Source organism: Blautia sp. aa_0143 (assembly GCF_004167315.1).
Taxonomy (GTDB): domain Bacteria; phylum Bacillota; class Clostridia; order Lachnospirales; family Lachnospiraceae; genus Blautia_A; species Blautia_A fusiformis.
Window position 1 is genome coordinate 1 of record NZ_RCXU01000017.1, and the last position, 57,671, is coordinate 57,671.

55 protein-coding genes and 1 pseudogene (1 of these 56 running past the window's edge) are annotated in these 57,671 nt (G+C 40.5%); 13 read left to right on the plus strand and 43 right to left on the minus strand.

All coding sequences use genetic code 11. The features are described 5' to 3' along the window. The 12 genes from hemZ to EAI83_RS09965 all read right to left on the minus strand — a co-directional run. The coding region (gene hemZ / locus EAI83_RS09910) for a coproporphyrinogen dehydrogenase HemZ (protein WP_330547783.1) at positions 1-1,227 on the minus strand (1,227 nt) is incomplete at its 3' end. Continuing rightward, entirely contained in the window at positions 1,220-1,849 is a 630-nt protein-coding gene (locus EAI83_RS09915) for an MBL fold metallo-hydrolase (protein ID WP_021650380.1), read from the minus strand. The genes hemZ and EAI83_RS09915, both read right to left, overlap by 8 nt. Positions 1,850-1,871: 22 nt before the next feature. Then, positions 1,872-4,196, minus strand: coding sequence for a RelA/SpoT family protein (locus EAI83_RS09920; RefSeq protein WP_129975266.1), 2,325 nt, complete (start codon positions 4,194-4,196; stop codon positions 1,872-1,874). 78 nt (positions 4,197-4,274) lie between these two features. Then, positions 4,275-4,799: an adenine phosphoribosyltransferase gene (locus EAI83_RS09925; protein WP_129975268.1), complete on the minus strand. Its 525-nt coding sequence runs from the start codon at positions 4,797-4,799 to the stop codon at positions 4,275-4,277. 202 nt (positions 4,800-5,001) lie between these two features. Continuing rightward, positions 5,002-6,720: a single-stranded-DNA-specific exonuclease RecJ gene (recJ, locus tag EAI83_RS09930; RefSeq protein ID WP_129975270.1), complete on the minus strand. Its 1,719-nt coding sequence runs from the start codon at positions 6,718-6,720 to the stop codon at positions 5,002-5,004. 166 nt (positions 6,721-6,886) lie between these two features. Beyond that, a complete protein-coding gene (gene secD / locus EAI83_RS09935) occupies positions 6,887-9,310 on the minus strand; it encodes a protein translocase subunit SecD (protein ID WP_129975272.1) in 2,424 nt (807 codons plus the stop codon). Positions 9,311-9,325: 15 nt separating this feature from the next. Then, entirely contained in the window at positions 9,326-10,690 is a 1,365-nt protein-coding gene (gene scfB, locus EAI83_RS09940; RefSeq protein WP_129975275.1) for a thioether cross-link-forming SCIFF peptide maturase, read from the minus strand. Between the two features lie 143 nt (positions 10,691-10,833). Then, the gene (scfA, locus tag EAI83_RS09945; RefSeq protein ID WP_015524633.1) at positions 10,834-10,974 is read right to left on the minus strand and encodes a six-cysteine ranthipeptide SCIFF; all 141 of its coding nucleotides are present in this window, start codon (positions 10,972-10,974) and stop codon (positions 10,834-10,836) included. An 82-nt stretch (positions 10,975-11,056) separates the two neighbouring features. Beyond that, positions 11,057-11,407: a TIGR04086 family membrane protein gene (locus EAI83_RS09950; RefSeq protein WP_021650373.1), complete on the minus strand. Its 351-nt coding sequence runs from the start codon at positions 11,405-11,407 to the stop codon at positions 11,057-11,059. Positions 11,408-11,463: 56 nt separating this feature from the next. Next, positions 11,464-13,170, minus strand: a complete 1,707-nt coding sequence (locus tag EAI83_RS09955; protein ID WP_129975277.1) for a hypothetical protein — start codon at positions 13,168-13,170, stop codon at positions 11,464-11,466. A gap of 208 nt (positions 13,171-13,378) precedes the next feature. Further along, on the minus strand, positions 13,379-13,972 hold the full coding sequence (locus tag EAI83_RS09960) for a YdcF family protein (protein ID WP_021650371.1): 594 nt from the start codon (positions 13,970-13,972) through the stop codon (positions 13,379-13,381). Positions 13,973-14,116: 144 nt separating this feature from the next. Further along, on the minus strand, positions 14,117-14,881 hold the full coding sequence (locus EAI83_RS09965) for an N-acetylmuramoyl-L-alanine amidase (RefSeq protein ID WP_110102449.1): 765 nt from the start codon (positions 14,879-14,881) through the stop codon (positions 14,117-14,119). A gap of 226 nt (positions 14,882-15,107) precedes the next feature. Between EAI83_RS09965 and EAI83_RS09970 the strand changes: the two genes are divergently transcribed. The 3 genes from EAI83_RS09970 to EAI83_RS09980 all read left to right on the plus strand — a co-directional run bounded on the left by EAI83_RS09970 (position 15,108) and on the right by EAI83_RS09980 (position 17,886). Beyond that, positions 15,108-16,085 (plus strand): ABC transporter substrate-binding protein, encoded by a 978-nt coding sequence (locus EAI83_RS09970; protein WP_044960660.1) that lies wholly within the window; start codon positions 15,108-15,110, stop codon positions 16,083-16,085. 89 nt (positions 16,086-16,174) lie between these two features. Beyond that, positions 16,175-17,089: an ABC transporter permease gene (locus tag EAI83_RS09975; protein ID WP_022427133.1), complete on the plus strand. Its 915-nt coding sequence runs from the start codon at positions 16,175-16,177 to the stop codon at positions 17,087-17,089. 2 nt (positions 17,090-17,091) lie between these two features. Further along, a complete protein-coding gene (locus tag EAI83_RS09980) occupies positions 17,092-17,886 on the plus strand; it encodes an ABC transporter ATP-binding protein (protein ID WP_021977269.1) in 795 nt (264 codons plus the stop codon). Positions 17,887-18,049: 163 nt separating this feature from the next. On the opposite strand, the gene EAI83_RS09985 is transcribed toward EAI83_RS09980, so the two are convergent. From EAI83_RS09985 to EAI83_RS10010, 6 genes are all read right to left on the minus strand, one after another. After that, positions 18,050-18,982, minus strand: coding sequence for a DUF5688 family protein (locus tag EAI83_RS09985; protein ID WP_129975279.1), 933 nt, complete (start codon positions 18,980-18,982; stop codon positions 18,050-18,052). A 306-nt stretch (positions 18,983-19,288) separates the two neighbouring features. After that, entirely contained in the window at positions 19,289-19,759 is a 471-nt protein-coding gene (locus EAI83_RS09990; protein WP_015524623.1) for a low molecular weight protein-tyrosine-phosphatase, read from the minus strand. A gap of 215 nt (positions 19,760-19,974) precedes the next feature. Further along, a complete protein-coding gene (locus EAI83_RS09995) occupies positions 19,975-21,189 on the minus strand; it encodes a site-specific integrase (RefSeq protein ID WP_044960653.1) in 1,215 nt (404 codons plus the stop codon). A gap of 104 nt (positions 21,190-21,293) precedes the next feature. Further along, entirely contained in the window at positions 21,294-21,515 is a 222-nt protein-coding gene (locus EAI83_RS10000; RefSeq protein ID WP_021650362.1) for an excisionase, read from the minus strand. Positions 21,516-21,939: 424 nt separating this feature from the next. Then, a complete protein-coding gene (locus EAI83_RS10005) occupies positions 21,940-22,212 on the minus strand; it encodes a helix-turn-helix domain-containing protein (protein WP_015541278.1) in 273 nt (90 codons plus the stop codon). Continuing rightward, positions 22,199-22,636 (minus strand): RNA polymerase sigma factor, encoded by a 438-nt coding sequence (locus tag EAI83_RS10010; protein ID WP_005426505.1) that lies wholly within the window; start codon positions 22,634-22,636, stop codon positions 22,199-22,201. The genes EAI83_RS10005 and EAI83_RS10010 overlap by 14 nt, the downstream gene beginning before the upstream one ends. A gap of 504 nt (positions 22,637-23,140) precedes the next feature. Between EAI83_RS10010 and EAI83_RS10015 the strand changes: the two genes are divergently transcribed. Continuing rightward, complete coding sequence (locus tag EAI83_RS10015) at positions 23,141-23,500, plus strand: helix-turn-helix domain-containing protein (RefSeq protein WP_015524620.1); 360 nt, start codon at positions 23,141-23,143, stop codon at positions 23,498-23,500. 63 nt (positions 23,501-23,563) lie between these two features. Here EAI83_RS10015 and EAI83_RS10020 read toward each other — a convergent pair whose 3' ends face one another. Continuing rightward, the gene (locus tag EAI83_RS10020; protein WP_005426510.1) at positions 23,564-23,899 is read right to left on the minus strand and encodes a hypothetical protein; all 336 of its coding nucleotides are present in this window, start codon (positions 23,897-23,899) and stop codon (positions 23,564-23,566) included. 211 nt (positions 23,900-24,110) lie between these two features. On the opposite strand from EAI83_RS10020, the gene EAI83_RS10025 reads away from it, so the two are divergent. The 3 genes from EAI83_RS10025 to EAI83_RS10030 all read left to right on the plus strand — a co-directional run bounded on the left by EAI83_RS10025 (position 24,111) and on the right by EAI83_RS10030 (position 24,925). After that, positions 24,111-24,332 (plus strand): helix-turn-helix domain-containing protein, encoded by a 222-nt coding sequence (locus tag EAI83_RS10025; RefSeq protein ID WP_161276825.1) that lies wholly within the window; start codon positions 24,111-24,113, stop codon positions 24,330-24,332. A gap of 94 nt (positions 24,333-24,426) precedes the next feature. After that, positions 24,427-24,600: a hypothetical protein gene (locus EAI83_RS17265; protein WP_005426514.1), complete on the plus strand. Its 174-nt coding sequence runs from the start codon at positions 24,427-24,429 to the stop codon at positions 24,598-24,600. Further along, complete coding sequence (locus tag EAI83_RS10030; RefSeq protein ID WP_015524619.1) at positions 24,587-24,925, plus strand: type II toxin-antitoxin system RelE/ParE family toxin; 339 nt, start codon at positions 24,587-24,589, stop codon at positions 24,923-24,925. Before EAI83_RS17265 ends, EAI83_RS10030 begins: the two co-directional genes overlap by 14 nt. 53 nt (positions 24,926-24,978) lie before the next feature. Here EAI83_RS10030 and EAI83_RS10035 read toward each other — a convergent pair whose 3' ends face one another. Next, entirely contained in the window at positions 24,979-25,338 is a 360-nt protein-coding gene (locus EAI83_RS10035) for an MmcQ/YjbR family DNA-binding protein (protein WP_008703804.1), read from the minus strand. 400 nt (positions 25,339-25,738) lie between these two features. Here EAI83_RS10035 and EAI83_RS10040 point away from each other — a divergent pair, with 400 nt between their 5' ends. Together EAI83_RS10040 and EAI83_RS10045 are read left to right on the plus strand one after the other, a co-directional pair. Then, entirely contained in the window at positions 25,739-26,080 is a 342-nt protein-coding gene (locus EAI83_RS10040; RefSeq protein WP_118063470.1) for a MobC family plasmid mobilization relaxosome protein, read from the plus strand. Further along, positions 26,029-27,408 (plus strand): relaxase/mobilization nuclease domain-containing protein, encoded by a 1,380-nt coding sequence (locus EAI83_RS10045; protein ID WP_129975281.1) that lies wholly within the window; start codon positions 26,029-26,031, stop codon positions 27,406-27,408. The genes EAI83_RS10040 and EAI83_RS10045 overlap by 52 nt, the downstream gene beginning before the upstream one ends. Before the next feature lie 23 nt (positions 27,409-27,431). Here the strand turns inward: EAI83_RS10045 and EAI83_RS10050 are convergent, their stop codons facing one another. After that, positions 27,432-27,845 (minus strand): winged helix-turn-helix domain-containing protein, encoded by a 414-nt coding sequence (locus EAI83_RS10050; protein WP_005426519.1) that lies wholly within the window; start codon positions 27,843-27,845, stop codon positions 27,432-27,434. A 118-nt stretch (positions 27,846-27,963) separates the two neighbouring features. Here EAI83_RS10050 and EAI83_RS10055 point away from each other — a divergent pair, with 118 nt between their 5' ends. Both EAI83_RS10055 and EAI83_RS10060 read left to right on the plus strand, forming a co-directional pair. Continuing rightward, the gene (locus tag EAI83_RS10055) at positions 27,964-28,338 is read left to right on the plus strand and encodes a BlaI/MecI/CopY family transcriptional regulator (protein ID WP_092073165.1); all 375 of its coding nucleotides are present in this window, start codon (positions 27,964-27,966) and stop codon (positions 28,336-28,338) included. A gap of 10 nt (positions 28,339-28,348) precedes the next feature. Then, positions 28,349-30,145, plus strand: coding sequence for a BlaR1 family beta-lactam sensor/signal transducer (locus tag EAI83_RS10060; RefSeq protein WP_129975283.1), 1,797 nt, complete (start codon positions 28,349-28,351; stop codon positions 30,143-30,145). A gap of 27 nt (positions 30,146-30,172) precedes the next feature. Here EAI83_RS10060 and EAI83_RS10065 read toward each other — a convergent pair whose 3' ends face one another. From EAI83_RS10065 to EAI83_RS10085, 5 genes are all read right to left on the minus strand, one after another. After that, positions 30,173-31,420 carry a DUF6070 family protein gene (locus EAI83_RS10065; protein WP_059085548.1) on the minus strand — a complete coding sequence of 416 codons (1,248 nt, stop codon included), beginning with the start codon at positions 31,418-31,420 and terminating at the stop codon, positions 30,173-30,175. Next, entirely contained in the window at positions 31,407-32,564 is a 1,158-nt protein-coding gene (locus EAI83_RS10070; protein ID WP_062807810.1) for a DUF6070 family protein, read from the minus strand. The genes EAI83_RS10065 and EAI83_RS10070 overlap by 14 nt, the downstream gene beginning before the upstream one ends. Before the next feature lie 40 nt (positions 32,565-32,604). Next, positions 32,605-34,707 carry a penicillin-binding transpeptidase domain-containing protein gene (locus EAI83_RS10075; RefSeq protein WP_062807811.1) on the minus strand — a complete coding sequence of 701 codons (2,103 nt, stop codon included), beginning with the start codon at positions 34,705-34,707 and terminating at the stop codon, positions 32,605-32,607. 726 nt (positions 34,708-35,433) lie between these two features. After that, positions 35,434-35,679: a transposon-transfer assisting family protein gene (locus tag EAI83_RS10080; protein WP_015524609.1), complete on the minus strand. Its 246-nt coding sequence runs from the start codon at positions 35,677-35,679 to the stop codon at positions 35,434-35,436. Further along, a complete protein-coding gene (locus EAI83_RS10085; RefSeq protein ID WP_117592916.1) occupies positions 35,676-35,981 on the minus strand; it encodes a hypothetical protein in 306 nt (101 codons plus the stop codon). Before EAI83_RS10085 ends, EAI83_RS10080 begins: the two co-directional genes overlap by 4 nt. A gap of 77 nt (positions 35,982-36,058) precedes the next feature. On the opposite strand from EAI83_RS10085, the gene mobC reads away from it, so the two are divergent. Together mobC and EAI83_RS10095 are read left to right on the plus strand one after the other, a co-directional pair. After that, complete coding sequence (mobC, locus tag EAI83_RS17885; protein WP_243113475.1) at positions 36,059-36,229, plus strand: plasmid mobilization relaxosome protein MobC; 171 nt, start codon at positions 36,059-36,061, stop codon at positions 36,227-36,229. Then, positions 36,178-37,557 (plus strand): relaxase/mobilization nuclease domain-containing protein, encoded by a 1,380-nt coding sequence (locus tag EAI83_RS10095; protein WP_129975285.1) that lies wholly within the window; start codon positions 36,178-36,180, stop codon positions 37,555-37,557. The genes mobC and EAI83_RS10095 overlap by 52 nt, the downstream gene beginning before the upstream one ends. A gap of 23 nt (positions 37,558-37,580) precedes the next feature. On the opposite strand, the gene EAI83_RS10100 is transcribed toward EAI83_RS10095, so the two are convergent. The 17 genes and pseudogenes from EAI83_RS10100 to EAI83_RS17775 form a co-directional block, all read right to left on the minus strand. After that, the gene (locus tag EAI83_RS10100) at positions 37,581-37,967 is read right to left on the minus strand and encodes a winged helix-turn-helix domain-containing protein (protein ID WP_005426528.1); all 387 of its coding nucleotides are present in this window, start codon (positions 37,965-37,967) and stop codon (positions 37,581-37,583) included. Between the two features lie 77 nt (positions 37,968-38,044). Next, complete coding sequence (locus EAI83_RS10105) at positions 38,045-39,274, minus strand: ABC transporter permease subunit (RefSeq protein WP_243113472.1); 1,230 nt, start codon at positions 39,272-39,274, stop codon at positions 38,045-38,047. Then, positions 39,261-40,148, minus strand: a complete 888-nt coding sequence (locus tag EAI83_RS10110; RefSeq protein ID WP_129975287.1) for an ABC transporter ATP-binding protein — start codon at positions 40,146-40,148, stop codon at positions 39,261-39,263. The genes EAI83_RS10105 and EAI83_RS10110 overlap by 14 nt, the downstream gene beginning before the upstream one ends. 69 nt (positions 40,149-40,217) lie before the next feature. Further along, positions 40,218-40,982: a hypothetical protein gene (locus EAI83_RS10115; RefSeq protein ID WP_005426531.1), complete on the minus strand. Its 765-nt coding sequence runs from the start codon at positions 40,980-40,982 to the stop codon at positions 40,218-40,220. After that, positions 40,979-41,491, minus strand: coding sequence for an RNA polymerase sigma factor (locus EAI83_RS10120; protein ID WP_021650349.1), 513 nt, complete (start codon positions 41,489-41,491; stop codon positions 40,979-40,981). The genes EAI83_RS10115 and EAI83_RS10120 overlap by 4 nt, the downstream gene beginning before the upstream one ends. A gap of 277 nt (positions 41,492-41,768) precedes the next feature. Then, on the minus strand, positions 41,769-42,020 hold the full coding sequence (locus EAI83_RS10125) for a transposon-transfer assisting family protein (RefSeq protein WP_129975289.1): 252 nt from the start codon (positions 42,018-42,020) through the stop codon (positions 41,769-41,771). Beyond that, positions 42,017-45,871 (minus strand): DUF3849 domain-containing protein, encoded by a 3,855-nt coding sequence (locus tag EAI83_RS10130; RefSeq protein WP_129975291.1) that lies wholly within the window; start codon positions 45,869-45,871, stop codon positions 42,017-42,019. Before EAI83_RS10130 ends, EAI83_RS10125 begins: the two co-directional genes overlap by 4 nt. A 53-nt stretch (positions 45,872-45,924) precedes the next feature. Further along, a pseudogene (locus tag EAI83_RS10135) lies at positions 45,925-47,013 on the minus strand (DNA methylase); the annotation flags it as partial. Beyond that, the gene (locus EAI83_RS10140; RefSeq protein ID WP_001820670.1) at positions 47,006-48,862 is read right to left on the minus strand and encodes a recombinase family protein; all 1,857 of its coding nucleotides are present in this window, start codon (positions 48,860-48,862) and stop codon (positions 47,006-47,008) included. The pseudogene EAI83_RS10135 and the gene EAI83_RS10140, both read right to left, overlap by 8 nt. A 54-nt stretch (positions 48,863-48,916) precedes the next feature. Then, positions 48,917-49,108 carry a hypothetical protein gene (locus EAI83_RS10145; RefSeq protein ID WP_001820669.1) on the minus strand — a complete coding sequence of 64 codons (192 nt, stop codon included), beginning with the start codon at positions 49,106-49,108 and terminating at the stop codon, positions 48,917-48,919. A gap of 71 nt (positions 49,109-49,179) precedes the next feature. Beyond that, positions 49,180-49,410: a YdbC family protein gene (locus tag EAI83_RS10150; RefSeq protein ID WP_001206986.1), complete on the minus strand. Its 231-nt coding sequence runs from the start codon at positions 49,408-49,410 to the stop codon at positions 49,180-49,182. Positions 49,411-49,455: 45 nt separating this feature from the next. Continuing rightward, positions 49,456-50,310: a ParB/RepB/Spo0J family partition protein gene (locus EAI83_RS10155; RefSeq protein WP_000743700.1), complete on the minus strand. Its 855-nt coding sequence runs from the start codon at positions 50,308-50,310 to the stop codon at positions 49,456-49,458. Positions 50,311-50,318: 8 nt separating this feature from the next. Next, positions 50,319-51,236 (minus strand): MobV family relaxase, encoded by a 918-nt coding sequence (gene mobV, locus EAI83_RS10160; RefSeq protein ID WP_330547784.1) that lies wholly within the window; start codon positions 51,234-51,236, stop codon positions 50,319-50,321. A gap of 293 nt (positions 51,237-51,529) precedes the next feature. Further along, complete coding sequence (locus EAI83_RS10175; RefSeq protein ID WP_002779755.1) at positions 51,530-51,703, minus strand: cysteine-rich KTR domain-containing protein; 174 nt, start codon at positions 51,701-51,703, stop codon at positions 51,530-51,532. A 51-nt stretch (positions 51,704-51,754) separates the two neighbouring features. After that, positions 51,755-53,674: a tetracycline resistance ribosomal protection protein Tet(O) gene (gene tet(O), locus EAI83_RS10180; protein WP_006858004.1), complete on the minus strand. Its 1,920-nt coding sequence runs from the start codon at positions 53,672-53,674 to the stop codon at positions 51,755-51,757. Between the two features lie 366 nt (positions 53,675-54,040). Further along, positions 54,041-54,415 (minus strand): TnpV protein, encoded by a 375-nt coding sequence (locus EAI83_RS10185; RefSeq protein WP_001129922.1) that lies wholly within the window; start codon positions 54,413-54,415, stop codon positions 54,041-54,043. After that, a protein-coding gene (locus EAI83_RS17775; RefSeq protein WP_129975295.1) for a DEAD/DEAH box helicase family protein crosses the window boundary here: on the minus strand, positions 54,396-57,671 show its end. It continues 3,504 nt past the right edge of the window; 3,276 of the gene's 6,780 nt are visible here — the last part of the coding sequence; its start codon lies beyond the right edge, outside the window — the gene reads right to left on this strand; it ends in the stop codon at positions 54,396-54,398. Before EAI83_RS17775 ends, EAI83_RS10185 begins: the two co-directional genes overlap by 20 nt.

A 57,671-nucleotide genomic window follows, 5' to 3' on the forward strand; every position in this document is an offset into this window, starting at 1 on the left:
CTCGTAGGCCGTTTTCATAGTCAGATCCATGATCTCCTGATTGTTTTCAAAGGTCATCTCCTGGTATTTATCACGGAAAATATTCAGTCTTGCCGCACGCTTCACAGCAAGAGAATGTACGGTCAGGCTGTCCGGCCCGAGAGCTTTTACCTCGTCCAGTGTATGCTGCACTTTTGTGATATCTTCGCCGGGAAGACCCACGATCAGATCCATATTGATATTGTCGAATCCGGCTTTTCTTGCCAGATGAAACGCATTCTTTGTCTGTTCTACTGTATGACGTCTGCCAATGATATCCAGGGTTTCCTGATTCATGGTCTGTGGATTTACAGAAATCCTGGTAACCGGAAACTCCCGGATCGCCTGAAGCTTTTCCAAGGTTATACTGTCCGGTCTTCCTGCCTCAACCGTAAATTCTTCCAGCTCCTCACAGGGAAAATATTCCGTGATCGCGCCAAGAAGTCTCCGAAGCTGATCCGGCTCCAGTGTGGTAGGTGTTCCCCCACCGATATAGACCGTATCCAGCTTCCGGTTTTTCATCATCCCGGAAACAGCCCGGATTTCCTTTACCAGCGCATCCAGATACGCCTCCACATATTTACGCCATCTCTCCAGGGGATAGGAACTGAATGAACAGTACAGACAGATACTCGGACAGAAAGGAATGCCAACATAAAGGCTGTAGCCGTTTTCATAATCAATATTTTTCAGGATATCCCGCTCACGATTTGCGATAGTAACTGCAAGAGCTGTTTTCTCCGGACTTACCAGATACTGATCTCTCATATATCTGGCGATCTCCGTATTTTTCATTCCGGACTCCAGCATTCCCATAGCCATTTTCACAGGACGAATGCCTGTAAGATTTCCCCAGGGAAGTGTCTTTCCTGTAGCTTTGGAAAGCATCTGATACAGAGCGTATTTGATCGCGTCTTTATTTTTTCTGCGGATATCATGGGCATCATTGCAAGAAATAAGGGCATCCGAAGCTTCTCCACTGGATTGCCCTTCTATCACAGCCCCATGAGCTGTTTTTTTCTCTATTCCGTTGTTGTAACTGATGGTATAACCTTCTTCATCACGTGAGACCCGGAAGCGGATATCATAATCCGCATCATCCTCTTCATAAAGAGAAACGATCTCATTTCCGGGATAAAACGCTTTGATCAGTTCATACACATCATGCTCAAAATCTCTGTTCTGAAACAAAATGCCAATCTTATACAAATGGATTATACCTCTTTTCATAACCAATGGTTGTGGATGCGTCATGCCCCGGAAATACTTCTGTATCCTCCGGCAAAGTATCCACAAGCTTGTGAAGGCTTCTTACGATCTCAGCAGAACTTCCGCCAGGAAAATCGGTTCTTCCCACAGAGCCGCAAAACAATGTATCTCCGCTGAAAAGCACACCTTCGTCTTTGATATAATAGCAGCAGCTTCCTTTGGTATGTCCCGGTGTGTGGAACATCTGGATGGAAAATCCGGCCGCTTCGAAAATCTGCCCGTCATCCAGAAGAACATCCGGCTTAATTGAACAGGCACTTCCATAAACAGCAGTCATATTTATCGTGGGCTCTGCCAGCATCACTTCTTCCTGCATGCATGCATAAACCGGGATCTGATATTTTTCCTTCACTTCCTTTACAGCCATGATGTGATCAAAATGACCATGTGTCAGAAGGATCCCCACCGGTTTTCCCTGCATAAGAGATACTTTCTGAAAAACTTTTTCTGCATAGTCTCCCGGGTCTACGATCAGCAGTTCTCCGGTCTCTTTATTTTTCAGAAAATAGCAGTTGGTAAACACCTGGCCCAGCACACACTGCTGCATTTCAAGTTTACTCATAAAAATTCCTCCGTTTATCGGGTCAGCCCGTTGTTCGCTCTACATCAAGAACACTTTCAACCTGACGGATCTTTTCGATCAGAGAATTCAGTTCCTGTTTGCTGCATACATTAAAGGACATGGAAATCGTGGCGCGTTCCTGCTTGTTGGTACGGCTGTTAATAGAACGAAGATCGATCTTCCTCTCTGTAAAGATCTTGGAAATATCCACCAGAAGTCCGGTACGGTTATTTGCATAAACCTGGATCTCCGCTTCGTATTTCTCGGAATCCGCTCTGTCTGGCATCTGCCACTCTGCTTCAATGAGACGTTTCCGGTCAATCTCAGGCATGTTGAGCACATTCACACAGTCTGTACGATGAATGGTGATCCCTCTTCCTCTTGTTACAAAGCCTACGATCTCATCTCCCGGGATCGGACTACAGCATTTGGAAAAACGAACTGCCACATCATGAATGCCTTTTACTACAATGCCACTCTTACTCTTGGCAATGTGAAGCTTCTCCTGTGATTCGGAAGCTGCCTCCAGGACCTGTTCATCTGTAAGATTCTTCTTATGCTCCCTCTCATAGGCTTCTACCAGCTTGTTAAACACCTGACCTTCTTTCAGGCCGCCATGTCCGATCGCTGCCAATACAGAATCCCAGTCTCGGAAACCATATTTATGCATTACCGATTCCATATACTGTGGCTTGGTATATATGCCTGGTTTAAAGCCCTTGGTCTTGGCATACTGATTCAGCATGTCCTTACCCTTCAGGATATTATCTTCCTTCAGTTCTTTCTTAAACCACTGGTTGATCTTATTCTTAGCCTGTGTGCTCTTTACGATCTTCAGCCAGTCACGGCTGGGACCCTGAGAATTCTGGGATGTTATGATCTCAATACGATCACCGTTTTTGATCTTATATTCAATAGGAACAAGTTTGCCATTGACCCTGGCACCTACCATCTTGTTTCCTACTGCACTGTGCACGCTGTATGCAAAATCAATAGGTGTAGAACCGTTTGGGAGTGTTTTTACATCTCCCTGGGGAGTGAAACAGTAAACACTGTCTGCAAAAAGATCCAGATCATTTTTCAGAAGACTCATGAACTCCCGGTTATCGGACATGTCGCGCTGCCACTCCAGGATCTGGCGCAGCCAGTTCAGCTTCTCTTCCTCACTCTTTCCAGGTTTCTTACCATCGGAAGTTTCCTTATATTTCCAATGAGCTGCAATACCGTATTCTGCGGTTTTATGCATTTCAAATGTACGGATCTGGATTTCGAAAGGCTGTCCGTTAGGACCAATAAGCGTTGTATGCAGAGACTGATACATATTGGCCTTCGGCATTGCGATATAATCTTTAAATCTGCCGGGGATCGGCTTGTACATCTCATGGATAACACCAAGAGCTGCATAACAGTCCTTCACAGTATCTACAATGATGCGTACAGCAAACAGGTCATAAATCTGATCAATGGTTTTATCCTGATTGACCATCTTCTTATAGATGCTGAAGAAATGCTTCACGCGGCCATCCACCTGTGCCCTGATATTGGAATCCTCCATATGCTGCTTTACCTGTTTCACGATAGAGTTAACAAATTCCTCACGGGCACTTTTGCGAAGAGCAACCTTTTCTACCAGATCATAGTAAACATCCGGCTTCAGATACTTAAGAGAAAGATCATCCAGTTCCACCTTGATCTTGGAAATACCAAGCCGCATCGCGATGGGAGCATAGATATCCATGGTTTCTCTTGCTTTCTCCTGCTGTTTCTCTGGTCTCATATACTGCAGGGTACGCATATTATGAAGACGGTCCGCAAGCTTGATCAGGATAACGCGGATATCCTTAGCCATTGCAAGGAACATCTTTCTTAAATTCTCAGCCTGAACCTCTACCTTGTCCTTGGAATAGGACAGCTGTCCCAGCTTGGTAACACCATCTACCAGAAGTGCTACCTCAGAACCAAATTCCTTTTCCACCTCTTCATACGTCATCCAGGTATCCTCTACCGCATCATGAAGAAGACCTGCCACTATGGTCTCCTTATCCAGCTCAAGATCCGCAAGGATGATTGCAACACAGAGAGGATGAATGATATAAGGTTCACCGGATTTACGTTTCTGATCCTTATGTGCCTCGCTGGCCACTTTATAGGCCTTTTCGATCATGGAAATATCTGTAGACGGATGATATTTCTTCACGCTTTTTATAAGCTCCTGATAAAGAACCTCAGGGCTTGTAAAATCATGCATGGATTTCACCGCCGCATCTGCCTTCCGGACAGACTCTCTTTTTTCTTCTTCCTTCTGTATCTCAATGTTTTGTTTTTCCGTATTTTTTGTCTCTGCCATTAAATCCCACCTGCCTGTGCACAATTTCATACTGCCGTATGACTACAACAGTTCACATCCCCTTCCACCGACAAAAAATCATTTTCCGTCGTAACAGATCACAGATGCCACATTATAACCTTTGAGACGCTCACGTCCCTTCAGACCTGCAAGCTCCATAAGGAAAACCACCTTGACAACCTCGCCGCCAAGCTCCTCCACAAGCTTGATGGCAGCTTCCACGCTTCCGCCCGTAGCGATCAGGTCATCCACAATAACAACCTTCTGTCCCGGCTTGATGGAATCCTTATGCATCTCGATAGTTGCACTTCCATACTCCAGCTCATAGGTTCTGGAAACGGTCTCACATGGAAGTTTTCCTGCTTTGCGGACCAGAACAAAGGGTTTGTGAAGATTATATGCGATCGGCATACCAAAGATAAAGCCTCTGGATTCAAGACCTGTGATCACATCGAACTCCTCACCCTCCAGACAATTCTGCATAGAATCAATGGCAAGCTGTAATCCATCCGCATCCTGAAGGACGCTGGTAACGTCACGGAAAATAATCCCTGGCTCTGGAAAGTCCGGGATACTTCTTACATATTCTTCTATTTTTTTCATAATAACCTCCAATGGTTTAATTTGTCAATCAGATGTTAGATAGTATAGCACTTTTTCTGTAGGGAATCAATGTGCAACCCGACAGAACTCGCGGAATTACGACAGGCCCTGGACTGCATATTGCCCAGTACAGAGCCTTCTTTCCTGTTTTACAGTCAATTACTCGCTGTCAGGATCTGCATTTTAGTGATACCTTCTCCTGTTATTCTGTAATATAATTTCGGATTACGATCTGTAAGGTCTCTCTTCCCTGATAACGGTTGATCTCAGGATAATATGTGACCGCAATACTTCCACATTTTTTTATTCTATCAACAAATTCATCTGCTTCTCCAAAATATACTGCTTCCACTACACAGCCGGTACTGTCTGATAGCTGAAGCTTTGCCACATTCCTATTTTTGCCAAGAATACGGCTGCTTAAAACCCGAAGTCCCTTCTGTGCAAAAATCGGTTTGGTATTTCCCTTTCCAAAAGGCTCCAGCAGGGATATCTCTTCCACAAGTTCCTTATTTATATAGGAAACCGGCATTGGCACATCGATCAGGATCTTTGGAGCCAGATCCTTTTCTGTCAGAGTACAGTTTTCGTTTAACCGTCTGCGGAACTCTTCCACATTTTCTTCTTTAATGGATAATCCTGCCGCCATAGGATGACCGCCATACTGTTCCATCAGATCTCCGCATTTTACCAGTTCCTCAAACATGGAATAGCTTTCTATAGAACGTCCGCTGCCTTTCACCATTGTTTCACCTTTTGTCAGGACAAAGACCGGTTTATTGTACTTTTCTCGTATACGTCCCGCAATAATTCCGGCCAGACTTTCGTGACAGTCCGGTAAATAGATCACAAGAACCCTGTCCTGTCCAATTTCTGTCTCTTCCACAATACGGATCGCTGCTTCCTTTCCCTCTTCTGTGAGAGCTTTTCTGCTTTGATTCAGTGCAGTCAGATCACCGGCAAGTTTTGCTGCTTCATCTTCCGTCTCCGCACAGAGCAGTTTCAGGGAACGTGCAGCGGTATCCAGTCTTCCACTGGCATTGATACATGGTCCCAGCACAAACCCTACATGATAGGCAGTGATCGTCCCATCCTCCAGGCCATTGGCACGGATCAGTTCACGGAGACCTTTGTTAGAAGTGTGGGAAAGTCGTTTCAGGCCTTCCTTTACAAGGATGCGGTTTTCACCCTGAAGATCCATCACGTCTCCCACCGTGGCAATGGCTCCTAATTCCAGAAAATCTTCCAGCTCTTTTTCCGGAATCCCGCATGCCTCATAGAGAGCTGTCACCAGCTTCAACGCAACAACTGCTCCGCACAATCTTTTCTCCGGATAATTACAGTCCGGCTGTTTTGGATTTACAATGGCATCAGCCGGCGGAAGGATCAGTTCTCTTCCATCTTCCGTTTCTTTATAGGGAATTTCATGATGATCGGTTATTATCGCCGTCATTCCCTTCTCTTTAGCCATAGTGATTTCATTGTACGCCGCAATTCCATTATCACAGGTAACAATTACGTCAATCCCATCATTCACTGCTCTTTCGATCAGGTGCTCATGGATTCCATATCCGTCCGCCACACGGTCCGGAATATATGTATCTGCCAGAGCTCCTGCACGCTTCAGTCCTTTGATCAGAATGAAGGTCGATACTACCCCATCAATGTCATAATCGCCTATAATACGGATGCGTTTTTTTTCCTTTATTTTATTCCGCAGGATCTCCACTGCCTTATCCACATCTTTCATCAAATGTGGAGAAGCCAGTTCGTCCACCTTTCCATAAAGATATCTGCGAATTTCATCCCTGTCCTGTACATCCCGGTTTCGGATCAGTCTGGCGATCACCGGATCAATTCCGAACTCTTTTCCAATTGCCGCAAAGTCCGCCCGTTTTGCAGCAACAACCCATCGTTCCATGTTGTTTCCTCCTTGATGCTTTGCCGCTTTCTTTCTTCAAAGCAACACAATAACCGTATTGTAACTCATACTCCTGCATAGCTGCAAGTTTTTTATGCCACACAAAAAAACGTTCCGCCAGGAAATATTCTTTCCCGGTACGGAACGTTTCTGTTATTCAGCAATTTTATTCAGATTTCTCCTCATCATTCTGCTGCTTTGCTGCCTCCTGCGCTGCAAGGCGCTCAGCAACTCTTTTACGGTTTTTCTTCTTCGGCTGCTGAGCTGTCTGCTGTCCGGATGGCTGTTTTACCTTTTTCTCAGATTTCTCGGAAGAAATCTTTGCGGAAGCTACTACAGCTGCCGGTGCTGCAACACGATTTTTTCTGAATGTTTTCATAGTGTACCACAGAGCACCAGTGATGCATACAGAAGAATATGCTCCACCGATGATACCTACCATCAGCGGTGCTGCAAATTCTTTAATTGAGGAAACACCCATTACATAAAGAATTGCAACCATTACAAATGTTGTCAGGGATGTGTAAATGCTTCGTGTCAGAGTTTCTGTAACACTGGTATTTACGATCTCTTTCAGTTTCTCATCCTCAACTTTCTTTCTGCCTCTCATATTCTCACGGATACGGTCGAAGATGACAATAGTAGCATTGATGGAATAACCTACGATCGTCAGCATACACGCAATAAATGTATTTCCCACAGATGTTCTGGAAATAACATAAAACGCAAGTACGACCAGGACATCATGAAGAAGTGCAAGTACTGCACTGCTTGCAAAGCGGATATCCTTAAAACGGAACCAGATGTAAAGAAGCATGAAGATCGCAGCTACGATAACCGCTACGATAGCGTCTCTTCTCATCTCATTGCTGACAGTAGCGGAAATATTCTCCGATGTGATCAGACTTGTATCTACATCAAAATTTTCCTCCAATGCCTTATTCAGTGCTTCTCGTTCCTTAAGATCCAGAGAACGTGTTTTGATCACTACCTGATTGGTTCCCTGCACCTTGGTCGGCTGTACATTCTTATCACCTGTCACTGCCTCAACAACCGGTGTTACCTCGGAATCGATTTCCTTGATATCCATCTCTTTATTGAAGGTTACATTGGTAGAAGTACCGCCGGAAAACTCCAGACTGTAATTCATGGCTTTGTCACCGATCACATTACTGTGGACCAGCATTCCTACAGGTCCGCAAAGGATCAGGATAATGGAAACAGCAAAGAAGATTTTTCTCTTTCCAACGAAATCCACAACCTTACGTTCCTTGGCAATGCCATAGAATTTCGGGTCACGAACACCAATTGCGTATACCGCATTAATAACAAGCCTGGATATAACCAGTGCTGTAAACATGGAGATCACGATACCCATTGCCAGCGTGTAGGCAAACCCCTTAACAGAACCGGAGCCAAGCCACATCAGCACACAAGCCGCGATCAGTGTTGTGATGTTTCCATCAAAAATAGCGGAAAACGCTTTGCCGAATCCACTTTTGATCGCTGCATGGACAGAAAGGCCTGCCGCGATCTCCTCACGGATTCTGGCGTAGATGATAACATTGGCATCCACTGCCATACCAATGCCCAGGATGATACCTGCAATACCCGGAAGCGTAAGGGTGATATCAAAGGCATTCAGTGTGATCAGCATTAAGGTTGTATAAAGAACCAGTGCAACAGATGCAACCAGACCTGGGATACGGTATGCGATGATCATGATCAGCATAACGATCACAAGACCGATCGCTCCGGCTTTTACACTTGTTGCGATGGCTTCTTCACCAAGCTGTGCAGCAACTACGCTGGAACGAAGCTCGGTAAGCTCAAGACTTAAGGAACCGATTCTTATGTAAGAAGCAAGATTCTGTGCCTCTTCTGTACTTGCCATTCCGGTGATCTGAGCTTTTCCGCCGGAAATCTCCTCATTTACATTCGGAGCGCTTAAAACCTGATTGTCATATACGATTGCGATCTGCTTTCCAACATTTGCCTTGGTAGCTTCCGCAAATTTGGTTTTTCCATTCTTTGTAAGAGTCAGACTGACTGCATATTTCTGGGAGCTTGTGGATGAATCCTGATAAGCACCTCCCTCAGCATCTGCAACGTCTGTACCTTCCAGTACAACAGATCCGGCTTTCTGGATATCCTCAATACTTCTTGCAAGAACATATCCACTCTCACTGTTTCCTGTTGTAAAATTCTGGTTTCCATCTGCATCTGTCTGATCGATAAAATACAGAGAACCTGGCTTTCCAAGTTCTTCCAGGATCGCATTTGCATCTGATACTCCTGGAATCTCAATGGTGATACGGTTGGAACCTTCCTGATATGCCTGTGCCTCAGTACTGTACTGAGAAACACGCTGCTGCATCTTGTAAACAGTATCGGACATGTCTTCCTTGCTCGGATTGCTGTCCTTAGCCTGGTATGTGATGCTGACACCGCCGGCAAGATCAAGTCCGGTGTTGATATTCTTAGCCGAACCTGTTCCTGTAGGACCAATGCCTACCGCAGCCACATAGCAGAAGAATACTGTGACAATTGCTGTCAGAAGCAGCACTGCAATTCCTCTACTTTTCTTCATTTTCTTTTTCCTCTCTTATTCCGCCAAAGCGGCTTTTATCATGATAGCGCACTCCACACGCTTCCTCTGGAGTTCGCATCCGATCTTATAATTCCCCCGGATATCTCCGCCGAAATGGTAACCATTTGCCGCACAGCCGCCGCTGCAGTAGAATCTGGCAAAACAGTCTTTACAGTCCGGTTTCGTATAGACGTTACATCTTCCAAAGTCTTTTACGATTTCAGGCTTTGTGATTCCCTCGTCTACATTACCCATAAGGTACTGTTCCTCACCCACAAACTGGTGACATGGATAAAAATCCCCCCACGGAGTAACAGCCAGGTACTCGGTTCCTGAGCCGCATCCGGAAAGTCGTTTGTATACACACGGACCACCGGTAAGGTCTATCATAAAGTGGAAGAAGTTGAATCCTTTTCCCTCTTTTTCTCTTTTGATCATTTCTTTTGCAAGAATATCATACTGTTCCAGGATCTGTGGGATATCCTCCTCACGGATCGCATACTCTTCTGTATCTGCTGCCACGACCGGCTCAACAGAAATCTGCTTGAAGCCAAGATCTGCCAGATGCAGAACATCCTGAGAGAAATCAAGATTATGATGAGTAAAGGTTCCTCTTACATAATACTTGTCCTGATTTCTGGATTCCGCAAATTTCTCAAATTTCGGCATGATCAGATCATAGCTTCCTGCACCCTTACGGAACGGGCGCATGTAGTCATGAACTTCTTTTCTACCGTCCACGCTTAAGACAACATTTCCCATTTCCTTATTGCAGAATTCCATCACCTCATCATTTAAAAGAACGCCGTTGGTTGTCAGCGTGAAGCGGAATTTTTTGTTATGAAGTTTCTCCTGTTCTCTTCCGTATTTCACAAGATCCTTTACAACCTGCCAATTCATAAGAGGCTCGCCGCCAAAGAAATCCACTTCCAGATTCTTTCTGGAGCCGGAATTAGCGATCAGGAAATCCAACGCTTTTTTTCCTACCTCAAAAGACATCAGCGCACGTCTTCCGTGATACTCTCCTTCTTCTGCAAAACAATATCTGCATGCCAGATTACAGTCATGAGCAATATGAAGGCAAAGAGCCTTTACAACGGTCTGGCGGTTTTTGGTAAATTCATCAATGATATTCTCATAAATATCTTTTGTAAAAAGCATTCCCTGTTCCTGAAGCTTCTTACATTCAGTTACAGAGGTTTCTACATCCTCTTTCTTAAAACGGTCGCCAAGCTTCTCAGCAATGGCAGCCGCTTCCATGCCTTCTTCAAGATACGGCAGCACCTCATAGGTTACTTCATCTACTAGGTGGATACAGCCGCTGTTGATATCCAGCACAATATTATATCCATTACTTTGATAACGGTGAATTAAACTCATCTTCCCGCAATCCTTTCTAAAATTCTTTTATAACCCGACAAAACGCGCCCTCCGGCGCGTTTTGCTGGATACCTGTTACTTTCAAATAAAACAAGTGAAGCAGCGGATCTCCCGCTGCTTTCCACTCATTCAACGGCTGCTTCTTATTTATGCTCGCAGCTCTGGTTTCCTACTGTACAGGAAGTCTTGCAAGCAGACTGACAGGATGTCTGACATTCGCCACATCCACCCTTCTTAACCGTGTTCTGAAGGTTCTTTGTATTTAATGTCTTGATATGTTCCATGATATATCCTCCTTTATGTATTCTATTCTTCGCCTAGTATAGCATAAAATCATCGATTTTCAAAGCATTTTTTTGTAAGCTTTTACGACAGCATCCCACCAATGGCTCCGCCACCAAGACACATGAAAAAAGTAGTCAACGCATGGGCAAAGGTCATATCCCATTTCCCCTGTGCCAGAAAAGATACCAGAAGCAGCAGAACATAATAGGAAAGCCCGGTAACGATCCCCCATATATATCGGTCTTTCCGTATGATCTTTCCCGCCATAAAACCTCCGACCAGGCAGGATACTACATAAATAATAATGATCCCCACCGCCGCCGTCCCTCCTCCGAATTCAAACTGAAAGAGCAGAAACGCCAGTATCAGAAGAAAAAGTCCTGTCACTCCATAGGCTAGCAGCAATGATCGTAATATTGCTTTTCCCTTCATAAAAAAGCCCTCCCACAGTCATTATATGGGAGAGCTTTTTCTCTTATTCTTATTCTTTACTTCTTTCTTTTCTTAAAAAACACTGCTACACCAGCTACAACTGCCGCTACCACAAACAAGATCACAAACGGAAGGATCTGAGTGTTATCTCCGGTATTTACCTGTTTCTTGGATGTTGTTGCAGAAGACTGTTCTTCAGCCTCCTTCTCCGCCGTATCACTGTTCTGAGAAGAAGACTGTTCCTGATCTGTGCTATCTGAAGTCAGATTCTGAGATGTCTCTGCCGTATTGGTGTCTGTACTGTCTGTTTCTGCAGAATCTGCAGTACCTGAAGATGCAGTATCCGAAGATGAAGCATCAGCTGCAGGTGTAACCGTTGCACCGGTATTGCTTTCAGCATCTGGCCCTACCAGAGATTTACTTCCAGCGATGCCAAATGGGCTGAATGAATGTGTACTGAAAGTCATTGTGGCACCATCCATGCTTGGAATGATGGTCTCCATTGCGCCATTATCAAGAAGGTGTTCAATCGAATATGTATAGCCTGCCTTTACAGGTACAGTCACACTGATATACTCCCCATCCGGAATTTTATACTCTGTATTATTCTGTGTATCCCAGAGTTCAAACTCATAGGATTTAAAGATTGTTGCATCTTCTTCATTGGTAAACTGATAGTCCTCACCACCAGAAACACGAAACTGTACATACCACGGAAGATCGATTCCTGATACAGTTATTCCATCACAGGTATGATTTTGAGACGCAATTTTCTCTTTTTCTGTTTCTGTCAGATCGGTAGCTGCATTCTGAGGGCGTTTATCCTCTGTATCATCTTTCCTGTCAAAAATATTATCCTTGTTTTCTTCAGTATCAGGAGTCTCCGTAATTTCCGGGATCGCGGTAATTTCAGCATCGTTATTTTTTTCATGATTCTCATCGTCTCTATTCTCAGATGCTGCATCGGGATCCATACCATCTTCTGCCGCCGGAGTTATCGTTACAGCAGGAGTTTCCACAGCTTCTGCTTCTTCCCCATCCTGAGTTTTATTATCCTCAGATGGTGCAGCTGTTATCTCCGGATCCCTTTTTTCCTCTCCACTGGCATCTGCTGCATCTGTTGTATCTGAAGAATCTGAAGAAGACTGCTCCGTTTTTCCTGTTGTCTCCGGATCTTCTTTATTTTCCTGGGCACTGTCATCCTGCAGACCTTCGTTCTTCTCCTCATTCTCTGCAGTGCTGTCCTCTGTTTCTTTTACAGAAGTATCTGCATCATTCTCATTAACGTCGGTTCCATTTTCCTCTTTATCATCGGTTCCATAGGATTCTCCTGAATCTGAATCAGAAGAATCGGAGCTTTCCTCACTTCCGGAATTTTCCTCTGTACTGTCAATGCTGCTGACCACAACTGTCACGGAACCTGTAAGTGTTCCTGAATTACTGTCCCACCCCGGAAGGCCTGAAAGGTCAGCACCTGCAGCAGGTTTGAACACTACCCCACAGGATTGCACACGTTTGTCCGGAACATAAGAACTATCTGCCCAGGAAAGAGTTCCATACGCATTAGATGGGAGCGCAATGTTAGCAAGAGCTGTAGGGCTGTCAATAGTTATATTATCCGGGATCACAGCACCGGATTCTATACCTGAAGAGTTCTCCGCATATGCCGGAAAGGTCTGTCCTCCGATCAGTGTCATGGACAATGCCGCTGCTGCCAGTATTGAAAAGCTTCTGCTAAATGTAACCTTTGTGTTCTTTTTCATAATAATCTGCACCTCTATATTCAAAATCTAAGATTCATATTTGCCTTTTATCAAAAAATTCAGTTATATAAAATATCGAACGCATGTAACATGCGCTCGAACCAATATTTCTCCAAAAATTAATATCTTGTTAATCTTTCGTAACAGATATTTCTTTTTTTCGTCAAATGCATTATAACACAATTCTTTTTTTTACGACACCCCTAAATTAATTTTTTTTGAGCATCAATGAAAATTGTTTAATTATTCTAGTTATTTCCCCCATTACCTCATCAATTCCATCATTTGTCATAATCCACGTATTTTTATCTATAGAATCCACACAACACGAACTCACAAAGAATTCCGTATCCGGATAAAGCAACTTGTAATACATCAACGCACGTCTTGCATGACAGGTTTTACAGCAGAGAATCGCCTTTTTGATATCCAGGTATTCTCTGTCTGTTACCTGCCGGGAATAAATTGCGTTCTCATAAGTGTAGGTTGCCTGATCTTCTTTCAGAATCGCTTCTTCCGGTACACCATTCTGCATCAGAACATCTTTCAAAAAATCCCATTCCGTTTTGTATGTCCCACAATAACATTCTTTCTTGTCAAGAACTCCTGTAAATCTCCCTGCTGTGATACTGTATCTTCCACTGGGCAGGATCTTTGGTGCAAACCCATTCCTGTAAAGCTCCGCTGCTTTTTCCGCCATTTGAGGATATCCGTTTCCCGGAACAAAGATCACATCCGCTTTTTCCGGCTTATCTTCTATAAACATGAAATCTTCTATCTGTTTCAGAAACTCTTCGTACATTATTTTCTATGTCCTTTCTTTACCATCTGCAGCTAAATCCCGGATCAAAAGATATTTATCTGACAGGTATCCCTTATCCAGCTTTCTGTATTGCCTAATCATATCACTCTTTCGTGGCAGATGCACTAACAGATCATCTGTTTTCTATTTTGTAACGATCACTGTGCTATATCCACTGTCCCTCAGCCTTTGTTCCATATTGACCGCATTTCCTAGCTGCATATATGCTCCTACCTGAACTTTGTAAAGATCATTCTCTCTCAGGATAAACGCCGGAAATCCCTGATCTGTCAGCTGATACAACATCCTGTCTGCATTTTCCCGATTTCGAAATGCTCCTGTCTGTACCCGATAATACAATGGCTCTTCCACCGTTTCCTCATTCAATGTTCCCAGAATGGCATCTGCGATGCTTCTGGCAATCTCTTCGAATTTTTTTTCAAAAAGCTGATTATCCTTTTCCGAGTTTATAAATCCGGTCTCGATCAAAAGTGCCGGCATTTTTGTGCGCCGGAGCACTACCAGCCCCGGACGTTCTTTTACGCCCAGTTCCCGAAACCCCAGTTCTCCCAATGCTCCCAGGATATTCTGTGCCATCTGATATTTAATGCCTTTCTTATCATAGACCAGTACTTCAACTCCATTGTATTGTTCCGGCTTGGAACTGCTGTTGCGATGAAAAGAAATAAAAAAATCTGCTCCAGCTTCATTTGCAGCTTTCGCTTTTTCAAAAGGAGTCTGATAAACATCTGTAGTCCTGGTATAAACCACATCTACGCCATTCTCTTCCAGGATCTTTCCTACTGCAAGGGTCAGTTTCAAATTGTCATCCTTTTCCTTGCGATCTTTATAAACAGCACCCGGATCTTCTCCACCATGTCCGGCATCCAGAACGATTTTATATGCCATGTTCTTTCTCCTTAAGAATTTCATTCACAATATGATATGACTGTATGTTTTTTCCTGTGCCTGCATTTCATTTCATGCTTTATTTTGTTTTCCGGATCTGTTTACTCAACATATTTTCACGTTAATTCTTCTTGACTTTTAAGCGTTAAAGTGTTATATTAACACAATCAGTGTTGTATTTTTAAATAATCCAAAAATATAGCAACATCGTGAGGAGGAAAACAATATGAAAAAGCGTATTTTAACAGCTGTACTCGCAGCAGCTCTTGTAACAGGAACCTGTGCTGCCACAGTAAGCGCCAAAGAAGAAAAGACTTACACAATAGGTATCTGCCAGCTGGTCCAGCATGACGCACTGGATGCCGCAACCAAGGGTTTTGAGGATGCCATCACTGAAAAGATGGGTGATTCCGTAAAATTTGACGAGCAAAATGCACAGGGTGATTCTAATACCTGTTCTACCATTATCAACAGCTTTGTTTCAGAAGGGGCAGACCTGATCCTTGCAAACGCAACCGCATCTCTTCAGGCTGCAGCTGCCGGAACTTCCGATATCCCAATCCTTGGAACAGCCGTTACCGAATATGGTGTCGCTCTTGGAATCGATGACTTTGACGGAACAGTAGGCGGGAACATTTCCGGTACTTCTGATCTTGCTCCTCTTGATGAGCAGGCCGATATGCTCCATGAGCTTTTCCCGGATGCAAAAAATGTCGGACTTCTCTACTGCTCAGCAGAGCCAAACTCCCAGTATCAGGTAGATACAGTAAAAGATGCTCTTGAGAAGCTTGGTTATACCTGTGAAGATTATGCATTCTCTGATTCCAACGATCTTTCATCCGTTGTTACCACAGCTGCCAATGACAGTGATGTGATCTATGCACCTACAGATAATACTGTAGCATCCAATACTGAGATCATCAACAACATCTGTCTTCCGGCAAAGGTTCCGGTAATCGCTGGTGAAGAAGGTATCTGCCAGGCATGTGGTGTTGCAACACTTTCCATCAGCTACTATGATCTTGGATACAAAACCGGCGAAATGGCAGTCAGCATCCTTCAGGATGGTAAAGATATCTCCAAAATGCCGATTGAATATGCACCAAAATTCACAAAAGAATACAACAAAGACATCTGTGACGAGCTTGGTATTAAAATTCCGGATGGATATGAAGCAATCGAAACAGATAAAACAGCTGAATAATCGGTAAAAAACCTATTATACACTGATACAGCGAGAAGGGAGTTCCCCTTCTCGCTGTTCGTGCATAAAAAAGAGGAGGATAATTTAACATGCAGATTATGAGTTTAATAACCGCACTTCCAGGAGCTGCCGCACAGGGGCTTATCTGGGGAATCATGGCGATCGGTGTGTACATTACATTCCGCATTCTTGATATTGCGGATCTTACCGTTGACGGAACTTTATGTACAGGCGGCGCTGTTTGTATCATGATGATGCTCAGCGGACACAATGTATGGGTGTCCATGCTGGTTGCAACAGGAGCCGGACTTCTGGCCGGTCTTGCCACTGGTATTTTTCATACCTTTATGGGCATCCCGGCTATCCTTGCCGGAATCCTGACACAGCTTTCCCTTTATTCTATCAACCTAAAGATCATGGGAAAAGCAAACCAGGCGATCAATGTTGATAAATTTAATCTTCTGGTATCCCTTCGACGTGTCAAGGGTGTTGCTCTGACACAGAATACGCTTTTTATCGTAGCAATTATGATCATCATTCTGATTGCAGTCCTTTACTGGTTCTTCGGAACTGAACTCGGATGTTCCCTGCGTGCGACCGGATGTAATCCAAGCATGTCCCGTGCACAGGGTATCAACACAGACCGCAATAAGGTTCTGGGACTGATGCTTTCCAACGGACTTGTTGCTCTTTCCGGCGCTCTTCTCACACAGTACCAGGGATTTGCAGATATCAACATGGGACGTGGTTCTATCGTTATCGGTCTTGCTGCAGTAATTATCGGTGAAGCGATCTTCAGCCGTATTTTCCGCAACTTTGCACTGAAGCTGTTAAGCGTTGTATTTGGTTCTATTCTTTATTATCTGGTACTTCAAATTGTTATCTGGATGGGAATTGATACAGACCTTCTGAAAATGCTTTCCGCACTCGTCGTCGCATTGTTCCTTGCTTTCCCATACTGGAAGGGCAAATACTTTACAAAAGCCAAACAGGGAGGTAAATGATCATGCTGAAACTGATCGATATACATAAAACATTTAATCCGGGCACCATCAATGAAAAGGTTGCTTTAAACGGCGTGGATCTTCATCTGAACGAAGGTGATTTTGTTACAGTCATCGGAGGAAACGGCGCCGGAAAATCCACTATGCTGAATGCAGTTGCAGGTGCCTGGCCTGTAGATTCCGGAAAAATCATTATCGGTGGAACCGATGTCACAAAACTTTCCGAATATAAAAGAGCCGCGTATCTTGGCCGTGTATTCCAGGATCCTATGACCGGAACTGCTGCAACTATGGGAATTGAAGAAAATCTCGCTCTTGCCAAACGCCGCGGAAAATCCCGCCTTCTCCGTCCGGGCATTACCCGCCAGGAACGGGAAGAATACCACGAACTCCTGAAGATTCTCGGTCTTGGTCTTGAGGACCGGCTCACTTCCAAAGTCGGACTCCTCTCCGGTGGCCAGCGTCAGGCATTGACACTTCTGATGGCAACTTTAAAGAAGCCTCAGCTTCTTCTTCTGGATGAGCACACTGCTGCTCTTGATCCGAAGACTGCAGCCAAGGTTCTCGAGATCACAGACATGATCGTAAACCGCGATCATCTGACAACCATGATGATCACCCATAACATGCGTGATGCAATCACTCACGGCAATCGTCTGATCATGATGTGGGAGGGAAAGATCATTCTGGATATCCAGGGCGAAGAAAAGAAAAAGCTTACAGTCAAAGATCTCCTGGACAAATTCGAAGAAGCCAGCGGTGAAGAATTTTCCAACGATTCCGCACTTCTCAGCTAAACCACAAAAAAAGAACTCTTATAATAGTTAGACAAACAGCATAACACATGGAAAGAACCTGGCCGGAATTTCATTCTTTATGATGGATTCCGGCCTTAATTTCTGTTCTAATGCCCAAATAACGATAAACTCAAAGCACTTCCATATGTCACCTCTCTTTAGCTCATTTCAATTCCACAGAGAATTCACCACTCCTTCTGCTGTATCGATAAATGGAAGATGTCAGATAGTCCTCTTCCGGAGTTGCTTTCTCGAGCGTATCACTTAAAACTTCTTTCAAATCTTCCGGATAAACCACATCCGCATTATGGACCATTACTTCATGAACACTGGTAAAAACCAGATACAGGTCTGACCCCAGAAGTTCAGAAAGACGTCTGGCTACCCCGGGCAAAAAGATTGCTGCCGCTCCATTAGTACGCTTTTCTGTACTCAGGCAATTCCCGGCAATCCCTTTATTTGGATGGTATGTTCCAAGGATATCCATGAAATTATCTCCTTCATATGTCTTATCAAACAGCATTTTTTCCCAATGATAGATTCTTGGTGGACTGATAAAATATGTATTTATTAGAGCAGCTTCGAAAACAGTATCCGCATCTTTTCCCCATTTCTCCACAAAGCTTTTCTTGATCTTTGCACTCAGAACATATCCCTCTTTTTCTCCTGCAAGATAATAAACCACTAAAGCAATATCTCCGATTTTGTGATGAACCAACTCCTTCAGTATAGTCCTGTTTTTATCTGCATTCAGAAGTCGAATAAAAAGTCTGCTTTTTACCTTCTCATAATCTTTCAGATCGTCCAAATCACATAGCACACAATTTTCACTGACTTTTTTTATCTCCCTAACACAATCATGAACGATATTTTCAAAAGAATGTTCCTGACAGTACCTTTTATAAAGCTCTTCTGTATGCAACCCGCAGACTGTTTTTGCCTTTTCCATATGACCACTCTCTACAAATAGCCTATCTCCCAAACAGCCATATTTTTCTCCATCGTTTGAAAAATAAATTTCTTCTTCCTTCAGGTCCATAGCCGCAAGAAGAAGCTTTCTCAAGTCCGTGACAAAAGTTTCATAACTTTTTTCCATATTTAATTTCCTTTCTGTGAAACAAAGCGGACGAATGTCCCGACAAAATCCTGTGCGTTCTCACAACGACGCACAAAATGATTCTGATCTGATAACATGATTAGATATTTCTGTGGAAAGAACTTCCACTGTAGAATTGCAGAGAGCAGATTTCTCTGCTGAATCTGAGTTGCCTGCTGTATGGACAAGTATAATAGAAGTTTTCAGATTTGTAAAGAAGTTTTCATCGACAGAAAAAGCAGCTTCCGCTGCCTTTTGCTGTCATACCTTTTGTATTGTTTCAGATTTGTGTCTCATTCCGAAATATCAGTAATGGATTTCTCCATGTTTCTCCAGATAATCCAGAAATCCCTCACAACCTTCCTGTATATCTTCATAAGTTTCGTCAAAATTTCCTGTATACCAAGGATCCGCAATATCCCGTCCTGATCCGGCAAAAGTCAGAAACTTATAAAGCTTCTCTTCCGGGTCATTCTTCAGCATCCTGTTAAGATTACGCATATTAGCAGAATCCATACCAATAATATAATCGGATTTTTCATAATCCGCCCACGTAATCTGCTTCGCTCTGTGCGGAACCAGTGGTATTCCCACTTCTCTCAGCTTGTTCACTGTTCCTCTGTGAGGTGGATTCCCAATCTCCTCTGTACTTGTTGCAAAACTGTCGATCAAAAACTGATCTGAAAGGCCGAGCGTTTTTACTTTGTGCGTAAAAACACTCTCGGCCATGGTTGATCTGCAGATATTGCCGTGGCAGACAAATAACACACTTATCATTGCTTAAAACTCCTTGAAATGCTGTATTTACGCTGTTTGCAGGCATTTTCCGATAATCTTCAATCCTGTCATTTTCCTGTATATCACAGCATAAATTCGTATATTTTCTTATCCAAATTTAGTAACTTCTTAGTAATAATCAGCCTGGAAAACAGGCTTTCTAAGAACCTTATAATCAGATTATTCTTAATTCTTTTTTCTATTATTTTATCATACTATGCCAGTTTTGCAATCCTATTCATCTCTTCTTTTGCATCAATTAATCCCAGATGCGTATATACATTTAACGTAACCCCTATATCAGAATGTCCCATTAAATATTGGAGTGCTTTCGGATTCATTCCAGCTTTCGCCATATTAGAACAATATGTATGCCTACATACATGAGGCGTGATCTTTGGCATTTGTTCCTCATGAGTACGATTATACTTTCCTAACGCCCACTGAAAATGTTTTTCCCAATGGAGTGCTACCTCAGGCATATCTTTTTTATCCAGGAATAAGAATCGACTATATCCATCTATAATCGGCTCAACCCTTACTTTTTTACGGTTTTTCACAATCTGTTCAAAACATTCATAAACTTCATCTGTCATCGGCAACATTCGTGTTCCACTTGAAGTTTTGGTATCTTCAATGACGTACTGCATTCCTCTGGTTCTCTGAAGCTGATGATTCACATTGATTTTTCTCTCCTGAAGATCAATATCTTTCACTGTCAATCCACAAAACTCAGAAATACGAAGTCCAGTCTTAAACAAAATAAACATTCCATTATAGTATTTTGAGTAATGGTCATCATTTCGGATAAACTCCAGAAATAACTCTTCCTGTTCTTTTGTAATTGCCTGTCTTGTAACACTGTCATTTACGACAACTGTACATAATTGAAATTCAAAAGGATTCTTGCGCAGTAAATCATCTTCAACTGCCATCTGAAATGCAGGTCTTACAATTCCACGCACACTGTGAATGGAACTGTATCCTCTTCCATCTGCTTGCAGCTTAATAAACCATGCTTTTGCATCCGACAATTTTATTTTATCTATTCTTCTGGTTCCGAATTCTTCTTTTTTTATTATATTGATCACAAAATCATAGTTCGCCTGAGTATTATGACGAACCCCCTTTTTTTGTCCAATATATTTTTGAACCAAATCCAAAACTGTTAAATTTCCTCCGTAAGGTACTATACCATCATGTAAATCTCTTTGGATATTTTTTTCTTTTTCCCTTAGAGCTAAGCATGGTCTGCATCCAGTTGGCAGAGAATCTGTTGGCTCTAATTTCCAACTATACAAAAACTTCTGCTTTCCATAACAATCTGTATATACAAACGCATATCTTCCATCTTTTCTCTGACTTTCTCCGTTTCGTAAAATTCGACCTTTTTTATCTCGTCGTTTTTGGTCACGTTTTGTTTTACCCAAACGTCTTCGCCCCTTTCTACGAAGAAGCCCTAGCACGATATAGGTATTATATCATACCAGGGCTAACATTTCCATTTTAAAGTGCTAAATTGTTCGTATATTTTTTACAAAGACGTAGTCTGATCCAGAAAGGCCTCAAATTTCTTACGGTTAATCAATGACTTACACCCCACCTGGACTGTAAAGCAACATTCTGAATTTAGATGTTCCGAAATAAGCATCCTTATTTTCTTTTCACCTATTCCGAAATATTGCACTGCTTCATCCACCGTAAGCATATATTTTTCCCAAATTGGAATCTTACCTTTTTCAATTTTAATCGCCACTCTTCTCTCCTCCTTTTCTCTTTGGACAAAACATTTTTATCTGCCCATGACAATTTACAATTTTATACACTGTCATCGGCAGATAAAATTACAATACAGGTGGCAGTTCAGTACTCTGCCCACATCGGTTTTGCACCGTCATTAAATATGACCAGATTTTTTCTGGAAGTATCATTATCACAGATATGCTTCGTCGCCCTGTGCAGCTGCTACACATTTTGTCAAATTCTTCTCGCTCCATACCTTTACTTCAATGTTATATTTCAGCATTTCCTCGTATTTACTCCATTAACAGAGCAGATATATTATGGCGGATTTACCTAGTGGCTCTACATATCTTCACGTCCTGTATGTAAAACAATATACAATTTTCAAGGTACAAAAATTCCTGAAGGGGAAAAGGAATCTATATTAAATACTCCCTTTACTGATTACTTTTCCTTACATATGATTTCGTATCAAATCCCAAGGTCTTAGTAATCAGTTTTGCTTCCAGGCGTTGACGCAGAGTTTCATCTACACAGTAATGCACCTGTCCAAATTCGTCAAACATTTTTCTGGTAGCCAAAACTGTTATGTACCCTTCATAATGCTTCAACACTGCCTGGATTGCCTCAGTATCACCAGTTGATGCTGCCTCAATAACATGGAATGGCAGCAAATCAAATGCGCATTTCTGTTTTTTACTTTTTTTCATTTGCAGATTCCTCCATATTTTTTCTCATCAGTTCCAGTGATCGTCTACGATGCTCATTAATTGTGCTGCGTACAAGATTCATTTCTCTGGCAATGTCTGCATCACTCATATCCATAAAATATGATAATAACACAACATTCCTTTTCTTTTCAGTAAGTGTCTGCAGTGCTTCAGCAATCAATGCATCTTTGACTTCTATGTCGTAACCCAGGACCTGAAAACGATGTGTTTCCATTTCATGCTCATCCATTATAAAAAGTCTGCTCAACTCCTTTTCTGATAATTCTGACAACATCACTTCATACTTCTGGCGATATGCCATATGCTTTTCATAATTAATAACTTCACTTTTCAATGCCAGCTTGCACAGAGAATCAAACTGATGTCTGACTGTCTGCTCATCTTGAAAAGAGGATTGCTCCATAAGAGTTCACCTCCTTCCCCGCCGGTAGGCAATAAGCAAAGTTCTTGCTTCCCCTTCACACATATCCCAAACGGATGAGTGCATTTGTCGGGGTGTGGGAAGAAATTTTTAAAAAATTTCTTAATAAATACGAGAAAATTGTTTTTCCTGTATTTTGAGGTATATAAAAAACGTCCTAATGGGTAGTTTTTAGCCCATCGGACGCTATTTATATCAAAAGATAATATTTTGCCATCATTTTTTGTGGCATATAATTCACTTTTTGAGGTAAAGAAATTTATTTGCTTTTTTGAACTATTTATCTATTTCATCCGTCACGTAATGACGGATATGATACCAGACAATAAAATTCTTAATCTTTCCTATACCTCCGGATCTGTTTTACGGAAATTCAGAATTTTATATGTCTTTTAAAAAGTGAAATATCACCCTCTTTTTTAGTGAAATATTAGTTCATTTTCTTTCAAGAAAGGGAACTATACACTAAATATGGAGGTGTATCATATGCCAAAACAAACAGATAAAGAACTGGGATTGTTTTTTAAGAACGCCCGACACGAGCAAAAATTGACTTATGAAGAATTAGCTGAAAAAGCAGAAATGTCCAGCCGATATTTAAAGGAAATTGAAAATGGGGGCCGAGTTCCCAGTTTTCATAAAATCAGAAAACTGGTACGCGCTTTAAATGTTCCTCCTGAACCATTGTTTTATCCAAACAATCATACAGATAATCTTGATTATCAACGCCTGCTCATGTACCTGTCAAAATGCAACGATGAGCAAATTACCGCTATCCTTGCCATCGTAGAAGCATACCTGCGCACATACAAAATTCCTACAGACCACGATAAACAAGATCCCTGAAATTCATTTGAATTCTATCTGAATTATTCTGAAGAAGCGGTATGGTTTCCCATACCGCCACTCTTAACGTGCATATTTTTCTATCATTCTCTTAACATTCGTGGATTTCTTTATTGCCCCTATATTAATAAGAAACTCAACTACATCCATCATTCCCTGGTAATAAGCCCGCTGCTCCTCTTCATAATGGAAATGTTCTAACTGATCCAGATATTTATTCCAGAAATTCTGCTCACGCTCTGGGATTTTTTCCAGATGTAGTGGCAGCTTCTTTTGTATTTGTTTCAAATTCTTCTCTGCTTCTTTCCATTCTTCCGGCTGTACTGTATATTCTCTTTCTCCGGAGTCACAGCGCAATTCCTCAAATAAATTCGATACTGCTTCATAAAATTCATTCATCTTCTTTCCACCTCTCACTAGAATTATTTCTCATTACAGGCAGCATTATCATTTTCTTATTTCAAAAATCAAATAAACTTTCCAAAACTTCATCTTTAGAAGTATAGTAACAATATTTTTCCTTAAAATCAATAATAATACTTCATCTTTAGAAACTTTTGAGGATCAGAATGATTATTTATTGGGATAAAAAACGAACAGTAAAAACAGAATAGGACAACGGGTAAAAGAATTACGAAAGGCTCATAATCTTACTCAGAAAACACTCGCTGCCAAATTACAACTTGCAGGATATGATTTTAATGATCTGGCAATCCTGCGAATTGAACAAGGCACACGTTTCGTTCCCGACTACGAAGTTGTCGCACTGGCCGAAGTATTTAATGTTTCCTGCGAATATCTTCTTGGTCTGACGGACGCTCCTGCAAAATAATTCAATTGTATTGCTGCCCATTCTATGCTAAACTATGGATAGATACTTCTGAACAACATACACTATTTATAAACCGTATGATTGGAGTGATTTCATGGAATTAACAAAAAAAGTCCCTACAACCGATAAAAACCAGGAAAACAATCATCTTCTCCGCATGTTAGACCGGGGAATTGATGATATGGAAGCTGGTCGTGAATTGCCACTGGAAGATGCTTTTCGCAAAATCACAGAATTAAGGGATGCACGAAGAAATGCAAGAATATAAAATTATTTTAACCTGGGAAGCAATTTACGATGTCACAGACATTGCAGATTATATTGAAGAAGAATTCGGCCAGCAACGTGCTGACCGTTTTCAATCTGATCTGAAAGAACAAATGCAGAATTTAGGCCAGTTCAGTACTGCCTTTCCCCGAACTCAAATTCTGTACAGAGGATATTCCATACATAAAAGAGCTTTTCCGCCATCTATTATTTTTTATATTATAATGGAAGAAACAAAAGAGATTCATATTCTCCGAGTGTTGCGCCATGAACGAGATTGGGAAAATATCCTGTTGCAAAGATCAACTTATACATATCCAGAATGAATACCTGGGAGCCGATCAGAGATTTTTCTGAAAGGCTTCCTTTTTAATTTTAATTACTTCCCACTGTCAATTAAATCATAACTCATATCCAGAAAATCTAGCGTCTTAGCTTCACTGACAGATTCATCCAAAAGAATCGTAATCCAGTGTCGCTTATTCATATGATACCCCGGTAAAAATCCATACGTTTGAATTAACATCCCAACCAGATCAGGGTCACATTTTACATCCAGGATATTAATTTTTCCATCTTCTTCTAATCCCAGTGTTTTCTTTTCCACTGCCATAATTATAGCATACCATTTTCCATTTTTATGTCGAAGCACCGCAGAATCAGGATCTTTTTTCCATAAATATTCCGGTTCCGTTCCATATTGCTCTTTCACATATTGAAAAATTTCCTCACGTTTCAAATTTATCCCTCACTTACGATTTCTTGCTCTGATTATACGCTATCAGGATTATATTCTCAACCACTTCTCACAGTTCCATTTATGTTTTATAGCTTTTGCATAGCCTGCTTTGCAGGCTACACCCCAAAAGAAGCAAGCACTGCCAGTGTCATGACAACTGGCTCATTTTGTCAAATTCCCTTTCCGGTTCATTCTACCAAAATGTATCAGGGAGTATCCCTGGCCCTCTCATATTTTATAATTTCTTAATTTGACGCTTTCACCCAGTCCTGTTAAAATAACTTACAGATACATCTGTCCAAACCAACAAAAAACCAAGTACCATAACTGTCATAGCCGAACTGGTTAGACAGTTTTTTTGTACTCTTTTTTATAGAAAAAAACGAATTGGAGGATTTCAATGAGCAAACGTACCAGAATTCATCCCGTACAATTTTATTTGAATGATGACGAACAATACATTTTAGAAGAAAAATATCGTCTTTCCAGGATGAAAAGCAAATCTGCCTTTCTACGGAAAATGATCTTATATGGATTTGTATATGAAGTAGACTACTCTCATATCCGAAAAATGAATACCCTGTTGGGCAATATCAGCAGCAATTTGAATCAGATCACCCATCGTATAAACAGCACCAATGCAGTTTACCAAAAGGATCTGGACGATATAAAGGAGTTAATGGAAAAAATATGGCAGTTACAAAAATCCATGGTATCAAAACAACCGTTGATAAAGCAATAGAATACATCTGCAATCCAGATAAAACAGACCAGAAACTATATATTTCTTCCTTTGCCTGCTCTCCTGAAACAGCAGTTCTTGACTTTAAATACACTTTGGATCATACACATGACTGCAGAGATCCGCACAATACAAATAAGGCATTTCATCTGATTCAGGCATTTTCCCCTGGTGAAGTTTCCTATGAAGAAGCCCATCAGATTGGCAAAGAACTTGCGGATCGCTTACTGGAGGGAAAATACTCCTATGTTCTGACAACACATATTGATAAAGGTCATGTACATAACCATTTAATTTTCTGTTCTGCAGATAATATCACTTTTTCTCATTATCATGACTGTAAAAAGAATTACTGGAAAATACGAAATCTCAGCGACACTTTATGCCAGGAACATAACCTGTCCACAATTATGCCAGATGGTAAAAAGGGAATGAAATACAATGAATGGGCTGCAAATAAATCTGAATCCAGTAAGAAAGCGCAGCTGCGAAAAGATATCAACCAGACAATCCGAATCGTTTCCACTTATTCAGAATTTCTTACATTTATGGAAGCTAAAGGATATGAAATAAAAAACGCAGAATTTGGCGAAAACAGCAGAAAATACATTACCTTTCGTTCTCCCGATATGTCCCATCCAGTGCGTGGAAGTGCTAAATCTTTAGGAAAAAATTTTACTAAGGAACGTATCAAAGAACGCATTAATAATAAGCTTCACAGAACTACTGTTCCTTCTGTTCGTAATAAGTTAATAGACACCAACACTCCCAATATAGCAGGAAACATTGGACTTCAGGAATGGGCAAATAAGGAAAATTTAAAAATTGTCTCTGCTGAATATAACAAGATGTTCACACATAATCTACATAATTTTTCAGAACTTGAAGACCGCATAGCCTTGTTACATATGCAGCAAAAAGAGGTAAATACCTCTGTTGTTTCTCTCGAGTCTCAGATACGCCATCTTCGAGAAATGCTAAAATATGCCGAACAATATCAGAAAAATAAAATTTACGACGACCATTATAAAAGCTCCAAAGATCCAGATCGTTATTTCCGTAAATATGAATCTCAAATTATTCTTTTCGCGGGTGCTGAACATATTTTACAGGAAAATGGTATAAACCTGAAACATCTTAATTCCAATAAGTTGCAAGAGCAAATTGCAGATCTTATTTCCAGAAAGGAATCACTAAATACTCAATACGTTTCCTTTAAGCAAGAAATAAAAGAGTTGGAATTGATACATCAAAACCTGTCCAAATATCTCAAACAGGATGCTCCTGAAATACAAAGATCTTCTCATAACCAACTCCCTTCTTTGTAAAACCATAATAATAGGCAGCGATTTCACTCGCTGCCTAAATTCCCATTAAACCGATATCCTACACCTCGTACTGTTTGTATATATAATGGTTGTCCAGGATCATCTTCTATTTTTTCTCTGATATTGCAGATATGTCGCATAACCACATTATAATCACCGGAATAAGGTTCATTCCATACCAGATCATAAACCATTTCTTTTCCAAATATTCTACCTGGACTTTTCGCTAAAAGAAGTAAAATATCATATTCATATTTTGAAAGATGAACATCACTATCATTCTTTTTAACAATTCGTTCCTGTAGATATATTTTTAATTCTCCAAACCTTATAATTTCCGGTATGAATTGGTTTTTATGTTCCCAGCTAGTCAATATGTTTTCACTTATGCTTCCATTAGCATCTGTGATTCTCTCAATAATTTCTATCTTTTTCACCTTTATTGCCTCTACATTATTAATTTTATATTCTATATATCATCTGCCATTTGACTTTTTTCTTCTACAAGTAATATAATATATTTATTACATATGTAGGATTTAGCAGGAGGATTTTATTATGTCACTACCCCAGATTTCAGAAGCCGAATTTGAAGTTATGAAAATTGTATGGAAATATGCTCCCATCAATACAAATGAAATTACAGAAAAACTTACTCTAACTACCAGCTGGAGTCCAAAAACAATTCAAACTCTTATCAAGAGACTTGTTTCCAAAAAAGCTCTTTCCTACGAAAAACAAAGCCGGGTATTTGTCTATACTCCATTAGTCCAAGAAGATGAATATATACGCCAGGAAAGCAATTCTTTTTTAAAGCGATATTATAATGGAAATCTTTCTTCTATGCTGGCTTCTTACCTTGAAGACGATAAGCTCTCTTCAACAGAAATTGATAACTTACGCCATTTATTATCAAAACATCAAAAATAGGAGGTTTTGAATGAGCAACTGGATCATCCACTTTTTAATCAGTAATATCTTCATATGTATTTTTACACTTGTAATAATCGGAACAAAAAAACTTCTGAAAAAATATTTATCTGCGACTACACAGTACTATCTCTGTTTTCTTTTATTTTTATTACTTGCCGTGCCATTTTTTCCTGTACAGATTCATGGCTCACAACTTTTTTCATGGTTACATTTTTTTCAAACTGACTCAGGACTTAACTCTGGTACCGACACGCTATCCGAACTTACCAGTAATACACAAAATATTTTGTTAAACCAGGTGAATGATTTTTCAGTTTCCATCAGTAGTCAATTTTCTGGAGGCTTGAATACCATACTCTTTCTAATATGGATAACGGGTGTTATGATTATGTCAGTCCTCACCCTTCATTCATTAAACTATGTACGTTCCATAAAAAGATCTGCTCTCCCGCTTCAAAATCAGCAGGTAAAAACTATTTATTACAATTGTTTAAAGGAACTTAAAATCTCTCACCCAGTATCAGTCTACAGTACTGCATTTTTAAAATCACCAGTTTTAATCGGAATAATACATCCCAGAATTTACATTCCCATCCATTTAATTTCCGAACTGAATCCTGATGATATGCGTTTTATGCTGCTACACGAATTACAGCATTACCGTCACAAAGATACATTTATTGGCTTCCTCATGGTCATAAGTAATATACTCTACTGGTTTAACCCTTTTGTTTGGTACACTTTAAAAGAAATTCTCTGTGACCGTGAAATAGCCTGTGATTCTGCTGTATTGCAGATGATTTCTGCTGATGAATACCAAGCTTATGGAACTACACTGATTAATTTTGCAGAAAAAATATCCTCTTTTTCCTCTCCACTGGCAGTTGGAATGTCCGGAAATTTCAGGCAGATGAAACGACGTATTCTCAACATCGCCGTTTTTAGGAAAGAAACTCTTTATCAAAAAATGAGAGCATTGATAATTTATCTGGTCATTAGTGCTGTTTTTATTGGATGTACACCCATTTTATCCGTTGATGCCTCTACTCAAAGCGTATATCATTTTAGTGATACAGACAAAAATATCTCCCTGTTAGATATATCCGAAACATTTGGAACATATGATGGATCATTTGTTTTGTATGACAATAATTTGGATTCCTGGAAAATATACGATCTTGAAGAAGCCACCAAACGTATTCCGCCAGAGTCTACCTACAAAATATACGATGCATTATTAGGGTTGGAATCCGGAATCATCACACCAGAACACTCTTCCATGACATGGAATGGTGATGCCTTTCCTTTTTCATCCTGGGAAGCTGATCAGGATTTAAACTCTGCTATGCAAAATTCCGTTAACTGGTATTTCCAGGCAATTGATTCGCAGCTCGGAATTAACAGAGTCCAGGAATTTTTGAATAAAATAGAATATGGAAACCAAACAACCAGTTCAAATCTGGATTTATACTGGTCCGATTTTTCATTAAAAATCTCGCCTTTAGAGCAAGTAACATTATTAAAAAAATTTAACACAAATGAATTCCATCTAAATTCTCAAAATGTATTTTCTGTTAAAAATGCTATAAAAATTGCCAGTACACCTAATGGTAATTTCTACGGAAAAACTGGAACCGGTCGTGTCAACGGACAGGATATCAACGGCTGGTTTATCGGATATGTAGAAACTTCCGATAACAGCTATTATTTTGCAACCAATATCCAAAGTGATTCTAATGCAACTGGCAAAAAAGCATTTGAAATCACTTCTGATATCTTAAAAAAATTACATATATGGAATTAACAAATATGAAAGGGCTGATAGTTGTTATCAGTTCTTTCTTTTTATTCTATATTGATATTTGGGAACTTCTTTCGTACCATTATTCAGAATTTTATTCCCCATATATTTAAAACTCTTATCATCGTTGAACTTAACAGTCAGCTCACTTGTAATAACGGCATCATTACATATAAATGTATCACATACAGCATCAACAACCAACACACTGTTTCCCTCTCCGCTATCTCTTATTTCAACGACCTCCGGTAAAGATGTTCCAAAATGAGTAGGGCTATAATTTAAACAGCCTAATCGTTCCCAGTCATAAGTTTGATGTTCCGAATCAAATACTGCCCATTTTTTAATTTGATCTGCTGTTATCGGCAAAAACTCCATTATCAGATTTTCAAACTCTTCTGCCGGAATTCCACTTGAGTTACCTGAAAACTCATATCTCTCCCCGTATTTCATTCGATATAAATATTCATATAAACCATTATAATCTAACCCTTCCATATCAGATCTATCCCAATCAGAACATAAAAGATTATTCCCCTGATATCCAAGCAAATACACACACCTCTTTGAAACTTCCCTGCATTCATCACTTAAAGGTTTAATTCTTATCATAGAACTGCCATCAACCGCTTCTGATACTTCCGGATACTTTGGAACGCATAGCGTATAACCAAACCAGCCTTTTTCTGTATATTTCCATTCTTCTATCCTTGTATACGAAACATATACAATAGATGGATTGTCATTCATACCCCAAACAGCTTTCACAGCCAGCAAATACATATCTGTCCCATCATAATTGAATTTGAGTCTTTCTATCCCACCATCCCTGTTAATCCTATATAAGACGATATCTCCTGTCAGATCCTGTTCTGCCCTGAAAAGAAATTCTTCCATTTTAGAATAATTAGCCATATTTGAATACGGTGCTGATGTAATAACGGGGACATTTTTTTCCTTTAATACTTCCTGCATTTCTTCCATTACTGTCTCAGAAACTACTATATTCGATGAAGTCCCTTTATCCGCCTTTTGATAAATGACTTTCATCTGATTCATAACATTCTTACAATCTTCAATAGCTTCTTCTTTCACGACTTCATCTACTGGCAAATCATATCCTCTTTCTTGTACAGCATAATTCGCAGTTTCCTGTGAAATATATTCTAAATCAGCCCCTTTACATTTTGTATTTCCTATGAAAAAGCATCCCGAAATAAATAAAACGCTCATCATCTTTTTCAGTTTTCTTTTTGTAATCATATCAATTATCTCCATAACATTCCTCCCACTTTTCGTCTGATAATCTTTCTGTATACCAGGTAACCTCTATTTCTGACCTTGATACATAATTGGATACATATTGAAATCTATCTTTATCTAACAGCCGAATGGTTACGCTATGACAAAACGCCTGATCTAATTCTTTTTGTGGCCATACCGCATTTACTTCCAGTGTTATTGTTCCATCTTGATTTTCTATGTAGGAAACAACTTCCGGATATGGAATATATGGTGTGGGAGCAAAATCATATACGATTCCTCTGGTTCGATACCGATATGTCTGTATTTCTGTGTGAAATACCGTTCCTGTCTGCAGTATCTCTGCGCTTATATTAAAATATTTTTGAAATATCGTTTCAAATGATTCTTTTGGGATTTCATAAGTCTTTCCTTCCTTAAATTCATCAGTTTTTTCTTCCATTGAAAGTAAACGATCAAAAACATCATAAAAATTTATTCCATCATAATTTTTTTCACTCCAATTAGAAGTAAACAATTTATTAAGTGTATATCCAAAAGGAAGTATATATTTTCGATTCAACTCCCGACATTTTTTATTTAACGGTGCTACCCGAAAGTCCCGATATCCAGACGGTCCATCATATCCTGCCGGATGATATTCTTCTATAAAGAAATGCCCGTTTTCTGTATATTTCCATGAATTAGCTCTAAACTCATGATAATATGTTTCCTGCCAAGTGTCCTCTTTCCATTTAAAAGAGCTTACTTCAACGTCTATTTTCCCCTGTTTGGTTTTCAGATCATACCGGATAAAATGATCCCCTGCTATAACTTGAAATATAGTAGTTTTTCCATTCTTCTCTTTTTCTGCTTTTTTCAAAAAATCATCTACTTTAATACTTTGAACCATATCCAGCTGATTGTAGGAATCAATTACTGCATATCCATATTTTCCAAAATAATCCATACTTTTTTGTATTGTACTCAGCTCATATAGTGCATTTTCTTTCACAGCATTCTCATATATGTTCCGATAGCCTTCTGCTAGCATTTCACACTCTCTGTAAATTTTTTCTTTCGTATCTTCAATTGTCTTTTTCTGCTCTTTCTTTATGCCACATCCACTACAGACAGCAAGAAAAATAACTCCCACAAATATTTTCCAAATTTTTTTCATATCATTTTCCTCTTACATTTGTAATATTTAAAGGTAAAAATTATTCATTACCAAGATATTCATCCAGTATCGCCTTATCCTTTTCCACCACATAACCGCTTCCTCCAATATCTTTCACATTCTCTACCATACTGATGAGCAAAATAGGATTCTTTGTATCTCTATCTGTAGTAAAAACTGTAAACCAGCCAATTTCTGTTCCAGATGTATCTTCTTTTGTAGCTTTCAGTTCCGCTGTTCCGGTTTTTCCTGCTAATCTAATGTCTTCCCGGCATGCTCCATAACCAGTTCCTTCCGGGTTATTCACTACACCCTCTAACCCCTCCATAACCTCCGAAACAATTTGTGGTGAAAAAGCATCTTTTATCCAGATTTCACTGGAAGTGCTTCCACCATCCGCGTGAAGATATGGCTTTATCATATTTCCATCATTTAGAAAAGCCGTATAAATGCTTGCAAGATGCAAAGGATTTACCAGAATCTGTCCCTGTCCATACCCACTGTCAGCAAGCTGGATTTCTGTTTCTATCTTGTCCATATTAGAATATTGGGACTCTGACATTTTAATATCAAATGGAAGTTCCTGATTAAATCCTATTTGATTTAGAGACTGCATCAGTTGATCCGCACCAATTTTTAATGCTGCTTTTGCAAAATAAATATTATCTGAATAAATAAGCGCATTTTTCAAGATCACAGGTTCATAATCATGAAGTGTAGTCACTGTATAATCTCCCCACGAGGAATCTTTCTGCCACGCCAGACCCTCATTTCCAAAATCGTCATTTGCAGTAAATGCCCCCACTTTTAATCCAATTGCAGCAATTACAGGTTTAAAAGTTGAGCCAGGACACCATGTCTGGCGAAAGCGATTGTATAAAGGCCTGTCTTCATTTTCATTTAATGCACTCCACTGGCTGTTGTCCATTCCACGTACAAAATCATTATTATCATAAGATGGCGTACTTACCAACGCCAATACTTCCCCTGTATAAGGATTCAAAGCTACAGAACATCCTCTGTCTTCTTTAAATTGTTCATAAAGAGTACTTTGAAGATCACCATCAATCGTAGTATGGATATCTTCTCCATCTTTTCTAGGCTCATATGCAATAACACTTTTTTTATTTCCATTTGCATCTACAATACAGATTTCACACCCATCTGTTCCTTTTAGTTCTTTTTCATAAAGCGTTTCCAGTCCAGTCTTTCCAATCACACTGTTTGTACGATACCCTTCCCCTTTATGTTCCTGCAAATCTTCGGCTGTAACCGCCTGTACATACCCTACCAGATGAGAGGCAGCTTCTTTTAGATAATAAGTTCGTACTTTTACATCAGATAACATAATACCTGGAATCTTCAATAATGTGTCCTGCTTTTCTTTTTCTTCCAGAACAGTTTTATCCGGATTCACTGTCAAAAGATCGACCTCTTGTATTTTAGGAATTGTTGCTACTGGTACAAAAGAATCTGCTTTTACCCAACCGGCTTTTAACTTATCCTCAATTTCGTCTGCTCCAATTCCAAGATACTCTGCCAGTTTTTTTATTGTATCTTCTCTGTTCTCCATCCTGCCCGGAACAATTCCTACCGAAGATGCAGTTCCCTCTCCAGCCAACTGACGACCATTTCTGTCTAAAATATCTCCTCTCTTTGCCTCTTCTGACGTTACCTGAACTTTATCCGTTGCAGATAACTCTGGAAAAATCAACTGATCCTGCCAGATTAAATGATATCCTGTCCAATCATGTGAAAATACCGCATCGTTGGTAAATTCTACATTTCCTGCAGCAGTCTGCATATTTGTTGTATAGGAAACTGCCGCATTTCCGTTTTCTTGTCTTTTTACTGTAATATCGGTTATGGACAGATCAGACATCTCAATGCCTTCATATATTTTAGAATTACGTTCTATAAATTCTTCCTTACTGTTCATGCTGCTTTTTTTCTGATCCAGCATGGCATACATTTGCTCATATTCCCCTTTTTCAATATATTTCATATATTCCATTAGTCTTTTTTCAGGAACATTACAATTCATTATTGTTACAATACCGATTCCACCACCAATCAATATACCGCTAAATAAAACTATTTTTGTAATAATCTTCGTGTGTTTTTTTCTTTTCTTTTTTCTCATATAGTTTTATTTCTCCTTTTTTCATATTTTCTTAAATATTACACTTGTAATATTTAAACGTCAAGCTTTTTCTTAGGTTTATATATGTAGACAAGAGAAAAGATTTGCATAAAAAAGAAAGGGCATCTCAAAGCCTTCTTTGATAAAGAACTTTACGACACTCTGAGGTAATGGTTTCTCCGGATGTTTCCCAAACGCTATAATCACTCTCCAGAAGAACCAAAAACGATTTTTAATTTTCTCTCAGAAAAAAAAGAACTACTCTAAATCTGCTGATCTTTGAAATAACCCTGCTCGTTTCTTATAATCACAAACATATTCAGACAACACATTCTTTGCTGGCAGATTATTATAGCAGAAAACGCAACAAATCCCTTTATTAACTTTTGTTCCATATATTTCCTGTACCAATCCTATTGTTTCATCATCTGAACAAAAGCTCTTCGGAATCTCCCTACAATCCCTGATAATAACGCAAATCTGTTTACTATGTCCTCTCTGTTAGTATACAAGCCAGCTAATCTCTTTATTATAGTATCTAAATACTTCTTCCCAATTCCACTACTCAAAATTTCTTCAGTCACTATTTCTGCAGATGTGTTTTTATATCAGCCAGAGTTCCCCTGGCTGAATTCTTCCAATATATACCTGTTAACACTTCTCAATGCTGACACTTTTTCCTTCGCTTCTCATCTTTCACCTGCTATACTGCACTCTGGCTTGAATTCATTCCCTCTCTTCCAGTTCCGATTTATAATCTTCCAAGTCCATAAGAAAAGTCTCATAGCCTTCATCACTCATGCATAACAGCTTTCTTAGGGTATTGCAGACAAGCCTAATCATATCCGCATCCCCTTTTAGAAATGGAATGATATGGTCGATTGCTTCCATTGTGTCATTTCTGTTTCCTTTATCAAACATTGCGGTTACTAAACATTCGTCTGTATCAAAGTTCATTGTCAGATCCATCATAATTCTACATCCCCCTTCTTATGTGCTTTGGTTTTTTCTGCTTCTTTATTTTTCTGTTCCTGTGCTTTTGCCCTTGCCTGAAACTTTTTCAACGACTGCAGCACAGATTTTTTCAGTTCCCCTTTTTCGCCCTTTGCCGGCTCTTTCTTTTGTGCCCGGTTCGGTTCCACTGATCCGGATTCTTTCTTGACTGGTGCTTCTGGAACTTCCTGTTTCACTTCCACAGTCTGTTTTGTTTCCTGCACCTTTTCATGTTTCTCGTTCAGATATTTTTCCATATCGTTGATTGCTTTCTGTACCAATGGACTTTCTTTATAATGTGGAATCATATCAATCAGATGGATTTGTATATGAAGTAGACTACTCTCATATCCGAAAAATGAATACCCTGCTGGGAAATATCAGCAGTAATTTGAATCAGATCACCCATCGTATAAACAGCACCAATGCAGTTTACCAAAAGGATCTGGACGATATAAAGGAGTTAATGGAAAAAATATGGCAGTTACAAAAATCCATGGTATCAAAACAACCGTTGATAAAGCAATAGAATACATCTGCAATCCAGATAAAACAGACCAGAAACTATATATTTCTTCCTTTGCCTGCTCTCCTGAAACAGCAGTTCTTGACTTTAAATACACTTTGGATCACACACATGACTGCCGAGATGCACATAATGCAAATAAGGCATTTCATCTGATTCAGGCATTTTCCCCTGGTGAAGTTTCCTATGAAGAAGCCCATCAGATTGGCAAAGAACTTGCGGATCGCTTACTGGAGGGAAAATACTCCTATGTTCTGACAACACATATTGATAAAGGTCATGTACATAACCATTTAATTTTCTGTTCTGCAGATAATATCACTTTTTCTCATTATCATGACTGTAAAAAGAATTACTGGAAAATACGAAATCTCAGCGACACTTTATGCCAGGAACATAACCTGTCCACAATTATGCCAGATGGTAAAAAGGGAATGAAATACAATGAATGGGCTGCAAATAAATCTGAATCCAGTAAGAAAGCGCAGCTGCGAAAAGATATCAACCAGACAATCCGAATCGTTTCCACTTATTCAGAATTTCTTACATTTATGGAAGCTAAAGGATATGAAATAAAAAACGCAGAATTTGGCGAAAACAGCAGAAAATACATTACCTTTCGTTCTCCCGATATGTCCCATCCAGTGCGTGGAAGTGCTAAATCTTTAGGAAAAAATTTTACTAAGGAACGTATCAAAGAACGCATTAATAATAAGCTTCACAGAACTACTGTTCCTTCTGTTCGTAATAAGTTAATAGACACCAACACTCCCAATATAGCAGGAAACATTGGACTTCAGGAATGGGCAAATAAGGAAAATTTAAAAATTGTCTCTGCTGAATATAACAAGATGTTCACACATAATCTACATAATTTTTCAGAACTTGAAGACCGCATAGCCTTGTTACATATGCAGCAAAAAGAGGTAAATACCTCTGTTGTTTCTCTCGAGTCTCAGATACGCCATCTTCGAGAAATGCTAAAATATGCCGAACAATATCAGAAAAATAAAATTTACGACGACCATTATAAAAGCTCCAAAGATCCAGATCGTTATTTCCGTAAATATGAATCTCAAATTATTCTTTTCGCGGGTGCTGAACATATTTTACAGGAAAATGGCATGGATCTGAAGCATCTTAATTCCAATAAGTTACAAGAGCAAATTGCAGATCTTATTTCCAGAAAGGAATCACTAAATACTCAATACGTTTCTTTTAAGCAAGAAATAAAAGAGTTGGAATTGATACATCAAAACCTGTCCAAATATCTCAAACAGGATGCTCCTGAAATACAAAGATCTTCTCATAACAAACTTCCTTCTTTGTAAAACCATAATAATAGGCAGCGATTTCACTCGCTGCCTAAATTTCCGTTAAACCGATATCCTACACCGCGCACCGTTTGTATATATACCGGATGTCCAGGATCATCTTCTATCTTTTCTCTAATGTTGCAGATATGTCGCATAACAACATTGTAATCACCCGAATAGGGTTCATTCCAGATTATATCATATATTTGTTCTTTACTAAACACTCTTCCAGGACTTCGCATTAATAAATGCAAAATTTCAAACTCTGTAAAAGACAAATCTATTTTTTTCTGCTTTCGGAATAATTCTCTTGTGGCTAATAAAATAACAATATCTCCATAATGTATTTTCAATGGATTTATATTTTTTTCATCACAATATATATTTCGTCCGGTTTTCAAAGCAGCAAGAACAGACTCTATCATTTCTTCTTCACTATCTTTAAACGATAATAATAATATTTTTCCTATGTTTTCACTCCCTCTAACAGATGTTTCTTCATCTAATTATAAACTTCTTTTCTGCGATATATAAAATAAATAACTGGAACAATCAATAATAGCAGAATGGAGTACGATATTATTAAAATAGGAACTGCACAAAACACTTTTCCTCCGATTTCATACAAGTTAAAGAATTTAACTACCTGATTCATTTGAAGCATTTGATCTGGAAGAAGTCCCAAAATTTTATTCAATAATGGTAGACTTGTTCCTGATAAAAATGATGGAAGAAAAATCAAAATAAAAGGCACGATTACCGCTATTACTGATGAGTTTGTCTTCGCAGAAACCAACATAGTTAGAGATTGCATAAATAAACATCCCAGATATCCACCAAGAACTATCAAAATATATTCCTGAGCATTCGTGATATTATAAATACTCTTCCACCCACTCATACTAGACTGTATGGGACAATTTGCTCCGTCTACACCAAGAATTCCCAAAACAAGCATAGTGTATAACAACATAACCGCCCAGTAAATAGCCGTTATTATGATTGCTCCTGCTTTCACTTTTGCCCATACAGCCTTATTTCTGCCATAATAAGAAGAATAAAAAACTGCATTCGCTTTCAGCTGAAATTCACCTGAAAAAATACCTGCACAAAGGAAACCTAATACCAATGTCAAAATCATAATTATTGAGGGTGAATATTGAAATAAGTTTTTCCATCCCGCTTGATAATCATAATATAAAGGGGTTTTCATTTTTTCATACGCTCTTATTAAATAACTTTTTTCCTTTTCAGAAAACTGATCCTTTCCATCAGTTTCTAACCAATTTTTCAAATTTTTGATACGATTAGAATAAAAATCTACTGCTTCATCAGGAGAAAGAGAATCTGCCAGATAATAATTATAATCGTTAAACTCTCCATAATCAAAATTTAGTAAATCCCTTATATCCATAAAACCCTGTCTTTGACTATATGCTATATCATTCTGTCTAAAATCATTCGACTTTGCTTCCGGTGTCTGTGAAATCCTGACATTTTCTTCAATAATTTTTCTAAGCACATCCTCTGTCAGTTCTCCTGACCATTCTTTTTTCAACTCACGAACCTTTAACATAGCCGATATTCCACTTTCCGCATCACCATTATGATTCACATATTTATTATCCCCGATGATAAAAGACAAGACTACTGAAATTACAATAAAAATAAATATCAGCGCAACCTTACTTCCTTTTTTTGAAAAAACTTTTTTAATTTCATAATACGTCATAATCATCACCTGTTTTCTCTCCGAAATAATATAAGAATATGTCCTCCAAAGTCATCGTTTCCTCTTTCGCATTATAGTGTGGAGATTTTTCAGACAAAATGCGTAATTCTATTCCATCCGAAAGTGTTTTCATATTTGAGACTTTAAACTGTTTTTGCCACATTTCAACTTCATTATTTGCAACTACACAACTCCATACTTTTACTGGTACTGACTGAATAATCTCTTCTTGTGTTCCTGAATGGCTAATCTTTCCATCTTTCATCAATAACACCTGGTTGGCAATGTATTCAATATCCGACACAATATGTGTTGATAATAGCACGAGACGATCCTGTGACAATTCACTGATCAGATTTCGAAAACGTATCCTTTCATTCGGATCCAGACCTGCAGTAGGCTCATCGAGGATCAAAATCTTTGGATTATTTAGCATAGCTTGGGCAATCCCTGCACGGCGTTTCATTCCTCCAGACAATTTTTTCATTTTTCTATTCTGCATTTTAGCCAACCCAACCTGCCGCAGAAGTTCTGTTACACGCTTTCGTGCAATACTTGTTCGCATTCCTTTAATTGACGCAATATACATTAAATAATCATGAACCGAAAACTCCGGATAAAATCCAAATTCTTGAGGTAAATAACCAAGAATTCTCCTATATTCGCCATCCAATGCAAAAATATCTTTTCCATTACATAATATGCTTCCCGAAGTAGGTTTAATAAGTGTGCAGAGCATTCTCATCAGCGTTGTTTTTCCAGCACCGTTGACACCAAGAAGCCCATAAACTCCATTACTCATCGTCAACGTGATATCATCAACTGCTTTAAATCCCTGAAATTCTTTTGTTAATTTTTTCAATTCTAATTCCATAATCAAATTCCTCACATTTCTCTGATTACGACCGTTGTGTGATTTCTCGTAATTGACACCATAATAGTCTTATACACTTGCCCCATTACTCTCGTAATATCTTTCACTGCATTTCCATACTCGCCAAATACTGTAACACAAATATAAAACAGATAATATCATCATTCCACACCATATTGATGTAGATATATGCTCATAAATACTATCTTTGAGAACTACAAGCGTCCAAACAGCGATCCAAATCAGACAGGAAAATAATGTGGAAGATACATAATCATCTCCTTTACTGCAAAGTAATCGAAAACATATGCAGCATGTCACATTCATTGGCAAAATAAATTGTATTAAGATATCCATAAATGCAATCTGTAACACAAAAGTGCTGGTTATCAAAAACACACTCAATAGGCAAACATCTACCATGCCGAAGAGTAGCATTCGTGCGGCATATATATTCTTTATGGAAAAAAATGTTGCACCTTCTACTTCCATAGCCCCATTGCTTCTATTTTTCCAGAGTTCCGGAAGTATCAATATTACAAAACTCGGTGCCAAAATCCCCATGCAGCGCCTTGTATAAATACTACTGTCTGATAAGAACATTGTCATCCAAAGGATTAGTAATACTGCCCCTTGAGCAAACCACCAGTGCTTCTGTATATACGAAGCTTGCTGATATAAAAATTCTAACCATGACATATTTCTTTCGATTTCTCCATCCCAATATGCTTCTTTCGATTTTATAATGGTCTGTTGTAATTTTTTCTCATCTATATTTCTATCCTTCTGATTTTTTGCATACGCATGCAATTTTTCATCAACTGTCATCATCATTTCTTATCCCCCAGATAAACACTCAACAATTCTTTTGCTTTTCCTATCCTATATTTTACAAGAGGAAGTCCTATGCCAATAATATCTGCTACTTCTTTTAATTTCAAATCCTGAAAATAATGTAGAATAACTACTTCCTGCAAATCTTCTGGAAGTTTTTTTATTGATTCTTCTATATCTATTTTATTCTCAATTACAGCAATTGGATTTTCTCCCTTATCTGGTAACGCTTCCATCACAATATCTCTTTTTTTCTTATAACTATCCCGACATAAATTTCGAGCAATCACATACAAATAATTAGCAGTCTTTCCCAAATGATGATACGATCTAAATGATCGAAAAAAGTGTTCAAATGTTGCTTGAGTAATATCTTCTGCATCACAGTCTGTGTATGTATGTAATCGACAATAATTCCGTATAGTTGAATAGTATTTTTTTACGAATACCTCTATAGCTTCTTCATCACCATTTTTCATTTTGTGAATCAAAAGAAAATCTGCATCCACTTCTTTCCTCCTTTTTCTACTGAAAGCACTTTCTATTATATATAACGAATAAATTGTACAAAAAGATAGTCAAAAATATTTTTCTTGCTTTTTATTATATCATTAATTACACTGCTCTTTTACATACTCGCTTTATTTTACTATGATGCATTGTGAAATTTAAAAGCCAATAATAAAATTTATCATATTAATAATATGTGCCAGTTTCTCAATCGGATTGGCTACTTTCTCCAATTTAAATAAATTCTATCTAACACTAATTCACACAAAATATTCTCTATTTTTTATAATTATCTTCCAAATCCACTTTATAATCTTCCAGATCCATAAGAAAAATCTCATATTCTTCATCACTCATGCAGAACAGCTTTCTTATAGTATTGCAGACCAGTCCGATCATATCCGCATCCCCTTTCAGAAATGGAATGATATTGTCGATGGCTTCCATCGTATCATTTCGGTTGCCTTTATCAAACATTGCGGTCACTAAGCATTCGTCTGTATCAAAGTTCATTGCCAGATCCATCATAATTCTACATCCCCCTTCTTATGTGCTTTGGATTTTTCAGTTGCCATTTCTTTCTGCTCCTGTGCTTTTGCTCTTACCTGAAACTCTTTCAATGACTGCAGCACGGATTTTTTCAGTTCTCCTTTTCCACCCTTTGCAGGCTCTTTGTTTTGTTCCCGGTTTGGTTCTACTGATACAGATTCTTTCTTGACTGGTGCTTCTGGAACTTCCTGTTTCACTTCCACAGTCTGTTCTGCTTCCTGCACTTTTCCATGTTTCTCATTCAGATACTTTTCCATATCGTTGATTGCTTTCTGTACCAATGGACTCTCCTTATAATGTGGAATCATATCAATCAGATCCCTGTCTATCCTGTCTCCACTCATGAGTCCATATTCCCCGGAATAATCTTCATCACCATCTTGCAGATCAAATCCGATTCCTTTAATCCCATGCAGTCTCTCTGCTGGGATACTCTCATATATTTTAATGGCTTCTTCTAAAGTGAGGTTATTATGGTACTCTCCCATGACCGGAAACTCCATGCACTCTGCGACATAAAAACTGATCGTGGCTTCTGGCTGTTCCTGCTCTGGCTGTTTGTCAAAGATAGAAAATCTCTCTGCGTCCTCCAGACGGGAAAGTAAAGAACGGGCAGTTATAACATCGCTGTCTATATCAGATTCTTCCGATACTTCAACCAACCAGTCCTTTAAACACCCTGTTTTCTTATTCAGAATGTCCTCTGTGATTTTCTTCACCTGTTCTTCCCTGTTCTCAACGATATCTTTATACTCGTAAGTGTCATATTCATAGCTGAAATTATCTAAATCCACCGCCAGCTTTTCGATTTCCTTCTGATCAAGATAGGCTTCTGACTCTTTCATATATTCTGCCAGAGTGATTCTTTCTTCTGCGATAGGATTGATGTCCACCTTAATACCTGCCATTGCTATACCATGAGCATTTAATTCATTGAAGAAACTGTCCTCCCGGATATTGCCACGATAAGAAAGCACCACATCAAGGTCAGAATCATCTCTGTAAAGTTCCTCTCTGCTTCTGGAACCATGCACCCTTGCTGCAAGCAGCTCTACTTCATTTTCTAATCCCATATCTTCCAGAATACCCTGTGCGTGATACAAGACACCCCGTTCCACTTCTGCCCTGCTAAGACCATTTAATGCTGCTTCATCTCTTCCAATCTCAGAAGTCGCACGAAGCTCACCTGCCTGTAGTAAATCCTTTGAATGTTGGATGGTCATTGCCTCAAATTCTTTATAGTCCACTTTGACACATTCCATATCATCCATTCTTTCACTTTTTAAGATTTCATAAGTAGCTTTCTGAACAGATACTTTGGGATCGTCATAATCATTGGAATGGATTTCGTGCAGGTCAGAATCATAAAAAATATAAAAATAGCCTTCTTCCGTTGCCTGTACGGTCAGATACCCTTTGCTCTTGGTAAACTGCATTACAATTCCCTCACAGGTATCCACTGCTCTTTCCCTGTCATAATCCTCAAAAATACTTGATGGACAATTCTTTAATAACTGTGCCAGCTGCATCTGCCGTTCGCCTGCTTCTTCCACTTCTGCCATCAAATCCTCATAGTCAACGGGAACGGCATTTTCCAGGGACATATCCTCATCTTCAAGAATATCTTCCATTGCCTGACGCATAGAAATATCAGGATTATCATAGGCACCGCCGTCGATCTCATCATAATCCAAAGCATAAAAGGTATAATCATAGCCTTCCTCTGTTCTCTGGATTGCAAAATACCTATCGTCAATCTTATATGCCAGTTCATCCGGCTCCAGTTCCGGCATAAGTCCCTCTACAGAAATCCCTTTCTCCTGCAGATATTCTGAAATAGCTTCCAATGCTCCTGCATCATACCCATTCCAGAGATCTTCTGCAATAAGCTGACCATGTTCCGATACGATAATCCCTGCCACATCTGAACCATACTCATCATGTTCCATGAAGAAAAACTTCTCCCCTGCATACTCTCTTTCATCCACCGTATGCCAGGTTCCCGCATGTCCATCTGCTTCAAATCCTCTGGTATCTGCTGTAATGGTAACTTCCGCTTCATCTAACGCCTGTTCAATCTTCTGCATCCGGATCTCTGCCCTTGCCATATCAATAAAACCATCTAACACTGCTGGATGGCTTTCTATCACATAATCCTGATTCAGATTCTTCCCCTGATTGATATTTTCCGGGATTTCGATATGTTCTGCCCAGTCTTTGTTCTGCCTGGAAAATCTGCCGTCATAAGAAAGTTCCCGGAGCGTATTTGCCATAACAAACGTCATACGTTCTTCTCCAAACTGCTCTAACACTTGCGTTGCGGCATCTTCCTCTAAATGCAATCCGTCAAATTTTAATGCGATCGCTTCCTCGATTGCTTTCTTACAATCAATGTTTAACTTTCTGGAATCCAGATAGGCATCTACATCCCTTTCTTCCATTGCCTGAGCAAGTGTTCCTTTATAGACTGGGGGATAGGCTCTGGTATGATTATTTTCCAGCATCTCCATTCTCTGCTGTACAAAGTCCGGAAGTTCCTCAAAGCCGAAAGAATCCACATAATAAGCCTTTGTCTCCGCCGTCCGGTTTATAACTATGACGTCGCTTACCGATAAGGAATGTCCATGAAAATCGTTCGGGCGGTTGATATTAAATCTCTCAAAAATATCCTCTAATGTAATCGTTGGTGTCCACGGAGCCGCATACACCATCCTGTAGTCTTTCCCCTCAATGGTATAGCCTAATTTTTTAGCCGATTCAACCCCCATAAACTGATAAGTATGCTCTCCGCCCGTATCCATCTGATAGATTGCAAAACGACCGCTTTCTCCATGAAAAAGCAAAGTTTCATCAATCATTTCCGCACTGTCCTGTTCCAGTTTTTCTTGTCTGGTGGCAGATGCTTCTTTTTCTTCATATTGCATGGTATTTTCTCTTTCCAGCTCATGCATCTGCTCCTCAATGTTCCCAATGATCTCTGCCGATGTTTTTCGGATGGTATCCATAGATGCTTTCAACGCCTTCATATCCCTGCTCTCGCACCAGCTGGCGATATAGGTAAACGAATATTCTGAAGTATCCAGACCAAAATGGTTGCAGACAATATAAGCAATACTTTCTGCTTCCACTTCCTTTGTTGTCTGGTCTTTTAAGACTCCTTCCGCATCCATTACTTCCCGGTCATGCAGCAATGCGTGGCTCACCTCATGGACTCCGGTTTTCATCGTCTGTACATTACTCATATCTTCCTTTATCGCAATATATTTTTCTGTCTGGTGATAATAGCCTTTTGCATCCCCTTCCACATTCATCATACGGATCGGCACAGGAGAAATATTCTGCAATGCCTGCATGAACGTATCATAAAACTGTACACTTCCGGTAAGCTCCGGCACCTCCAGTTCTGCGATCGGTTCCCCCTCTGTCTGGCTGACATCAAACACTGTCGTTACACGGAATCTCGGTATCACCATCTCCACGATCTCTGTTTCCGGCTGTCCATCATCCCCGATCACAGGCTCTTTTGTTACCGGGTCGATCTTTTCAATCTCCTGTTTCTCCCGTATCGGTGCTGGTGCGATGATCTGGATTCCTTTCTCTCCACGTTTTACATGACGGTTAAATTTCTTCTGCCATGCATGATACCCGGCCACCAGTGTTGCTTCCGGTTTCTGCATGGTGATCAGCAGCGTGTTATTAAAGCTGTAATTGTGGAACTTTGACATGGTATTCAGATATTCGGTATATCTCTCCGAAGTAAAGATTTCTTTTACTCCCTGCTCCAGCCGTTCCGATATTTCTTTTAACTGTTTTTCTATATTATTTGCCATAAACAAACCCTCCATTTTATGTCCCGCCAGAGAAAACTCTGACGGGAAATCTTTTATAACTCCTGTTCGTGTTTTTTCTTTGCAGCTTTCTGTGTAACGGTCGGTTCCGCTGTATTCTGCTGTGCCTTCTCCTGTTTTAAGCGTTCCAGAATAGACGGCTTATGGATTCTGTCTGCTGTTTCCGGAAGTTCTTTTTCTTCTACGGCATCCCTGCTGTCTGTGCTGCTTCCTTCTCTGCCAATATCCTCATCTGCCATAATCGTCTCATTGCCCTTTTCATCCATGTTCAGCAGGGCATTTAACTCGGATAATCGTTCCATCTTTTCATTCAGCTCTGCTTCTTTCGGGAATGGCTTCTTTACCTCTTCCTGTGCAGTAGCAAGCTGCTGTTGTACAGTTTCCAATTTCTGCTCACTTTCCGTCAGCTTCCTGTCGATAGAAGAAAGGGTGTTATGGATACGCTGCATATTTCCTACCGGGTCTTTTCCAATCTCCAGCTTATAAGAGCATTTTCCTTTGATCGTCAGTTCAAACACATTGGAAAACATATTGTAGGAAGCAGATAACGTAAACCCATGATATTCCCCAACTTTTCCGCCGGTGCTGACGGTTTTTAACCCTGCACAGGCGGCAATCAACGCTTCGCCTGCTTCTTTCTTATCTTCATAAAGAACATTCCCTACCGTCATGGCAAACGTGTCATTATCCTGTAAATCCACGCTTTTTACTACCTGCGAATCCACCTGCATCCCGGCAATCCGCTCTTTCAATGCACTGATCTGTACCGGGAAATTCTTTGCAATATCGGATTCCAGACGGTAAATCTGACTGGTATGGTTTGCCTTTAAGAGTTTCAGCTTACTCACCTGCACATCCAGATCCATTTTTTCTTTAATGTACGGATTGCCTGTGGCAAGTGCCTTTATTTCCGCATAGGACAGTGCCGTATCATCCACATCTTCACAAGCCCTGACTGGTGATTTACTGGTCATGATCTGGCTGATGAACTTCTGCTTATTCTCCAAAATCTGCCACATATACGCATCAAAAGTGTTCTCCGTCACATACCGGAATATCTTTACTTTGTCATTCTGGTTTCCCTGTCTTAAAATACGTCCTTCCTGCTGTTCCAGATCAGTCGGTCATTTTTTGCGGACAGTTCATACATGCTATCCTTTTCTGTTCTCTGCTCCTGCGTTTGCTCTCGTTTGATTTCTCCCTCCGTATCTTCTTGGCACAAGCAGGACAATACCTTGATGCACCAGAGCCCGGGACATATTCAACGCCGCACACCGTACAATTTTTAGCGGGCATTGCTGCCCACCGTTTTGTAGGTATGATATGTAATTCATCGACAAAGCCGATGAATTTATAGTAAATCTTGATTTCCTGCTTCACTGTTCCGTCTGCCATCTTCTCACGCTCCGAAACAAGTATCTTGTCTATGAGTGCGTTTATAACTGTTGCATCCAGTTCTTTTAAGCCTTGATAATTTCGGATAAGGGCGAGGAAGTCACGGATTCCCCGTGATTTCTCGTAGCTTTCATTAAGAGTTTCCGTCACCTCTTTCAGCCTTGCTTCAATTTCAAGCTGCTCTTTCTGGTATTTCCCCGACATCATCTCAAAATTCCGCTCGGTAATACGCTCCATGACCTTATCCTCGTAGAGAGAGGAAAACAGCCTGTCCAGTTCCGCAAGGCGTTTGTTCAGCTTCTTACGTTCTTTCTCTAATGCTTTCGCCCTGCTCTGGTCTGTTTCCGTGAGCCGCTTTTCTATGGCCCTGACCGCCTTTTCATCATTCACTGCCATATCCGCAAAACAGTTGATGTCGGCAAGAACGGCATTGAATAAATCCCTTGCTTCTATATTGTGGGCACTACACTCGCTTCTTCCGTTTCTTGCATAATTATTACATGAATACTGTACACAGTCGATAATCTCTGGGCGTTTCCTCCTGTGTACGTTCATTGCCCGCAGAGCACATCCGCAGTCCACACACTTGATAACGCCTGCAAAAATATTTACAAATCCTCCCTTGTTCTGTGGAAGCCTACGACTTGTAATAAGCTGTTGGACAATATCAAATTCCTCCTGCGTGACTATTCCCTCATGGGTATTGGGTATCACTTCCCATTCTTCGGGCAGCTTAGAGGGGCGTTTCTTGCTTTTCATATTGGCGGCAATCCGTTTGTAGCCTACAAGATTTCCCGCATATATCGGGCTTCTTAAAATGCTCCTCACGCTGTTCCCACTCCAAATATAGCGTTTGTCCTCGTTCCCCTCAAAATGACGTTCAAAGCCTGTTTCGCCACGCTCCGCCGCATAAGCGGCAGGGCGTAGGATATGCTGTTTATTAAGATGTCTGCAAATTTTGGCAACTCCATTCCCTTTTAATGCAAGGTCGAATATCTCTTTTACAACATGTGCCACTTTATCATCTATCAGCAGATGGTTGTGGTCGGCAGGGTCTTTGATATAGCCATAAGGGGCGGTAGTTCCCATGAATTTCCCCTGTTGAAACCTCGCCCGATATGCCGATTTTATCTTAACAGATATGTCAGCGGCATACATTTCGTTTAAAATGTTGCGGAAAGGCGTGATGTCCATAGCAGATTTATTCAAGGTATCTACGCCGTCATTGACCGCTATATACCTCACGTTATGCTCTGGGAAGAAAACTTCCAGATATAACCCACAATCAAGATAGTTTCTCCCCAGACGGGATAAATCTTTCGTAATCACGCAGTTTATCAGACCGCTTTCAATGTCTTTTATCATATTCTGGAAACTTGGTCTTTGGAAATTTGTACCAGAATAACCATCGTCCACATACGTTTTTGCTATGTGCCATCCCTGCTTTTTCACATAATCCGTGAGGATGGATTTCTGTGTCGCAATGCTCGCACTCTCGTTATCCGTACCATCGTCTTTAGATAAGCGGCAATAAATGCCGACTAAATAGATTTTCTTTTCTTCTTTGATTCCTGCCATACTGTAAAACCTCCGTATCTGTCCTATCTGTTTTCATGTCCCATTGCGTACATTCTAAGCGGACAGCCCCTCATTGTCGAAGGTGTCGCCCTCGGCAATCTTCTTCCGAATATCCTCGGAGATAATCGGGACAAACGCTTCTGTAACGGTCTGTGTGCCGACATATTCACGGCTGATTATCATCTGCACTGGTGCTTTTGGCACGATACGCTTTCTCTTTTTATCTGCTTTCTTATCCTCGCCCATACTTAAATCTTCCTTTCCAGACAGGGCAGGGAAGAGTTTGGAAATGTCCCCGCCCTGCCAATCAGATACCATTAATCCTCGCTGTTTAATTCTTTCTGTAATGCTTTAAGGAGTGCCGCCGCTTCATCAGCGTTCAGCGTGATTCCCTTGCCGCACTTTTCACGGTTCGGGGAAAAGCTGCGGATGTCATACTTCGGCTCTTTCCCATTCCATGAAATGAGATTGATTTCCTTTGTGTAGCCACTGTCGCCCGTAGACAATACTGCGATTTCCTTTACGATTTCATACTGGATTTCTCTCATTCTCCATACCTCAACTCTCTGTATTTACTTCCCGAAAAAAGAAGATTAGCGGCTGTCACGGTTGCGTTTCCTCTGCAACTCACGCTCCAAAAGTTTGATGATGGTTTCCTCCATCTGCTTCGGCGTTGTGTTCTTCGGAAAGTATTTTTTCAGCTTGCTTGTGTTGATTTTCAAGGTTTCTTTCTGGTTGCCCTTTTCCTCCGTCATAATCGCAAATATCGTATCCATGTCAAGCCGCCCGCTCTGGCTTAACTGTTTCATCCGCTGTGCCTGTGAGAGTGAGGGCGTTGCTTCTTCGCTCTCCATCGTGGCAAAGAGGTTTTCCTGCTCGTCTTTCTTCAAGAAGGACAGTTCCACCGCAGGCGTGAGGGCGATTTTCCCCTCGTCCACCATCTGCAAAATCGGCGGTATCAGTTCCGTCAGGCGGATAAAACGCTGCACGGTCATCCTGCCCACGCCGAAGCCCTGTGCCACCTTGTCGTCCGTCCGCAACTTCGTCACAACTTGTGACGAGGTTAAGTCTGTGCGGAAACCCTGCCGCTTCATGGCTTCGGATTTCATCTTGTAAGCAAACGCCCGCTCCGATGGCAGGATATTCTCACGCTGCAAATTGCTGTCTACAAGGGTGATGATGGCTCGGTCACGGTCTAAGGGCAGGACAAACGCAGGCACGGTATTTATCCCTGCAAGTTCAGAAGCACGGACACGCCGCTGTCCTGCAATCACTTCATAACCGTCCCCGTCCTCTTTCGGGCGTGTGATTATCGGCGTGACAATGCCAAATTCCTTGATGCTTTCCGCTAACTCTGACAGTGTTTCATCTTCTGCCACATGAAACGGATTGTCGGGGAACGGGTACAAGTCTTTGGTCTTTAACACCTTAAAATCCTGTTTCTTCATTCACATATCTACCTTTCTTTCGCTCTGCTTCTATGATTTTTCTGCAATTCTTCCAACACTTCGGGCGGTATTTTTGACAGCAGCCGCCCCATCTGCTCGTTGGTTCTCTGCAATTCAAATATCTTCTGATTCGCTTTCTGCACCTTTAGTTCCTGCTCGTACTTTTCATCACGCATACGCCCCGCATAGTCTGATTCCTGCCCAATTCTCTCTTTCAAACTGTCGATATACGCCTGCTGTTTCCCGATTTCCTTAGAGAATTTCTCCACGTCTGGCAGCCATGCAGAGAGTAAATCTAACGCTTTATCCCTTTTCTTCCCTGCGTTAAAGGCGTTGATGTCGGATAGGGCAGACACGATTTCTTCATACTGTTTATCAAGCCTGCCGCCTAATTTATAGAGCCATGTGGGGACGTGTTTCCGCTTGGTTTCCATTGAGGACTGCCCCCGTTCAAGCTGATTCCACCGTGAGGACATCCGCTCATGGTAGGCGGTCTGCCACTCGGATAATGATTTCTGGTTGCCTAAGATAGCTTTCGCTGACAGCTTATTGTCTGGCGTAATCGGCACAAAGCAGAGGTGCATATGGGGCGTTCTCTCGTCCATATGGACGACAGCGGAGAGGATATTCTGCTTTCCAACACGCTCCGAAATGAAGTCAAGAGCCGTCTGGAAATACGCTTTTTGTTCTTCGGGCGGTAACTGGTTCATAAATTCTGGTGAAGCTGTGATGAGCGTTTCCACCATCATCACGCTGTCTTTCCTTGTCCTGCACCCCGCTTCGGCTACCATGCGGTTAATATCAGAAACAGCCCTACGGCACTTTCCAACAAAAATCGACAAAAGAAAAACCGCAAAGGCTCTGTGACCTTTACGGTTATAGGAAATAGTAATTCTATTGTATGGAGATTGTACTTCTACTTTCAAGGTGAGAAGTACCGTTGCACTGGCAGAAATTTTTTTAACTGGTTTCCTGCCGTTCTCTGATATGCTATGTATTGATAAATTTTGCTTCGTATGAGCAGATAGATAACTGCCCGAAAAAAGGACATAAAAAAATCCCTCCAAATTTAAAAACAAATTCAGAGGGTAATTTAGGGTATAACAAAATAACCCACCCGAATATCGTTTTTTTTATTTGGTGAGTTTGTTCTTTCAAATACGAAACAAAAAGAGCCGATGATTCGTGAATTGTTCCACAATTTCATCGGCTCTGCGTCTTAAGCGTCTGGCTCTTTGATGACAGTTATCTTCAAGTTGTCAACTTTAATCAATCTTTCTTGTCTGCATTTTGGACAATAAAGGGGATAATTCTCCAAAACAGTGTCCTTCCTAATTTTATTACGGGTTTTGCTCCCACAAACAGGACACAATATCCATTCGCATTTCATCATAATTAGTCTCTAATCCTTTCAAATCTCATTTTATATGACTTTTGCAAGCTGTTAAGCTAACTTGTGGAACATATGCCGAACCTTATCTATACGGCTATTCGGGCGGCGGGGTTGGCAAATAAATTTACCAATAGCTGGCTGGTATCCTTTTAACTCTGTCAAGCAGACTCCCTGCCCATTTGTGAAATAAGTTAAATCGTTCCTGTATTCTTGAATACATCTAGCAGGGATTTCTCCTTTCAGAATGACCTCGTCATTCTTTATCTGAGTACTTACAATATCTGCACAATACCTTGGAGCATCATGATACGCCCGTGAGAGATATTCCTGCGGTGCATAAATTTCAAAGTGGAGATATGGCTCTAATAGTTCTGTCCCTGCTTTTTTTAAAGCCTGCTCCAATACGATAGGGGAAAGCAGCCGAAAGTCTGCGGGGGTACTTACAGGACTATAATACAATCCATATTCAAAACAGATTTTACAGTCTGTCACTTTCCATCCATACAGCCCCTGCTCGCAGCCATAAAGAACCCCCTCCATAACCGCATTTTGGAACGATTGGTTTAAATATCCAAGTGAAACTCTGCTTTCATACTGCACTCCACTTCCAATAGGGAGCGGCTCTATGGACAACCCGACAGAAGCCCAGAAAGGATTTGGCGGGACTTCTATGTGGATGGTATATTCTGCTTTTCTAAGCGGTCTTTCCATATATATAACAGTAGGCTCTTTTATTTCTGCCTCCACATGATATTTTTCCTCAAGGATGGCACAAATGACTTCCATCTGCACTTTCCCCAAAAAAGAAAGTATAATCTCATGCGTTGTAGTATCCACATAATATTTTAAAAGAGGGTCGCCATCTGAAATTTCTGTAAGTGCCCCAAGCAATATTTCCCGCTGTTCAGATTTCTTTGCTGCAATCGTTGTTTGGAGCATAGGGAGAGGATTTTCAATAAATGTTCTCTGCGGCAACAGCATTTCGTTCCCCAAAATACTGTTTAGCTGCAAAACATCATTTGGTAAAATTACAATATCACCAGAGCAGGCTGTATCGGATGAACATAATTCACCGTTTGTCGGAACACACATCTCTGTGATTTTTATTTTCTCTTTTTCAGATATTTTAATAACATCCCTCAAATGCAATGTTCCGCTATATATACGCACATAAACAAAACGCCGCCTTTTCTCTGAATATTCAATCTTAAAAACCTGCCCGCATAGTTCAGATTGACCTTCAGGCGTTGATGAATAAAACTTACTGGCAATCACTTCTATAAGCTGCCGAATCCCCAGATTGTTTTTAGCGCTTCCGTGATAAACGGGAAATAACGTTCCGTTTTGGAATCTCCTGTTTTCTTCCTGTTCCAGTTCTGACATTTTAAACGGTTTCCCTGACATATATTTCTCTAATAGTTCATCGTTTCCCATAATTACCGCATCCCACTGTTCCATATCGTCATTGTCCGTTACATTTATATGAGGATGCTGCCCAACCTTTTGCTTCACTATAATTTCCGAAGAAAGCTTTGCTTTCATTTCTTGATATACCATTGGCAAATCAATCCCCTCTTGGTCAATTTTATTGATGAAAAAAATTGTCGGAATCTTCATTGTCTGTAGTGCATGAAACAGTATACGGGTCTGTGCCTGTATGCCATCCTTTGCAGAAACTAATAATACTGCTCCGTCTAATACGGATAAAGAACGGTATACTTCCGCCAAAAAATCCATATGGCCTGGCGTATCTATAATGTTGACTTTTACATCCTCCCACTGAAAAGATGTCACTGCTGTCTGGATAGTGATTCCCCTTTGACGCTCCAAATTCATTGTATCTGTCCTTGTTGTGCCTTTATCTACGCTCCCTGGTTCTGCAATTGCACCACTGGTATACAATAAACTCTCCGTTAATGTTGTCTTTCCTGCGTCAACGTGAGCCAGAATGCCTAAGTTAATTATTTTCATGTGATTTTCCTCCTATCAACACCCAAAAAAGGGCATAAAAATACCCAGTGATAAATACTCCTATCACTGGGTAAATAACTCCAATAGCCCCAAAACACTTATATGTTTTCGGGCATATAAAATTACATGATAAAAGTATTCTTAAACTGGGTACAAAAAACTAAGCCCCATATTAAAAGTGAAACGGGACTGCTACTTTTTGTTCCCACTATCAAATTGACAGTTTATTTAAGAATACCTTGCCGCATATTTATTAACTCCTTGTATAATACTGAATCTAATTATATTCCTTAACCCTTTATTTGTCAAGCTGACAAACTAAAGCAGAAAAAGCGGCAGGATTTCCCCCTGCCACTAATCATCTGTTTATGCAAAAATAATTTCCTTTTCCACAATCTCCCTCGCACAAGCCCTTATGTTATTGAGGCATCCTGTCCATTCTAAGGCGTTTTCTGCCTTTAGCTGTTCCGTTATGCCCTGTGCCTGTTTCATACCCTCTATGAGCCTTTCAAAGCGTTCCTGTGCCTGTCTGTTGATGTCGGCAAGGTAGGCGTTTAGCCTGCCGCTTGTAAGAAGATTGGTGTATGTAACTTTACGGTACTGTTTTAGATAATCTAAATGCCGTTGCCCCCAGATGCCTATTGCCTGTTCTTCTTCGGCGGGTACAGTTAAGCACGGTATCAAATAATCCCCTTGCCTTTCGTATTTGCCGCCCAGTTCCTCAAATAATGATTTTGCCATTGTCTGTTACCTCCACATTCTTTTTTATTTTGAATGTCCGCAAAATCCGTCCTACATCAGACGGCTTCCACGGACAGTCAAGGTGATGGAGGGCAATGAGCCTGTCCTGTACGTTGGTACCAGCACCGAGTTTTGGAGTGGAACCCATAAGGATTCTCACCTGCCCGGCCCGTACCTTTGCAAACAAATCTGCTTTCTTTGTCTCCGTGTTGTATTCATGGATAAACGCAATCTCTTCTTTCGGGATTCCCCTGGCAACCAGTTTGTTTCGGACATCATCATATACATTGAAAGTCCCATCCCCTTTTGGAGTAGACAAGTCACAGAAGATCAGCTGTGTTGTCCGATCTGCTTTTCCCTCGTCCCATACCTGAAAAGCATTTTCCACACAGGTATTGACCTTGCTTTTTTCTGCATCCGGAAGGAGTTCATTTAATAGCCTCTGATCCAATGCACATTTTCTTCCGTCATTGGTAATCTTGAGCATGTTGTCCACCGTTGGATTCACAAGACCGGCTCTTACTTCTTCCGCACGTTCCGAAAAGGCACTGACCATTTCCTGCTGTTCTTCACTTGGTTTTAAGACTTCATTGATAAACTCTGCTTCCGGTACAGGAAGATTCAGCATATCCGATGTCTGAATATCCGCAGCTTCCTTAAAAATGGAGATCAGCTCTGGAAGATTAAAAAAACGGGCAAACCGTGTTTTCGCACGATAGCCCGTTCCTTCCGGTGATAATTCGATTGCGGTTACTGTCTCCCCAAACGTTGCCGCCCAGGAATCAAAGTGTCCCATACCCATACGCATGAGTGTGTCATACTGGAGATAACGCATGATAGTGTAAAGCTCGGTCATACTATTTGATACAGGAGTACCTGTAGCAAAGGTGATTCCTCTGCCGCCTGTCAGTTCATCCATATACCGGCATTTCATAAACATATCCGAACTTTTCTGTGCATCCGTCTGTGAGATACCCGCCACATTCCGCATTTTTGTATACAAAAAAAGGTTCTTAAAACTATGGCTCTCATCCACAAACAGCCGGTCTACACCCAACTGCTCAAAAGTTACCACATCATCCTTTCTGGTCTGGTCATTGAGTTTCTTCATCCTCGCCTGCAGACTCTTCTTTGTTTTTTCCAACTGCTTGATGGTATAATTCTGCCCTGCCTGATGTGCCGCTTCTTCAATGGAAAACGTAATATCTGCGATCTGATCTTCCAGCATGGCAATCTGCCGTTCTCTTGAAAGAGGGATTTTCTCAAACTGCGTATGGCCGATGATCACGGCATCATAATCCCCTGTCGCAATACGGGAACAGAACCGTTTTCGGTTTGCCGGCTCAAAGTCTTTCTTCGTTGCCACCAGGATATTTGCTCCCGGATAGAGACGTAGGAAATCACTGCCCCACTGCTCGGTCAGATGGTTTGGCACAACATAAAGATTCTTTTGTGAGAGTCCCAGCCGTTTTGATTCCATACCGGCTGCGATCATCTGGAACGTCTTTCCTGCTCCTACGCAATGAGCCAGTAACGTATTATTTCCATACAGCACATGAGCCACTGCGTTTTTCTGATGCGGCATCAAGGTGATCTCCGGGTTCATGCCGACAAACTGAATATGGCTTCCATCATATTCCCGTGGACGGATGCTGTTAAATCGTTCATTATAAATCTTACAGAGATCTTCCCGTCGGTGCAGGTCTTTAAATATCCACTCTTTAAATTCCTCTTTGATCAGCTCCTGCTTCTGCTGTGCCAGCATTGTTTCCTTCCGGTTTAATTCCCGGTGTTCCCCCTCGGCATCCTGTACCGTGTCATAAATCTTGGTATCTCTAAGGTTTAAGGCATCTTCCAAAAGACGGTAGGCATTGGCTCTCTGTGTTCCATAAGTGGAAGTGACAAGGGCATTTCCGTAGCTGTCCACATTCTTTCCCATAACATTCCATTGTCCGGTCACTTCGGCATACTGGACTTTGACCTTGCTCCCTACATAATATCTTGGTGTATGGAATGTCTCTGCCATGAACTGTGTGATATAGTTCTCTGAAATCCAGGTTGCTCCAAGTCTTGCCTCAATCTCTGACGCATCCAGATCTTTTGGCTGTACCTGCTCTAAATACTGCACATTCACCTGATATTCTGGGTGATCTTCTGCAAACTGTTTGGCGATCTGCAGTTTCTCTCTTACATTTCCAGAAAGATATTCGTCCGATGGCTCCCATTTTTCACTAATCGGATTCTTAAAGATTACCCCCGCCAGTTCTTCGGTAAGCTTCTCTTCTGTTTTCCCGGAAAGCTGTGCCATATAGGAAAGGTCAACGCCTGCCCTCTCACCGATAGAAACCGCAAGTGCTTCACTGGCAGTATCTACAGAAGTTACCGTTTCTGCCCTGCGGATTGTCCTTTTGGTAAAAATATCCGCTTTCCGTTTCAGTTCTCCCTTATCATCCAGAAATTCCAGAGAAGTCAAAAGACAATAGCTGCTGTCCTGGCTGAATGCCCGCTTATTGGCATTGCTGCTGATAAGACCATATTTTGCTGTAAAGGCATCATATTCTTCATTGAGTTTTTCCTGCAGCTTTGTGATCTGTTCAGCGCTTCCCTCTTCCATTTGACACTGGATCAGTTCATTCGTAACATCACGGATCTTCACCATCCCTTTGACACGTTCCGCTGTCATTGCCGGAAGCTCCATGCGGTTCATCACAGAATTTTCCCGGTAATAGACTTCATCATTCACTACGGTAAAACTGAAATTCTTTACCTCCGGGTCTGCCGGGATAGAGACAACATCCTCCTCCAGCTCTGTATCCGAAAGTTCCAGTTCCGTGATCGTGCCATGGATATTCTGGACGGCTTCTTTTAACTGTTCTTCTAAGGTAATTCCTTCTTTTGGTTTTACGGTCACTTCCTGCTTTCCATACTGGGTACTTTCTGTAGTAAACTCACCAAGCACCATTTCCGGATGCTCTGCAAAATAAGCATTGACTGAATAGCCTTCCTGTGTTTCCTTTAGATTTAACCATTCCGGTTCCTCAATGGATGCCCTGTCCCTTTTCTGGAAAAACAGAATATCAGAAACAACGCTGGTATTGGCATTTCTCTGGAATGCATTATTCGGTAATCGGATGGCTCCAAGCAGTTCTGCCCGGTTTGCGATATACTGTCTCACTGCCGGATTCTGCTTATCCATCGTTCCACTGGAAGTTACCACTGCAACTACGCCGCCCGGACGCACCAGATCAAGGGATTT

Coding starts and splice junctions, on each gene's coding strand:
- scfB (WP_129975275.1), bottom strand. CDS start 10,690: ATGAGTTTAATTCACCGTTATCAAAGTAATGGATATAATATTGTGCTG.
- EAI83_RS10145 (WP_001820669.1), bottom strand. CDS start 49,108: ATGGGCGAGGATAAGAAAGCAGATAAAAAGAGAAAGCGTATCGTGCCA.
- EAI83_RS10015 (WP_015524620.1), top strand. CDS start 23,141: ATGCCAAAACAAACAGATAAAGAACTGGGATTGTTTTTTAAGAACGCC.
- EAI83_RS10080 (WP_015524609.1), bottom strand. CDS start 35,679: ATGATGGATCTGACAATGAACTTTGATACAGACGAATGTTTAGTAACC.
- EAI83_RS10105 (WP_243113472.1), bottom strand. CDS start 39,274: ATGACGTATTATGAAATTAAAAAAGTTTTTTCAAAAAAAGGAAGTAAG.
- EAI83_RS10110 (WP_129975287.1), bottom strand. CDS start 40,148: ATGGAATTAGAATTGAAAAAATTAACAAAAGAATTTCAGGGATTTAAA.
- mobC (WP_243113475.1), top strand. CDS start 36,059: ATGAATACCCTGCTGGGAAATATCAGCAGTAATTTGAATCAGATCACC.
- EAI83_RS10095 (WP_129975285.1), top strand. CDS start 36,178: ATGGCAGTTACAAAAATCCATGGTATCAAAACAACCGTTGATAAAGCA.
- EAI83_RS10005 (WP_015541278.1), bottom strand. CDS start 22,212: ATGAAAAAAAGTAAAAAACAGAAATGCGCATTTGATTTGCTGCCATTC.
- EAI83_RS10125 (WP_129975289.1), bottom strand. CDS start 42,020: ATGATGGATCTGGCAATGAACTTTGATACAGACGAATGCTTAGTGACC.
- EAI83_RS09915 (WP_021650380.1), bottom strand. CDS start 1,849: ATGAGTAAACTTGAAATGCAGCAGTGTGTGCTGGGCCAGGTGTTTACC.
- EAI83_RS10175 (WP_002779755.1), bottom strand. CDS start 51,703: ATGATGAAATGCGAATGGATATTGTGTCCTGTTTGTGGGAGCAAAACC.
- EAI83_RS10130 (WP_129975291.1), bottom strand. CDS start 45,871: ATGGCAAATAATATAGAAAAACAGTTAAAAGAAATATCGGAACGGCTG.
- EAI83_RS10030 (WP_015524619.1), top strand. CDS start 24,587: ATGCAAGAATATAAAATTATTTTAACCTGGGAAGCAATTTACGATGTC.
- EAI83_RS10185 (WP_001129922.1), bottom strand. CDS start 54,415: ATGGCAAAATCATTATTTGAGGAACTGGGCGGCAAATACGAAAGGCAA.
- EAI83_RS09955 (WP_129975277.1), bottom strand. CDS start 13,170: ATGAAAAAGAACACAAAGGTTACATTTAGCAGAAGCTTTTCAATACTG.
- EAI83_RS10010 (WP_005426505.1), bottom strand. CDS start 22,636: ATGGAGCAATCCTCTTTTCAAGATGAGCAGACAGTCAGACATCAGTTT.
- EAI83_RS10045 (WP_129975281.1), top strand. CDS start 26,029: ATGGCAGTTACAAAAATCCATGGTATCAAAACAACCGTTGATAAAGCA.
- EAI83_RS09980 (WP_021977269.1), top strand. CDS start 17,092: ATGCTGAAACTGATCGATATACATAAAACATTTAATCCGGGCACCATC.
- EAI83_RS10150 (WP_001206986.1), bottom strand. CDS start 49,410: ATGAGAGAAATCCAGTATGAAATCGTAAAGGAAATCGCAGTATTGTCT.
- EAI83_RS09985 (WP_129975279.1), bottom strand. CDS start 18,982: ATGGAAAAAAGTTATGAAACTTTTGTCACGGACTTGAGAAAGCTTCTT.
- EAI83_RS10070 (WP_062807810.1), bottom strand. CDS start 32,564: ATGAAAAAAATTTGGAAAATATTTGTGGGAGTTATTTTTCTTGCTGTC.
- EAI83_RS10040 (WP_118063470.1), top strand. CDS start 25,739: ATGAGCAAACGTACCAGAATTCATCCCGTACAATTTTATTTGAATGAT.
- EAI83_RS09970 (WP_044960660.1), top strand. CDS start 15,108: ATGAAAAAGCGTATTTTAACAGCTGTACTCGCAGCAGCTCTTGTAACA.
- recJ (WP_129975270.1), bottom strand. CDS start 6,720: ATGGAACGATGGGTTGTTGCTGCAAAACGGGCGGACTTTGCGGCAATT.
- EAI83_RS10115 (WP_005426531.1), bottom strand. CDS start 40,982: ATGATGATGACAGTTGATGAAAAATTGCATGCGTATGCAAAAAATCAG.
- EAI83_RS10075 (WP_062807811.1), bottom strand. CDS start 34,707: ATGAGAAAAAAGAAAAGAAAAAAACACACGAAGATTATTACAAAAATA.
- EAI83_RS09990 (WP_015524623.1), bottom strand. CDS start 19,759: ATGATAAGTGTGTTATTTGTCTGCCACGGCAATATCTGCAGATCAACC.
- EAI83_RS09920 (WP_129975266.1), bottom strand. CDS start 4,196: ATGGCAGAGACAAAAAATACGGAAAAACAAAACATTGAGATACAGAAG.
- EAI83_RS10155 (WP_000743700.1), bottom strand. CDS start 50,310: ATGAAGAAACAGGATTTTAAGGTGTTAAAGACCAAAGACTTGTACCCG.
- EAI83_RS10065 (WP_059085548.1), bottom strand. CDS start 31,420: ATGGAGATAATTGATATGATTACAAAAAGAAAACTGAAAAAGATGATG.
- EAI83_RS09960 (WP_021650371.1), bottom strand. CDS start 13,972: ATGTACGAAGAGTTTCTGAAACAGATAGAAGATTTCATGTTTATAGAA.
- EAI83_RS10100 (WP_005426528.1), bottom strand. CDS start 37,967: ATGATAGAGTCTGTTCTTGCTGCTTTGAAAACCGGACGAAATATATAT.
- scfA (WP_015524633.1), bottom strand. CDS start 10,974: ATGGAACATATCAAGACATTAAATACAAAGAACCTTCAGAACACGGTT.
- EAI83_RS09950 (WP_021650373.1), bottom strand. CDS start 11,407: ATGAAGGGAAAAGCAATATTACGATCATTGCTGCTAGCCTATGGAGTG.
- secD (WP_129975272.1), bottom strand. CDS start 9,310: ATGAAGAAAAGTAGAGGAATTGCAGTGCTGCTTCTGACAGCAATTGTC.
- EAI83_RS10140 (WP_001820670.1), bottom strand. CDS start 48,862: ATGGCAGGAATCAAAGAAGAAAAGAAAATCTATTTAGTCGGCATTTAT.
- EAI83_RS09965 (WP_110102449.1), bottom strand. CDS start 14,881: ATGGCATATAAAATCGTTCTGGATGCCGGACATGGTGGAGAAGATCCG.
- EAI83_RS09975 (WP_022427133.1), top strand. CDS start 16,175: ATGCAGATTATGAGTTTAATAACCGCACTTCCAGGAGCTGCCGCACAG.
- EAI83_RS10060 (WP_129975283.1), top strand. CDS start 28,349: ATGAGCAACTGGATCATCCACTTTTTAATCAGTAATATCTTCATATGT.
- EAI83_RS10020 (WP_005426510.1), bottom strand. CDS start 23,899: ATGAATGAATTTTATGAAGCAGTATCGAATTTATTTGAGGAATTGCGC.
- EAI83_RS09925 (WP_129975268.1), bottom strand. CDS start 4,799: ATGAAAAAAATAGAAGAATATGTAAGAAGTATCCCGGACTTTCCAGAG.
- EAI83_RS17265 (WP_005426514.1), top strand. CDS start 24,427: ATGGAATTAACAAAAAAAGTCCCTACAACCGATAAAAACCAGGAAAAC.